The following is a 56,627-nucleotide window of genomic DNA, read 5'->3' as shown; positions in this document are numbered from 1 at the left end:
CTTCAACGTCGCGCTGCTCGACGGCGTCACCGGGTCGGGCAAGACGGAGGTTTATTTCGAGGCGGTGGCGGCAGCCCTCGACCAGGGCAAGCAGGTGCTGATCCTGCTGCCGGAAATCGCGCTGACCCACGCTTTCCTCGAACGCTTCCAGCAGCGCTTCGGCGCCAAGCCCGGCGAATGGCATTCGGACCTGCCGCCAAGGATGCGCGAAAAGGTCTGGCGGCAAGTGGCTGAGGGCACTGTGCGCGTCGTCGCCGGCGCGCGCTCGGCGCTGTTCCTGCCGTTCAAGGAGCTCGGCCTGATCGTCGTCGACGAGGAACACGACCCCGCCTACAAGCAGGAAGACCGCGTTTTCTATAACGCCCGCGACATGGCGGTCGTGCGCGGCCACATCGGGGGTTTCCCAGTCGTGCTGGCGTCGGCGACGCCATCGGTCGAGAGCCGGGTCAATGCGAGCCAAGGGAAATACACCAGAGCCATTCTCTCGGCTCGTTTCGCCGAGGCGGCGCTGCCGCAGCTGAAGTCGATCGACATGCGGCGCGCGCCGCCCGCGCGTGGCGGCTTCCTGTCGCCGGTGCTGCTCGACCATATGCGCCAGACGCTGGAGAGGAAGGAGCAATCGCTCTTGTTCCTCAACCGGCGCGGCTATGCGCCGCTGACGCTGTGCCGCGTCTGCGGCCATCGCTTCGGCTGCCCGGTCTGCTCGGCCTGGCTGGTCGAGCATCGCTTTCGCGGCCAGTTGGTCTGCCATCATTGCGGTCACAATGAGCGCCGCCCGGAAGCCTGCCCGGAATGCGGCACGCTCGACCATCTGGTCGCCTGCGGGCCGGGAGTGGAGCGCATCGCCGAGGAGGTCGTCGCGCATTTCCCCGATGCGCGCACCATCGTTTTGTCCTCGGACCTCATGGGCGGCGTGCGGCGGCTGCGGCTGGAACTGGAGGCGATCGCCGATGGCGAGGCCGACATCGTCATCGGTACGCAGTTGGTCGCCAAGGGCCACAATTTCCCCAACATGACGCTGGTCGGCGTTGTCGATGCCGACCTTGGCCTTGCCAATGGCGATCCGCGCGCAGCGGAGCGGACGTTCCAATTGCTCAGCCAGGTGACCGGCCGCGCCGGCCGCACCGGCAAGAAGAGCCTTGGCCTGCTGCAGACCTTCCAGCCCGACCATCCGGTGATGCGGGCGATCGTTTCGGGTGACGCCGAGGCATTTTATGAGCGCGAGATCGCCGAGCGGGAGCGCGCGGCGCTGCCGCCCTTTGGCCGGTTGGCCGGCGTCATCGTCAGCGCGGTGACGCGAGCCGAAGCCGAAGGCCATGCGCGTGGTCTGCGCCGCGCCGCGCCCGAGTCCTCCGATCTGTTCGTGCTCGGGCCGGCCGAGGCGCCGCTGTCCCTGCTCGGCGGACGCCACCGCTTCCGTCTGCTGATCCAGGGCGAGCGGCGTGCCGACATGCAAGGTTTTATCAGGGCTATGCTGGCCAACGGGCCGAAGCAGCGCGGCTCGGTGCGGGTGCAGGTCGATATCGACCCGCAGAGTTTTTTGTAAGGTCGCGGTTTCAGCGGTAGGCTGTCCCCAGCGAAAAATGGAAGATCACATGAAAACCCTTGGCCTGCTCGGCGGCATGAGCTGGGAATCGACCGCCATCTACTATCGGCTCCTGAACGAGATCGTGCGCGAGCGTCTTGGCGGGCTGCATTCGGCCAAACTGCTGCTCTGGTCGTTCGACTTCGCCGAGATCGCCGAGCGGCAGCATCATGGCGACTGGGAGGGCGCCGGCGTGCTTCTCGTCGAGGCGGCGCGCAAGCTGGAGGCAGGCGGCGCGGAAGGGCTGCTCCTGTGCACCAACACCATGCACAAACTGGCCGACCAGGTGCAGGCCTCGGTGTCGATCCCGTTGATCCACATCGCCGACGCCACCGCGGTGGCGATCAAGCGCGCCGGCATGCAGCGCCCGGCGCTGCTGGCGACGCGCTTCACCATGGAGCAGGATTTCTACAAGGGCCGGCTCGCCGACAAATACGGACTGCAACCGATAGTGCCCGACGCCGCCGGGCGCGACATGATCCATCGCGTCATCTATGACGAGCTCTGCCAGGGTATCGTCAGCGAAACCTCGAAGGTGGCCTATATCGCCGAGACCGAGCGCCTGCGCCGCGAAAAGGCCGCCGATAGCCTGATCATGGGCTGCACCGAGATCACCATGCTGATCGGGCAGCAGGATTTCGACATTCCGGTGTTCGACACGACACGCATCCACGCCGAGGCGGCGGTCGAGTTCGCGCTCGGTTGATGGCCTTCTTCTAAAGTTCGGGGAGCCATCTGGCGTGGGGTTTTTCCTCCGCTAGAATGCGCGGGAATTTCAAAACCGGCATTTCGAGGGGACAAGATGGATTTTGCGCTTCCATGGCCGACGAGCCAGGGCGAATGGCTGGCCTGGTCGAGCGCCGTCGTCACCGTGCTGCTCGGCCTTCTGTTTTTCTTGGCGCCGGGCGTGGCCTTCCGTGTCCTGCGCCTGCAGGTCAAACCGGAGAAGGCAGCGGCGATCGCCGAGGGGCGGGGCAGGATGTCTGGCTTCTATCTCGGCGTTGGCCTGTGCTGCATCCTCCTGGCGCAGCCGCTGGTTTACATGGCGCTCGGCTTCTCCTGGCTGTTCACCGCCTTCGGCCGCCTGCTGTCGATGATGTCGGATGGCGCCAACACGCCTTTCAATTGGGTTTCCATTGTGGTGGAATTGGCCTTGGCGGCATTGCCGCTCGCCTTTGCCTTCGGCTTTGTGCCCTGAATCCTTAGCTATTCCGGGGCGCGAGGCGGGACTCTTTCGCCAGATGCGACAATAGTGCCTGAAAACCATGCGGAACGACGCATTGCGGTCTTAAAATGCCTGTGCTAGACGGCAATCGACTTTCGGCCGGGGATAGCGGAAGCCGCGCCTCCGTGCTTGAAAAAATGCAGTAAGGTCAAAGATTTAGCCAGAGTTTTTGCTCGCGCCAACAATCTGCGGCCTGTCAGACAAGAGAAAAGACGGTCCGTGGCTCAATCGTCATCGCCAATCTCAGGTGTCGCAGAACGCTACGCGGGTTCGCTGTTCGAACTCGCGCTGCAGGCAAATTCCGTGGCCAAGGTCGAAGCCGACCTCAACAGTTTCGAGGCGATGCTCGCGGGCAGCGCCGACCTGACCCGGCTGATCAACAGCCCGGTGTTCTCCAGCGAGGACCAGGCCAAGGCTATCGCGGCAATCGCCGACAAGGCCGGGATTACCGGCCTCACCGGCAATTTCCTGCGCGTCGTGGCCCGCAACCGGCGCCTGTTCGCCGTGCCCGGCATGATCAGGGCATTCCGCCAGATCGCAGCCGAACATCGTGGCGAGACCGCCGCCGAAGTGACGTCGGCTCATGAGCTGACCGCGGCCCAGCAGACTGAACTCAAGGCGGCGCTGAAGAGCGTTGCCGGCAAGGACGTGGCCATTTCCGTCACCGTCGATCCGTCGCTGCTCGGCGGGCTGGTGGTCAAGATGGGCTCGCGCCAGATCGATACGTCGCTCAAAACCAAACTCAATTCGCTCAAGCTTGCACTGAAAGAGGTCGGCTGATGGACATCCGCGCCGCGGAAATTTCCGCAATTCTGAAAGACCAGATCAAGAATTTCGGCAAGGAGGCCGAGGTCTCCGAAGTTGGACAGGTGCTGTCCGTCGGTGACGGTATCGCCCGCGTCTATGGCCTCGACAATGTCCAGGCTGGCGAAATGGTCGAATTCCCCGGCGGCATCCGCGGCATGGCGCTCAACCTCGAAGCCGACAATGTCGGCGTCGTCATCTTCGGCGCCGACCGCGACATCAAGGAAGGCGACACCGTCAAGCGCACCGGCGCCATCGTCGACGTTCCAGTAGGTCCGGGCCTGCTCGGCCGCGTCGTCGACGCGCTCGGCAACCCGATCGACGGCAAGGGTCCGATCAAGGCGGTCGAACGCAAGCGCGTCGACGTCAAGGCGCCTGGCATCATTCCGCGCAAGTCGGTGCATGAGCCGATGTCGACCGGCCTCAAGGCCATCGATGCGCTGATCCCGGTCGGCCGCGGCCAGCGCGAGCTGGTCATCGGCGACCGTCAGACCGGCAAGACCGCCATCATCCTCGACACGATGCTCAACCAGAAGTCGGTGCACGACAACGGCCCCGAGAAGGAAAAGCTCTACTGCGTCTATGTCGCCGTCGGCCAGAAGCGCTCGACCGTCGCGCAGTTCGTCAAGGTGCTCGAAGAGCGCGGCGCGCTCGAATACTCGATCATCGTCGCCGCCACCGCGTCCGATCCGGCGCCGATGCAGTTCCTGGCGCCGTTCGCCGGCTGCACCATGGGCGAATATTTCCGCGACAACGGCATGCATGCGCTGATCAGCTACGACGATCTGTCGAAGCAGGCCGTCGCCTACCGCCAGATGTCGCTGCTGCTGCGCCGCCCGCCGGGCCGCGAAGCCTATCCGGGCGACGTCTTCTACCTGCACTCGCGCCTGCTCGAGCGCGCCGCGAAGCTCAATGACGATCTGGGCAATGGCTCGCTGACCGCCCTGCCGGTCATCGAAACGCAGGCCAACGACGTGTCGGCCTACATCCCGACCAACGTGATCTCGATCACCGACGGCCAGATCTTCCTTGAAACCAACCTGTTCTTCCAGGGTATCCGTCCGGCCGTCAACGTCGGCCTGTCGGTGTCGCGCGTCGGTTCGTCTGCGCAGATCAAGGCGATGAAGCAGGTTGCCGGCTCGATCAAGGGCGAGCTCGCGCAGTACCGCGAAATGGCGGCCTTCGCGCAGTTCGGCTCGGATCTCGACGCCGCCACGCAGCGCCTGCTCAACCGCGGATCGCGCCTGACCGAACTGCTGAAGCAGCCGCAGTTCTCGCCGCTGAAGACGGAAGAGCAAGTCGCGGTGATCTTCGCCGGCGTCAACGGCTATCTCGACAAGCTGCCGGTCAACCAGGTCGGCAAGTTCGAGCATGGCCTGCTCAGCCACATGCGTGCGGCGGGCAAGGACGTTCTCGACGCCATCCGCAAGGAAAAGGCACTGTCGGACGATCTGCGCGCCAAGCTGAAGGCCGAGATCGACGCCTTCGCCAAGACCTTCGCCTGAGCGAAGCGACAAGACGGGATCAGGTTTGAAGCATGCCTTCATTAAAAGACCTTCGTAACCGTATCGCCTCGGTCAAGGCGACGCAGAAGATCACCAAGGCGATGCAGATGGTCGCCGCGGCGAAGCTGCGCCGTGCGCAAGAGGCCGCGGAAGCGGCGCGCCCCTATTCGGAGCGCATGGGTTCCGTGCTGGCCAACATCACCCAGGCGATCGGCGGCGGCGGCGATGCTCCGGCGCTGATGACCGGTACCGGCAAGGACGACGTGCACCTGCTCGTCGTCTGCACCGCCGAGCGCGGCCTGTGCGGCGGCTTCAACTCGCAGATCGCCCGTCATGCCCGCGACCACATCCGCAGGCTTTTGGCCGACGGCAAGCAGGTCAAGATCATCTGCGTCGGCAAGAAGGGTTTCGATATCCTGCGCCGCGACTATGCCTCCATGATCCTCGAGCGCATCGATCTGCGCGAGGTCAAGACGCTCGGCTTCGTCAATGCGGACGCGATCGCCAAGAAGGTCATCCACCTCTTCGACGAGGGCGGCTTCGATATCTGCACGCTGTTCTATTCGCAGTTCAAGTCGGTGATCAGCCAGATCCCGACCGCGCAGCAGATCATCCCGGCAGGCGTCGCTTCGGCTCCGGCCGCGGCAAATGATGGTGGCAGTGCCGTCTATGAATATGAGCCGGAGCCGGGTGAAATCCTCTCCGACCTCATCCCGCGCAACATTTCCGTGCAGGTTTTCCGGGCGCTGCTCGAAAACGCGGCCGGCGAGATGGGTGCCAAGATGAGCGCCATGGACAATGCGACGCGCAACGCCGGCGACATGATCAACAAGCTGTCGATCACCTACAACCGTCAGCGGCAGGCGCAGATCACCAAGGAACTGATCGAAATCATTTCGGGCGCCGAGGCGCTCTAGGCGCGGTCCGGGGCCATTTGGCCCGCGACCGGACCGCGTGAGAAACAAAGGACGAAAAAGGGTAAAGACGATGGCGAAAGCAGCGACCCCCCAGAAGGCAACACCCAAGACGGCAGCCGCGAAGGCCGCAGTCCCCGCGAAGGCTGCAAAGGCTCCGGCGGCGGCCGCGAAGGCGGCTCCGGCCAAGGCCGCTTCGGCCAAGACACCGGCAGTGGCGAGCAAGGCAACCGGCGTTGTCGGCCAGGTCCGCCAGGTCATCGGCGCTGTCGTCGACGTCCAGTTCGGCGAACATTTGCCGGCGATCCTGAACGCGCTCGAGACGACCAATGTCGGCAACCGCCTGGTGCTCGAAGTTGCCCAGCATCTCGGTGAAAACACTGTGCGCTGCATCGCCATGGACTCCACCGAAGGCCTGGTGCGTGGCCAGGAAGTGCGCGACACCGGCGCGCCGATCACCGTGCCGGTCGGCCCGGGCATGCTCGGCCGCATCATCAACGTCATCGGCGAGCCGGTCGACGAAGCGGGCCCGGTCGACGCGATCGAGATGCGCTCCATCCACCAACCGGCTCCGACCTATGTCGAGCAGTCGACGGAAGCCCAGATCCTGATCACCGGCATCAAGGTGCTCGACCTGCTCGCGCCCTACGCCAAGGGCGGCAAGATCGGCCTGTTCGGCGGCGCCGGCGTCGGCAAGACCGTGCTGATCCAGGAACTGATCAACAACATCGCCAAGGCGCATGGCGGCTATTCGGTGTTCGCCGGCGTCGGCGAGCGCACCCGCGAGGGCAACGATCTCTATCACGAGTTCATCGAATCCGGCGTCAACAAGAAGGGCGGCGGCGAAGGCTCCAAGGCGGCCCTCGTCTATGGCCAGATGAACGAGCCGCCGGGCGCCCGCGCCCGCGTCGGCCTGACCGGCCTGACGGTCGCCGAATATTTCCGCGACCAGGGCCAGGACGTGCTGTTCTTCGTCGACAACATCTTCCGCTTCACGCAGGCGGGTTCGGAAGTGTCGGCTCTGCTCGGCCGCATTCCGTCGGCGGTTGGCTATCAGCCGACGCTCGCCACCGACATGGGCGCGCTGCAGGAACGCATCACCACCACCACCAAGGGCTCGATCACCTCGGTGCAGGCGATTTACGTGCCCGCCGACGACTTGACCGATCCGGCGCCGGCGACCTCGTTCGCTCACCTTGACGCGACGACGACGCTGAACCGCGCCATCGCCGAGAAGGGCATCTACCCCGCGGTCGATCCGCTGGATTCGACCTCGCGCATGCTCGACCCGATGGTTGTCGGCGAAGAGCATTACGGTGTCGCCCGCCAGGTGCAGTCGATCCTCCAGCGCTACAAGTCGCTGCAGGACATCATCGCCATCCTGGGCATGGACGAGCTGTCGGAAGAGGACAAGCAGACCGTGGCCCGCGCCCGCAAGATCGAGCGCTTCCTGTCGCAGCCGTTCTTCGTCGCCGAAGTGTTCACCGGCGCGCCGGGCAAGCTGGTCGACCTCGCCGACACCATCAAAGGCTTCAAGGGCCTTTGCAACGGCGACTACGATCACCTTCCGGAAGCCGCCTTCTACATGGTCGGCGGCATCGAGGAAGCGGTCGAGAAGGCACAGCGCCTCGCGGCTGAAGCGGCCTGATGACAGATAACGGACCCGAATACGCTCAAGGCGATCGGGTCCGGCTACTTCGGCTCAGCGATGAGTTCCTTTCGGATATGCCCGAGGATGACGTCGCAGAGCTAAACGCTCTCATCGGTCGAGAGTGGACTGTGGAGGAATGGCACGAAAAACTCGGTCAGTTGGAGATCACCAGCTCTCTGAGTGAAACGACAACCATACATTTTGTGTGGGTGCCGCCAGAATGGGTTGAACGGATACGATAATGGCTGAAGCTTTCAAATTCGAACTGGTTTCGCCGGAACGCCTGCTCGTTTCCGAGCAAGTCGAATCCGTCGTCATTCCGGGCGCCGAAGGCGAGATGACTGTCATGGCGCATCACGCGCCGGTCATGACCACAATCCAGCCGGGTGTCGTCACGGTGAAGACCGCTTCGGGCAGCGAAGAGCGCTATGTCGTGTTCGGCGGCTTTGCCGACATCGTTCCGGCCGGCTGCACGCTGCTGGCAGAATCGGCTGTCGCGGTCAAGGATGTCGACCGGGCCGATCTCGCGCGCCGCATCCAGGAAGCCAAGGAAGATGCCGCAGACGCCAAGGACGACCAGGCGCGCAGCAAGGCCGAACAGTTCCTCAGCCAGCTCACGACGCTGGAAGGCGCCATTCTGCCGGCCTGAAATCCACACCAATTGACTGACTGAAAAGCGGGGCCTGCCCCGCTTTTTCTATATTCCCAAGGCAGCGAAGGCCAGGGTCGGACCGTCCCGCCGCAGGTGGACGAGATGCACGGCCACCAGTTCAATCAGCGTCTGGCGTTCGGCGTGATCCCCAGCGAAGCCAGCCAGGTCGAACACCGCCGTTACGGTTTCGTTCGCCGGCAGTTGCTGGCTCAAAAGGGCTGTCAGCGACGCATCGATCGGATCGGTGAAATGGCCTTCCGGCAAGGTCTTACCCCGCGCCGCGCAGGCGGCGATCCAGGCGGCAATCACCAGCGTGAGATGCACAAATTCAGTGCCGGCTTCCATGCACTCCACGGCCGAAGCAACAATACGCTGCGGCAGTTTCTGGCTGCCGTCATTGGCGATTTGCGCCGTGCGGTGGGCGAGCGCGGTGTTGGAAAAACGCTCGGTGAGCTCAGCCGTGTAGGCCGATGTGTCGAGCCCGGCATCCTCGGGCAGGGTCGGGATGGCTTCGGCCCATAGCGCGTCGACGAACTGCCTTATCGCCGGATCGGCAAAGGCGCGGTCGACGGTGGCATGGCCGCTGAGCAGGCCGAGATAGGCGATGCCCGAGTGCGCGCCGTTGAGCAGCCTGAGCTTCATGTCCTCGAAGGGGGCGACATCGCCGACCATGGTGACGCCGAACTTTTCCCAGGACGGCCGGCCCGCCGGAAAATTGTCTTCGATGACCCATTGGCGGAAGGGCTCAGTCATGACCGGCCAGGCATCCTCGGCGCCGAGTTCGACGGCAATCCGCGCCCGGTCGGCGTCGGTGGTCGCCGGCACGATGCGGTCGACCATGCTGGAGGGGAACGCGACCTCGTCGGCGATATGGCCGGCGAGCCTGGTGCTGCTGTTTGCGTCCGGGCTGCCATCGCGCAATTGTGCGAACTCGATCAGCAGGTGATGCAGCGTTGCGCCATTGGCCGGCAGGTTGTCGCAGCAGAGCACGGTGAAAGGCGGTGTGCCGGCGGCACGCCGCCGGGCGAGCGCCTCGGTCAGAAAACCATGCGCGGTCCTTGGTCTTTGCGGATTTGCGAGATCGTGGACGATGTCGGGATGGGCGGCGTCCAGTCCGCCGCCCGCTGCCCTCAGATACGCCTTTTCCGTGATGGTCAGCGTGACGATGCGGGTGCGCGGATCGGACAGCGCGGCCAGCACCGCACCCGGATCTTCCGGCGCCACCAGCATCGAGCCGATCGAGCCGATGACGCGGAGTTCCTCCTCGCCGCTGCTGCGGACCGCCAGCGTGTAGAGCCCGTCCTGCGGCGCCAGCGCATCGCGCGTGTCGGGGCTGCGCAAGGAAACGCCGATGATACCCCAGTCCGTCTCGCCCGCCGTCAGGCAGTCGTCGACATAGGCTGCCTGATGGGCGCGATGGAAAGCGCCGACACCGAGATGCACGATGCCCGGGGTGACGCGGCTGCGATCATAAGAGGGGGGCGCGACCGAGGCCGGCAGCGCTTGTACCGTTGTGGCGGAGAGGCGTTTGGTAGTCGTGGCGCGGCTGGTCTGGTCGGATGGCATGGATGGCCTCGGCATGGGGTCGGCGAGCGGCGTAGCACCCGACCTCTTGCCACACAATGGCTCCAAAAGTCATCATACAACAATCCAGTTTTTGTATGTTGACATTATTTCCTGTCGATCCTACCGATAGCGCCTTCGGGAGGATCATCGTGGCACTGACCAATGCGGATTTGCTGTTTCCCGCCGAGGCGCATCCGCGCTCGATCGCCCGCGATCTCTATGCCGGGATCAAGGACCTGCCGCTGGTCAGCCCGCACGGCCACACCGATCCGCGCTGGTATGCGCTGAACGAGCCGTTCCCGGATCCGGCGCAACTGCTCATCGTGCCCGACCACTACATCTTCCGCATGCTGTGCAGCCAGGGCGTGCGGCTGGAGGATCTCGGCGTGCCGACCCTCGACGGCGGGCCGGTGGAAACCGACGGCAGGACGATCTGGCGGCGCTTTGCCGAGCACTATCATCTGTTTCGCGGCACGCCGACCCGGCTGTGGTTCGACCATGTGCTGGCGCATCTGTTCGGCATCGAAGAGCCATTGAGCGCGGAGACGGCTGACCGCCACTACGACACCATCGCGACCGTGCTGCAGTGGGAGAATTTCCGCCCGCGCGCTTTGTTCGAGCGCTTCAACATCGAGGTCATCGCGACGACCGAAGGCGCGCTCGACGATCTCAAATGGCACCAGATGATCCGCGACAGCGGCTGGGAGGGCCGTGTCGTCACCGCCTACCGGCCGGATGCGGTCGTCGATCCCGATTTCGAGGGGTTCTCGGCCAATCTCGACCGGCTCGGCGAGATCACCGGTTGCGACACCGGAACATGGGCCGGCTATCTCGACGCGCATCGCCAGCGGCGCGCCTTCTTCAAAAGCTTTGGCGCGACCTCGTCCGATCATGGCCATCCGACGGCCGACACCGCCAATCTCTCCGACGCGGCGGCGCAGGAGCTGTTCAGCCGCGTCCGCCGTGGCTCCGACGACGAGCGCGAGCGGAAGTTGTTCCGCGCCCAGATGCTGACCGAGATGGCCAAGATGAGCCGGGACGACGGGCTGGTGATGCAGATCCATCCCGGCTCCTGGCGCAATCATTCGCCCGACATTTTCCGGAAATTCGGCCGCGACAAGGGCTTCGATATCCCGACCCGGACCGACTACGTGACGGCGCTGAAGCCGCTGCTCGACTGCGTCGGGCTGGAGCGCGACCTGACAATCATCCTCTTCACGCTCGACGAGACCAGCTACGCGCGCGAACTGGCGCCGCTTGCCGGCGTCTATCCGGCGCTGAAGCTCGGGCCGGCCTGGTGGTTCCACGACAGCCCGGAAGGCATGCGCCGCTTCCGCGAGATGACGACGGAGACAGCCGGCTTCTACAACACCGTCGGCTTCAACGACGACACCCGTGCCTTTCCATCTATACCCGCCCGCCACGATTTGGCGCGTCGGGTCGACTGCGCGTTCCTGGCGCGCCTCGTCGCCGAGCACCGGCTGCGCGAGGACGAGGCGCATGGGCTGGCCAAGGAGCTTACCTACACGCTTGCCAAGAAGGCGTACCGGCTCTGAGCCGGTGGTTCTGATTTTTCAAGGGAGGAAGTCATGTTGCATTTTTCGAAATTGACGGCGGCCACATTCGCCTTCGGCTCGTTGCTGATAGGCATTGCCAACGCCGAGACCGTGCTGCGCTCGGCCGACACGCACCCCGACGGCTATCCGACCGTCGAGGCGGTGAAATACATGGGCGAGCTGATCAAGCAGCGCACCGACGGCCGCTATTCGGTCGAGGTCTATCATTCGGCGCAGCTCGGCGAGGAGAAGGACACGATCGAGCAGACGCAGACCGGCGTCATCGACCTCAACCGCGTCTCGATGGGACCGTTCAACGGCATCGTGCCGGAGACGGCGGTGCCGTCGCTGCCTTACATATTCCGTTCGGTCGACCACATGCGCCATGTCATGGACGGGCCGATCGGCGACGAGATCCTCAAGGCGTTCGAGGCGCATGACCTCGTCGGCCTGGCCTTCTACGATTCCGGCGCGCGGTCCTTCTACAACACCAAGAAGGATATCGCCTCGATGGCCGACATGAAGGGCATGAAGTTCCGTGTCATCCAGTCGGACGTATTCGTCGACATGGTCAATGCGCTGGGCGCCAACGCCACGCCGATGGCTTATGGCGAGGTCTATTCGGCCTTGCAGACAGGCGTCATCGACGGCGCCGAGAACAACTGGCCGAGCTTCGAATCGGCCAAGCACTACGAGGTCGCCAAGCACTATACGATGGACCAGCACCAGATCGTCCCGGAAGTGCTCGTCATGGCCAAGGCAAGTTGGGACAAGCTATCGCCGGAGGACCAGGCGATCGTGCGCCAGGCGGCCAAGGACAGCGTCGTCAAGATGCGCGAACTGTGGGACGCGCAGGAAAAGAAGTCGCGTGACATCGTCGAAGCCGCCGGCGTCAAGGTCAGCGAGATCGACAAGCAGCCGCTGATCGACGCGATGAAGCCGGTCTATGACAAGTATCTGTCAACGCCGGCGCTGAAGGACCTCGCCGCCCGCATCCAGGCGACGAAATAATGGAAGCCGGCGAACCGGGCGCGGCGCGGACTTCCGCGCCGCCGTCGAGCGAGGGTGGCTTGAAGGCGTTCTGGCTGGGCACCGAACGGCTGTTGGCACAGCTGTCGAGGCTCGCACTGTGGGTCAGCGGCGCCGGACTGACCCTGATGACGGTGATCATCTTCTGGCAGGTCTTCTCGCGCTATATCCTGAACAGTTCGCCAAGCTGGACCGAATCTTCAGCGGTGCTGTTGATGGGCTGGTTCATCTTCCTCGGTGCCGCTGTCGGCGTTCGCGAGCGCACGCATCTGGGCTTCGACGTGCTGCTCTATTTCCTGCCGCCTTCGGCCAAGGCGGTGCTGCGCAGCATTTCGGACGTCGTAGTGCTCGCCTTCGGCTTCGGCATGATCGTCTATGGTGTCCAGCTCGCCAGGCTGACCTGGAACACGGTGATGCCGTCGCTCGATCTCCCGGGTGGCGTCAGCTTCCTGCCGGTCGTCCTGGGCGGCGCACTTGTCTGCTTGTTCTCCCTGGAGCGGCTGGCCGGGCGCTTTGCCGGTCTGCCCGTCGATGCCGACCAATACGCCACGGGCGAGGAGGATCTCTAGATGGCCCTGACGGTCCTGTTCGGCACCTTCGTCTTCCTGCTCGTCATCGGCACGCCAATCGCGTTCTGCCTCGGTGTCGCCAGCTTCGCCACCGTGCTGGTGCTGGGCCTGCCGCCGCTTGTGGTGTTCCAGCGCCTCAACTCCGGCGTTTCCGTGTTTTCGCTGATGGCGATCCCGTTCTTCATCTTCGCCGGCGACCTGATGGTTCGTGGCGGCATCGCCGCCAGGCTGGTGGCGTTGGCCGGCTCGCTGGTCGGTCATTTGCGTGGCGGCCTGGGCCAGGTCAACATCGCCGCCTCGACCATGTTCGGCGGCATTTCCGGCTCGGCGGTGGCCGATGCATCGGCGGTCGGCGGGCTGATGATCCCGCAGATGAAGGCGCGCGGCTACGGCATCGACTATGCCGTCAACATCACCTCGGTCGGCGCCATCATCGCGCTGCTGATTCCGCCCTCGCACAACATGATCATCTATTCGATTTCGGCCGGGGGCCGGATCTCGATCGCCGACCTGTTCACCGCGGGCGTCATACCTGGCCTGCTGCTGGCACTGTCGCTGATGGTCACCGCCTACTGGGTCGCGAGCCGCCGCGGCTACCCGACCGAGCCGTTCGCCGGCTTCGGCCGGGCCCTGCAATTGCTCGTGACCGCCATCCCCGGCCTGGTCCTGATCGGCATCATCTTCGGCGGCGTGCGCTCCGGTATCTTCACCGCCACGGAAAGTTCCTGCATCGCCATCGTCTACGCCTTCCTGGTGACACTCATCATCTACCGTTCGATGAGCTGGAACGACTTCGTCGCCGCCACCAGCGCCGCGGTGCGCACCACGGCGATGGTGCTGATGATCATCGGCTGCGCCGCGGCCTTCGGCTGGCTGCTCGCCTATCTCAGGGTGCCGGCGGCGCTGGTCGCCTTCCTGCAGTCGGTGTCCGACAACAAGCTGGTCATCCTGCTGCTGATCAATGTGGTGCTCCTGATCCTCGGCACGTTCATGGACATGTCGCCGCTCATCATCATCACCACGCCGATCTTCCTGCCGGTTGTCATGGCCTATGGCGTCGACCCCGTGCATTTCGGCGTCATCCTGATCCTCAATCTCGGCATTGGCCTGTGCACGCCACCGGTCGGCGCGGTGCTGTTCGTCAGTTGCGCCATCGGCCGCATTCCGATCTGGACGGCGATGCGCTCGATCTGGCCCTTCTACGGGGCGGCCTTCGCCGTGTTGATGCTGGTCACCTACATTCCGGAAATCTCATTGTGGCTGCCAAGTCTTTTCCACTAGGGGGGCCTTTTCCACTAAGGGCCTTTTCCACTAACGGGTCCGTTCCATTAGGAGGTCACGTGTCCGATACCGTCGCCGACCTCAGGGTCGAAAGAAAACCAAAACTGTCGGAGACCGTCATCGCGGCGATCCGCAGGCAGTTGCAGGCGGGGGAAATCCTGCCCGGCCACAAATTGCCGACCGAAGGGCAGCTGACCGAGACCTTCGGCGTCAGCCGCACGGTCATCCGCGAGGCCCTGGCCAAGCTTGCCGCCGACGGCCTCGTCGAGCCGCGCCAGGGCGCCGGCGTCTTCGCCACCGAGCACATCTCGACGATGTTCGGGGCGCTCGCCGCCGACATGGGAGCCAAGGATTCGATCGCCCTCAACGTGCTCGAAGTGCGCCTGGCGATCGAGATCGAATCGGCTGGGCTCGCCGCCATCCGCCGCAACGCCGCACAGGAAGCGGCGATCCAGGAGGCCTTCTTCGAGTTCGAGCGGCTGCTGCTCGCCAGCGAGCCGACCGGGCCGGCCGATCTTGCCTTCCACCGCGCCATCGCCAGCGCCACCAACAATCCGTTCTATGTCGAAATGCTCGACGTGCTCGGCCGGCGCGCCATTCCGTGCGACGTGACCTCGCCCTGGTCGACCGAACTGGCGCAATCCGACTCTTACCAGCGCGGGCTGCAGCGCGAGCATCTGGTTATCCTGAACGCGATCACGTCGGGCGACGCCGAAGCCGCGCGCGAGGCGATGCGCAAGCACCTCACCGCCAGCCAGCAGCGCTACCGCGAGCGCCTGCACGCCAGGCAGGCTTTTTATGCCGATACGGTCAAGGCCGCCGGCGAATAACCCATTGCAAGTCAGGACATCCATGAGCCAGAGCCATACCGACTTCACCTCGCGTTTCGCCATCGATCCGGCCGCCGCCGCGACGATGGGAACCGATGAGCTGCGCCACAATTTCCATATCGAAAACCTGTTCCGGCCTGGCCGGGTCAGCCTGACCTACACCCATTACGACCGCATGATCGTCGGCGGCGCCGTGCCGGCCGGAGCGCCGCTGCCGTTGGACGCGATCAAGCCGACTGGGACGAAAAACTTTCTCGACCGCCGCGAGCTGATCGTCGTCAACATCGGCGGCGCCGGCAGCGTGAAAGCAGGCGGCCAATCCTTCGAATTGCAGACGCGCGACATGCTTTATCTCGGCATGGGCAGTAGCGACGTGTCGTTCGCCTCCGCCGAAAAGGACACGCCGGCGAAATTCTATCTGCTCAGCGCGCCGGCGCATCAGGCCCATCCCAGCCGGCTGATCCGCCTCGGCGACGCCAAGCGCCTCGATCTCGGCAGCAAGGAGGCCTGCAACGAGCGCTCGATCTTCCAGTTCATCCATGCCGAGGGAACAAAGACCTGCCAGCTCGTCGTCGGCATGACGCAGCTGGCGCCGGGCTCGATCTGGAACACCATGCCGTGCCATGTGCATGACCGGCGCATGGAGGCGTATCTCTATTTTGATCTGCCGGAGACGGCGCGGGTCTTCCACTTCATGGGCGAACCGGACGAGACACGCCACATCGTCATGCGCAACGAGGAGGCGGTGCTGTCGCCGGGCTGGTCGATCCACTCGGGCGCCGGCACCTCGAACTACTCCTTCATCTGGGCGATGGCCGGCGACAATGTCGACTATACCGACGTCGACCCGGTGGCGATGGACGATTTGCGGTGAGCGATTCCGCCTTCAGCCTGTCCGGCAAGCGCATCGCGGTCACCGGCGCCAACACCGGCATCGGCCAGGGCATCGCCATCTCGATTGCCCGTGCCGGCGGCGCGGTGGTCGGTGTCGGCCGCTCGTCGATGGATGATACGGCAGGCAGGATCGCCGCCCACGGCGGACAATTCGAGGCGGTGAAGGCAGATCTCGCCGACACGGCCGCGGCAGGGCCATTGCTGGACCGGGTCTGGGAAGAAAACGGGCCGCTCGACGGGCTGGTCAACAATGCCGGCATCATCCGGCGCGCCGACGCCGTCGATCTGAGCGAAAGCGATTGGGACGACGTCATGGACGTCAATTTGAAGACCGCCTTCCTGCTTTGCCAGTCCTTCGCCAGGCGCGTCCTTGCCGGCGGGCGCCGGGGCAGGATCGTCAACATCGCCTCGGTGCTGAGTTTCCAGGGCGGCATCCGTGTTGCGTCCTACACGGCCTCTAAACATGGCGTGCTCGGCATCACCCGGCTGCTTGCCTGCGAATGGGCATCGAAGGGCATCAACGTCAACGCCATCGCGCCGGGGTATATCGAGACCAACAACACGCAAGCGCTGCGCGCCGACGCCGACCGTAGCGCCGCCATACTGGGACGCATCCCGGCCGGCCGCTGGGGCGAACCGGGAGACATCGGCGACGCCGCCGTCTTCCTGCTGGCACCGGCATCGAACTACATGCATGGCGCGGTGGTGCCGGTGGATGGCGGCTGGCTGGCGCGATAGCCAAGGAGACAAACGATGACCAAGCCGAAGATTTTCGCCCATGCCGGCGAAGCTGCGTGGACGCCGACGCCGGACGGCAACAGGCGGCGCGTTCTGCTCCATACCGACGAGCTGATGTTGGTTGAGTTCGGCTTCGACAAAGGCGGCATCGGCGCCCTGCATTCGCACCCGCATGTCCAGGCAAGCTATGTCGCCGAGGGTCGTTTCGAGGTGACGATCGATGGCCGTACCGAGATCGTCGCGATGGGCGGCAGTTTCATCGTGCCATCCGGCCTGGTGCACGGCGTCAAGGCACTGGAAGCAGGGCGGCTGGTCGACAGCTTCACGCCCCACAGGGCCGATTTCCTCGCCTGATCGAGCGGAATCAATACCTGCCAAAGGCGCCCGCGCCGCTTTGCTCCAGCCCATCTCGCAAAGGAAAAGCCCGCACCCCTCCGGAGAGGCGCGGGGCCCCCATCGATGGAGGTGGCCAGTGAATCGTCACTTCTTACTCGGATCTTCCGCCGGGTTGACGTAGGTGATCGCGAAGGGCCCCTCGCCATGAACCTGGACAATCGTATCGCTCGTCGTCCAAGCGAAGTGGTTCATTCCAGCCGGGGCAACGCCGAAACCGCCATCCGTCAGTTCGATGCCCTTCGCCTCATCGAGCTTGTCACCCATTCCGATATGAAAGTTGCCGGAAATCACCGTCACGTATTCCGAGGTAGGGTGGTTGTGCGCGGGAATTTTGTAGCCTGCGGGCATCTTCAGCCGCAGCACATAGATGCCGTCCTTTGACGGATCGCCGGCAACAACCGCGAACTGTGCGCCAGCTGGAAGGGCGGCAGGAGCAGGACCCCATTTGATGCCGTCGGCATTCATAGGCATATCATCAGCAAGCAGGGGCGCTGTTCCAGCCAGCAGAAGTGCAAGTGTGCAGGCTAATTTCAACATCCTGGTGTCTCCATTGGTTTGCAGAAAGTCTTTTTGCCAAGCTGGAGGTTGATAAGATCGCGCATCGGGTGATGCGGGATTAATCTGTCGAGCTGCAGCGTTCTGGAGGTGTAGCCGCCAGACTTCAGGTTCAGCAATGACTGCAACATCGGATTTACATACAGGGACGCCGGACCATGGGCCGGATCTGCTGTCGGAAATGCTGAAAGCCGTAAGGCTGACCGGCTCCGTCTTTCTGAACGCCTGCTTCAGCGCGCCGTTCGGCGTCGTGGCCCCGAAATACTATGACCCGGTCAGCCCCATGGCCTGCCTGCGCCACATAAGCATTTTCCATTTCATCGTAGCGGGCAACTGCACTTTCGAAGCCGCAAATGGCGAGCGGCGAGAAGTCGCTGCTGGCGATCTGCTGTTCCTGCCATTCGCTGGCCATCACAGGTTTTGGAAGGGTGAGCCGCTGGTGATGGCTGCGGCCGGAGAAATTGTGCAGCCCGGTCGGATCGAGGGAATGTGGACCGTCAACTACGGCGGCGGCGGTGACGAGTTGCGCATGATCTGCGGCTTCCTCGAGTCTTCGGAATTCCTGTTCGCGCCGGTGTTCCGCACGCTTCCGGCGCTCATCGTAGAGAAGATGTCGGAGAACAAAGTAGGCGCCCTGATCGCTTCGACGGTGCGGGAAATCGATTTGCATGTCGAGGCGGCGGCGCCGGGTTCACAGGCGATGCTTGGAAGGCTCATGGAGCTTCTGTTCGTCGAACTGCTGAGGCGCCATGTTGCCCGGCTTCCACCCGGCTCAAAGGGTTGGTTCGCCGCGCTGAACGATCCGATTGTCGGGAGGACGTTGCAGCTTCTCCACGCCGATCCAGCGCGCCATTGGACCGTCGGTCAGATTGCCGACAAGGTTGGCTCATCGCGCACGATCGTTGCGGAGCGGTTCAACGCGCTGCTCGGCCGCCCGCCGATCGAATACCTGACGGGTTGGAGGATTCAACTGGCTGGCGAGCGCCTGCGTTTCGGCCATGAAAGTCTCGCAAGTATCGCTGCCGGCGTGGGGTATCAATCCGAGGCCGCATTCAGTCGCGCCTTCAAACGCGTCACCGGGATCACACCAGGAAAATGGCGAGAACGGACCGGCCGCCGTGCAGGTTTTGCCTTAGAATCCGCTTCGTCTTAGGCCGCTTCGAGGCGATCATCGATGGCAGGACAGAAAATCCTCGAGACCGCCAGCGGCGGAAGCGGGCCGGCTTGGCGACGGTTTTTCAAAAATGAAAACCCGCGCCCCAAGGAGCGCGGGTTTGTTGCCTGGGCGCTTGTGGCGCCGCGGTACTCAAGACATCACCGCAGGATTGGAAACCTGCCGAATGATGGTGAATATAAACTTAATGCGCGGAGATCACGGCGTTTGATCAGGTGATCCGCTGAAGCAGGCCGAAAAGCCGTTCGAACGTCTTGCCGTAGGGCGGGCGCAGCAGGGAGCCCGCGCTCAGGCGCGACTGCAGGAAGACCGGTTTCTCCTTGCTGAAGGTGCGGAAGCCCCATTGCCCGTGATAAGCACCCATGCCGCTGGCGCCGACACCACCGAAGGGCTGGTTCTCCTGCACCAGATGCAGCATGCAGTCGTTGATGGTGACACCGCCGGCGACGGTTTCGTGCAGGATGCGCTGGCGGTTGCCTCTGTCACGCCCGAACCAGTAGAGCGCCAACGGGCGGTCGGCCCGGTTCACGTGGTCGATCGCCTCGTCGATGGTGGCGTATTCGACGATCGGCAGCACCGGCCCGAAGATCTCCTCGCGCATCAGCCGCATGTCCGGGCTGGCATTGCTGACCAGTGTCGGCAGGAGCTTGCGGCTGGTGCCGAGATCTTCGCCGGCCGGGTTGATTTCGGTGACATCGGCGCCGGCATCGCGGGCCTCGGCGATCATGTCGCGCAGGCGCTGGTAATGCCGGTCGCTGATGATGGCGGTATAGTCGGGATTGTCGCGCAAGGAGGGGTAGAGCCGCGCGATCGCCGTTGCGAGCTTGGCGGCGACCGTGCTTGCCTGTCCCTTGGGCACCAGCAGATAGTCCGGCGCGATGCAGGTCTGTCCGGCATTCAACAGCTTGCCGTAGGCGATGCTGGACGCCGCCGCGTCGAAGTCGCAGGACGGATCGAAGATCGCCGGCGACTTGCCGCCGAGTTCGAGCGTGACCGGTGTCAGGTTGGCGGCGGCCGCGATCGCCACTTGGCGGCCGACCGCGGTCGAGCCGGTGAACAGCAGATGATCGAAAGGCATCGACACGAATGCCCTCCCCATTTCGGCATCGCCGGTGATGACGCTGAGCTCATCCGGGGCGAAATGCTCGCCGGCCAGCCTGGCCAGCAGCTCCGAGAAAGCAGGCGTCAGTTCGGACGGCTTGACGAGCACGCGGTTGCCGGCGGCAAGGGCTGCCGTCACTGGCGCGACGGCAAGTTGAAAAGGATAATTCCAGGGCGAGACGATGCCGACGACACCGAGCGGCTGCGCGACGAGGCGGTTCTTGCCCGGCAGGAACGGCAAGGTGGTGGCGACACGGCGCTCCCGCATCCAGCCTTTCAGGTGGGACAGGGCGTGGCGGATACCGGCACGCACGACAAACAGTTCGGCAAGGCGCGTCTCGTGCGTCGAGCGGCCGCCAAAGTCGATGTCGATCGCCGCGCAGATGTCGGCTTCATGCCGCTCGGTCAGCGCCAGCAGGCGTTGCAGGCGGTCCTTGCGGATGTCGATATCGGGAAAGGGCTGCTTCTCGAAGGCGGCACGCTGCAGCTGGAACCGCTCGCCGAGGATGTCCTGTCTCACCTGCAGCATCGTGCCCTCCCTGGCTCGCCTGACCAAGCTTACATCCTAGCGCGTGAAGGAATCCAGCTGGGTGCAGGTGTCGCAGGGGAAGGTGTTCGTGACCGATCGTTGCCGGGGACAACCCTGAAGCTCTTGCGTGTGGGGACAATCTAATGCATCCTATGCGAGAACAAGCGAGGTTACCATGAGCTGCAGATGAGTCGTTTGGACGACGCCTCAGTCGATATGCTGCATGGGCGCGCAACGGACAAAGATTGCGGACAGACCAGGGGGGCGGATATGAACGCAAAACATCACATGCTGGCGGTGGCGGCCATTTTCTTTGTGACGGGTGCGATCGGGACTATATCCTCGATTGCTCTGCTGATGTTTGGGCAGTCACCGAATATCGTCAGCGCCATCTCGAGTGTGGCCTATGTCATCGGCGCGTACTACTTCCTGAAGGGATCGCGACCCGCGAAAATTTTCCTTGCAGCGATGGCTGCTCTTGCGACCCTGCTCGAGGGAGTGCTTGGAATAGCTGTCGTCGCACATGGCCAAATGGCGTTCGGGCTGCTTATTCTGCTGCTGGCGGCACTCACCGCTTATTGCTTTTGCATGCTGCAGTTCTCGAAAGCCCTCAATGCCGAGTTCGATCGCCGATCCGAGGCTTATCGGCTGAAGAAGGAAAAGGCGGCTCGGCGCTTCTATGAAGAACTGGAGCAAGGCGGCAGCCGGGAATGATGCCAGCGGCTGCGGGCGGCCTGCAAACTATCGTCGCAAGGCAATCGCCGTTGCGGGCCTATGTGAGCGCGCGTTGCATGATGATGGTGCGCTCTTCGCCGTGGTAGCTGTCGCGCACGGCCCTGAAGCCTAGCCTGACGTAAGGCTTCGGCTGTAAGGGATGACGGGACAGTCAGCAGCTTCATCCCGCCTTTTCGCGCGGCCAGTTCGCTCTCGGCCATCAGTCGCCTGCCAACGCCTTGTCCCTGGACATCGGGAGCGACGAACACAGTTCTGATCACCTCTCCGTCGAGGCTGGCGGTTCCGACGATGCGGCCGGCGATCGTGGCGACAAAGACGTCACGCTTGCCCATCAATTCCAGCACGGCGGACGGACTGAAGCTCGGCTCCACTCGCGCGATGATCTCAGGCTAATAGTCCCTGACATTGCTCTCGCGCAAGGCGCGCAGGATCACCGCGCTGATGTCCTCGGCATCGCTTTTTCGGGCAACGCGAACCTTGCACGTCATGACGGCTTGTGGCGGCTCTCCACGGACTGTCTCCGTCCCTTGTAAACAAGGCGAGGCCGGCTTCTCAGCCATGCGGTCTCGCGGGTTCCTGCGAAGGGGCGTTGTGGTTGCCTGACGGCTGCGCTACTCCAGGGCATCGAAAGGAGAGCATTTTGACCGGTTTCCACATCCTCTCCAATCTCCGAAAAATCGCTTCCGATCCGGTGTCCGCCTGATGCCGGCACAGGCTGCGAGCATGCGGGCCGAGGATCCCAAGCGGCGTGTCCTGAAGGACGTGTTCGGCTTCGACGATTTCCGGCCCGGCCAGGCCGATGTCATGGACGCGCTGCTCGGCGGGCGCCATGTGCTGGCCGTGATGCCGACGGGGGCGGGCAAGTCGCTTTGCTACCAGGTGCCGGCGCTGGTCCTGGGCGGGCTCACCATCGTCGTTTCGCCGTTGGTGGCGCTGATGCAGGATCAGGTCGCCGCCTTGCGGTTGGCAGGCGTTGCCGCCGACACGATCAATTCCTCGCTCGACCGCGACGCCAATGTCGCGGCCTGGCGCCGCGTGGCTTCGGGCCAGACGCGGCTGCTTTACCTGGCGCCGGAGCGGCTGATGACCGAGCGCATGCTCGAGGCGCTCGCCAGGCTCGACGTCAGCCTGATCGCGATCGACGAGGCGCATTGCATTTCACAATGGGGCCCGGCGTTCCGGCGCGAATATGAGGATTTGTCGCGGCTGCGCGGCATTTTTGCGAAAGTGCCGATCATCGCCGTGACGGCGACCGCGGATGAGAGTACGCGCACCGACATCGCCGTCCGGCTGTTCGCCGAGCGTGTCGAAACGCTGGTGCTGGGTTTCGACCGGCCAAACATCAAGCTCGCCATCGCGGCCAAGCAGGACAGCAAGTGCCAGCTGCTCAACTTCATCGAGCGGCATCCCGGCCGCAGCGGCATCGTCTATTGCCTGTCGCGCAAGAAGACGGAGGAGATGGCGGCTTTCCTGGAGAAGAACGGCGTCACCGCGCTCGCCTATCATGCCGGCATGAGCAAGGACGCGCGTGAAGCGAACCAAAACGCGTTCATGACGCTCTCGGGCGTCGTCATGGTGGCGACCATCGCCTTCGGCATGGGCATCGACAAGCCGGATGTCGCCTATGTCTTCCACACCGATATGCCGGGCAGCCTCGAAGCCTATTATCAGGAGATCGGCCGCGCCGGCCGCGACGGGCGTGAGGCCGAGGCGCATATGCTGTTCGGCCTTGGCGACATCCGCATGCGCAGGCTGTTCATCGACGACGAGGATGCGTCGCCCGAGCACAAGAGGCGCTCGCATCGCCGGCTCGACACGCTGATCGGTTATTGCGAGACGGCGCAATGCCGCCGCCAGGTGCTGCTCGGCTATTTCGGCGAGGAGGCGCAGCCTTGCGGCAATTGCGACAATTGCCTCGACCAGGTGCCGCGCGCCGATGGCGCCGCCGAGGCGCGCATCATCCTGGCCGCGGTCGCGCAAAGCGGCGAACGCTTCGGCGCCGCCCATGTCATCGACATCCTGACCGGCCATGAAACCGAGAAGGTGCTGGCCAGGGGCCATGAAAAGCTCGCCGGCTTCGGCAGCGGCGTGGCGCACAAGAAGGATTTCTGGATGTCGCTGATCCGCCAGCTTGTCGCGGGCGGTTTCCTGGAACCGGACCCGAGCGGCCATGGCGGCCTCGCCATCGCCGAGAAGGGCCATGCGCTTGGCCGGGGCGAGGTGGCGTTCCACTACCGCGTCGAGGTGCGCGGCCGAGCCTTGCGCAAGATGCGGGCGGTCGAGGCTTCGGGTGCCGAAGGCGTCGATGCTTCGTTGCTTGCCACGCTCAAATCCGTGCGGCTGCGATTGGCGAAGGAGCGCCAGGTGCCGGCCTATGTGGTGTTTTCCGACCGCACGCTGATCGACATGGCCGAGCGCTGCCCGCGCGACCTCGACGCCTTCGCCGAAGTGAATGGCGTGGGGGCGGCGAAGCTCAAGGAGTTCGGCCAGGCTTTTCTCGCGGCAATCGTGGCGCATCAGTCCGATGGGTCGGCCTGAACGCCCTCACCAAATCCTTTGCCGGCAATCGTCACATCTGTATCGACATGCCGCCATCGACGGTCAGGACATGCCCGTTGACGAAAGACGCGGCGTCGCTGGCGAGGAAGAGTGCGGCGCCGGCAATTTCCCGCGGCCGCCCGCAGCGCTGCAGCGGAACCCGCTGGCGGGCGAAGGCAACCAAATCGGGGTCTGCCGCCATCGCGGCATTGGTCTCGGTGGTGAACATGCCTGGCGCGATGGCGTTGCTGGTCACGCCGTGCACGAATCCGATGTCCGACGACGCTGTTTTTTCTGATTGCGCCGCTTTTTTCGGCGCGTCGGTCCAAGAAACACGAAATGTGGGAGGAAACAGGGTCGGTTCGGCGGATGCCAAAGGGCGGCCGGTCTTCGACGCCAGGCAAACGGCGACTATGTGAAATCGGTTACGGAAGACCGGTGCCGGGCACTTTACACAGCCGCATGCAGAACATGCCGCTCGTGACGGTCGCCTTCGTATCAGTGCTCGGCATGGCGGTTCCAGGGCCGGATGTCGTGCTGGCCATCACCAACGGCTCACGCTACGGCGTCAGGAACGCCTTCATCGCCATGGCCGGCGTGGTGCTTTCCGACTTCGTCCTCATCTGCGTGGTTGGGCTCGGCTTCGGCGCGCTTCTGCTGGCCTCGGAACTCTATCTCTCCGCGCTCAGGATGGTTGGCGCCGGCTATCTGCTGTTCGTCGCGGTCCGCACGCTCCGCATCTCCACCGCGTCCCGACCTGCAATCGATCCCGCCATTCTCCAAAAGACCCAGTCGACCAAGGCCCTCATTCTGCGTTGCTTCGTGGTGGCGGTCACGAACCCCGAGGCTTGGCTGTTTTTCCCCGCCATCCTGCCACCCTTTGTCGACACCAATGAGCCGATTGCGATGCAATATGCCGTTCTGGCCATCATCATCGCAGTGGCGGATGTCTTGGTGCTGATGCTCTACGCGACCCTTGGCTCACGGGCGGTCAAGCTCCTGGCCGGCCCCAACGCCGTGTGGATAGATCGATTCTATGGTCTTGCCCTGCTCGTTCTTTCGAGCGTTCTCATCCTGCAGGCCCTGGGCCATCTTTGAGGTGGCGCCGAGGCGACCCGATGGAATGGCGGGCCGAGAACGACGAAACGGAGAACTATAGCTACTCTATTCCTCTCCATTGCCCTCCCTAGCCGTCGAGACCCCAAAGATCCGGGTTCCGTTTGAAATACTCAGTCAGCATTTCGGTGAGCACCCGCACTTTCCGCGTGGGATGCTGACCCGGCGGGCGGACGACATACGCGGCCCCCGGCGGTACCGGATAGCGCTTCATGATCGGGACCAGCGCGCCCGAGGCGACATAGTCATATGTGATGCAATCGGGGAGCCAGGCGATGCCGAGACCTGCCGCCGCCGCCGCGGCAAGCGCCGTGGCGCTGTCGGCCTTGAACCTGCCCTGCGGCTGAACCGTAACAATCCTGCCGCCATCCATGAACTGCCAGCCTTCCGTTCCCTGCATCAGGGCCTGATGGGCGATGAGTTCATCCGGGGTCTCAGGTGATCCGTGTAGCTCGATATAATCCGGGCTTGCGACAAGCTTTCCATGGATCGGCCCGACGCGTTTCGCGATCAGGTTGGAGTCCTGAAGATAGGCGCCGCGGATCGCACAATCGAAACCCTCCGCGATGAGATCGACGAACCGATCGCTGTAGGAGGTATGGATGTGAAGTCTTGGATGCAGACGCGCCATTTCCGCCAGCACGGGGGCGAAGTGGGTCGCCCCGAAAGTAAGCGGCATTGCGACCCTCAAACGACCGCGCAACTCGCCGGTGGGGAGGATCGTTTCCCTGGCGGTATCGATCTCGGCGCTGGCCCGGGCCGCATGGTCCCTGAACGTGATTCCCGCTTCCGTGAGTGCCGCGCCGCGGGTTGTTCGTGCAAGGAGCTGGACGCCAAGCTCGGCTTCGATCCTAAAGAGCCGCCGGCTGACGATTGACTTGGAGACGCCGAGCCGGCGTGCGGCGGCCGATACGCCCCCTGCATCGGCCACTGCGACGAATGTCTGCAGGTCTTCGATGTCCATCCAGCGTTCCTCATTTCGCGACACAGCTTGCCTGAATGTGACACTACCGCATCACCAAGAGGAACAGCAAATTGCGTCCAGGCAACGTCGCCCGCCAGCGCATGTCTCCCGTGAACCTATTGCCGTCCATGGCGGCAGAGAAAGGAAGTCTTGATGACCCCTCGCAACGGCCTCGATTCGCTTCTTCGTCCTGAAGATTCGGTCCTCGTTCTGATCGATCACCAACCTTATCAGCTCGCAAACCTGAACAGCCACGATCCGCACATGGTGGTGAACAACACGACCGCGCTGGCGAAGCTGGCAAAAGCCTTCAATGTTCCGACCATTCTCACCAGCGTGATCGCGGCGCGCGGTGGACTGCTCTTCAAGCAGGTCACCGACGTATTTCCGGACCAGGAAGTCATCGATCGCACCTGGGTGAACACCTGGCAGGACGAGAATGTGGTGAACGTCGTCAAGGCGACCGGCCGCAAGCAACTGATCATCGCCGGCCTGTGGACCGAGGTTTGCGTCGCAATGCCTGTGATCCAGGCAGCCGGCGAAGGCTGGGACGTGACCGTGATCACCGACGCATCGGGCGGGATTTCGAAGGAGTCTCACGAAGTTGCCATCCAGCGAATGATCGCGGCCGGCGCGAACGTGATGACCGTGATGGCGCTCGCTGGCGAATGGCAACGCGATTGGGCGCGCACCGAGCATGTCGAGGAGCTGACCGAGATTCTCATCCAGCACTTCGGCGGCAGCGGCATCGCGTATCTTTGGGAGCAGCAGCTTCTCAACACGCCAGTAGCCGGCTGATCCCGGCCGGCATGGCGGTGAGGGCCGGAATCGATCCGTTGCCGACCCTCGCCTCCCAGGGAAGCCTTCTGCCGAAACAAATCCGCTCATGTGCGGCGATTGCGTGTGATCCCACCCGCCGCCTTTGAATAACTCGCGGAGTTCCTCGATGCCTCCCACCTTCACCCTTGGCCTGCATCATGCTCTGGTGTCGGCTCCACGCTGATGTAGCTCTCGCGGAGACCCCGCGAATCGTTGAAACTGATGTCCTCCGGCATCCGGTCTGAGCGGCAATGAGCGAATATCAATACTACGAGTTCCAGGCGATCGATCAACCGCTCAGCGTCGCGGATCGCGCGGCCCTGCGGGATCTGTCGACACGGGCGCGGATCACGGCCACCAGCTTCATCAATTTCTATGAATGGGGTGACTTCAAGGGCGATCCGGACGAGCTCATGGAGCGCTGTTTCGATCTTCATCTTTACCTGGCGAACTGGGGCTCACGCCGCTTGATGATGAAGCTGCCGGCCCGGCTGGTCGACCGGAAGCGTCTCTGCGCCTTTTTCGAGGGGACCGACGGCGTCTCACTCAGGATGGTCGGCGAGAACGTCATTTTGAGTGTCTCCCGCGACGAATTGGAGCTCGAGGATTGGGGCGACGACGAGCGTTGGCTAACAGCCATGGGACCGCTTCGGGCGGACCTGCTCTCAGGCGACCTCCGGCTTTTCTATCTGCTTTGGCTGATGGCTGCCGAAATGGAGGCGATCGAGCCCAATGAGCCGGAACCGATGTCGGGCATCGGACCGTTGACAGATGCGCTCGAAGCGTTTGCCCGGTTCTTCGGCATCGACTACGATCTTGTCCAGGCAGCGACGGAGCGAAGTGCTGCCGCTGATCGGGACGGCGCTTCGCCAGATATGGTTCAACGGACAATCACCGCGATGACCGATGCCGAGAAAACCGGACTGCTGGTGAGAGTTTTCGATGGCGAGCCGCATGCGTCGGCGGAACTGCGCGCCATGGTCCGGGCGCGCTTGCAGCCCCCGGCCGCGGTCGCCGTTCCACGCACAATGGCTGAATTGCAAGCCAGGGCACGTGAAATCCGTCTTGCCCGTGAGCACCGTGAGGCAGAGTTGGCGGAGATGCAGCGGCGACTTCAGGCGGAAGCGGCCGAGAAGGCCCGCCAAGTTCGGCTTGAAGGCATTCTCCGCCGAGGGGAAGAAAACGTATGGAGGGATGTCGAGGATGAAATCGCGCGTCGCAACCCCGCCGGCTATGACAAGGCGGTGGCTCTTCTTTCGGATCTTCTGGCGCTTGCAGAAAAACAGGGTGCGACAGAGGAATTTCATCTCCGGCTTCAATCGATCCGGGAACGCCACGCTGGCAAGGGCCGCTTCATCGAACGTCTGGGGATCGCCGCCCTCCTACGCTGAAGCTTCGGAGGGCATCCCGCTTCGCGCGACCGGCGCACCAAATCCTGCGAAGCTCGAAGAGCGAAGCAGGATGGCGGAGAGGGAGGGATTCGAACCCCCGATGGGCTTGCACCCATGCCGCATTTCGAGTGCGGTGCATTCGACCACTCTGCCACCTCTCCGCGGTCATGGTCGGCCGTTGCCGGCGCGGCGCACTAGATAACGGCTGAACGGACAGGTTACAAGGCCAAATCCGCGGGGAAATTCAGCTTGCCGTCCGGGTCCGGCCGGGATCGAGATCATCCGTCCCCGGCAGCCGATGCCAGCCGGTACGCCAGGGCCAAGGAATCGGGCCGTTTGCCTTGACTCGCGCTCAACCTTCGGTTAGGGACAGCGCGCAATCGGCGTGGAGGGTTTTTCCGCGCCGCTTGTTTTTTGAACCCGCAGACTGACAAAAAGACGGCCGAACCGCCAGAGGCGGTTCATCAAGGCCGACCGAACAGCGAAAGGCAAAAAATGTTCGCAGTCATCAAAACGGGCGGCAAGCAGTATCGCGTCGCCGCCAACGATCTCCTGAAGATCGAAAAAGTCGAAGCCAATGTCGGCGATATCGTCGAGATCGGCCACGTGCTCGCGCATGGCGAGGGCGAAAACGTCACGTTCGGCGCGCCGTTCGTCGATGGCGCTCTGGTCACGGCGGAAGTCGTCGAGCAGGGCAAGAACCGCACGGTCATCGCTTTCAAGAAGCGCCGCCGTCAGAATTCGCGCCGCAAGATCGGCCATCGCCAGCTTTTGACCACCGTGCGGATCTCCGAGATCCTGCTGGGTGGCGCAAAGCCGACGAAGACGGCAGCGGTGAAGGCGCCGAAGAAGGAAGCCAAGGCCGAACTGGCCTCCGAGGCAAAGGCCGAGGCCGCGCCGAAGGAAGCCAAGGCCAAGAAGGAAGCTGCTCCGAAGGACGACGCAAACGCCGAGACCGCCGCCGCGCCGCTGTTCAAGGCGCCGAAGGGCGAGCCGGACGATTTGACCGTGATCAAGGGCATCGGCCCGGTCGCCGCCAAGGATCTCGCCGAGCAGGGCATCATCACCTTCGCGCAGCTCGCCAAGCTGACCGAAAAGGATGTCGCCAAGATCGACGAGCACATGCCGTTCAGCGCCGACCAGATCAAGGACTGGCGCGAACAGGCCAAGGAACTGGCGAAGAAGTAATTTTTCTGGCGACTGGGTCGCCGGATCGGACTTGAAACGGAACGCGAACGCGTTCATAAGGCCTTTTAGGCGCCTTGCGGCGCAACGGAGTTAGTTAGATGGCACACAAGAAAGCTGGCGGCTCGTCGCGCAACGGTCGCGACTCGCATTCCAAGCGTCTGGGCGTGAAGAAGTTCGGCGGCGAAGCCGTCATCCCGGGCAACATCATCATTCGTCAACGCGGCACGACCTGGCATCCCGGCGTCAATGTCGGCATGGGCACGGATCATACGCTTTTCGCGCTCGAATCCGGCGCCGTGATGTTCAACAAGAAAGCCAACGGCCGAACCTACGTATCGGTCAATCCGATTACCAAAGCCGCGGAGTAGCCGGTTCCGCACTAGAACACCGGCGCCCATCTCGGGAACCGGTGTCTGGCAAAACCAGGAAAAGGATCAGGGGAGATGGGTTTCCATCTCCCCTTTTTCTTGTGCCTGGAGGACTTTCAATGGTTGCCGAAGCGGAAGACACCGACGACGAAAGTTACGCGATAGACTGCCCGGTGCTGGTCACCGAGCGGCTGGTGATGCGGGCGCCCTGTGAAAGCGATGTCGCGCAACTGGTGGAGCTTGCCGACAACCGCCATGTCGCCGAAATGCTGGCGCGCATGCCGCACCCCTATGGCGAGGCCGAGGCACGCGCCTTCCTCGCCATGACCAAGTCGCGTCGCGCAGGCATCGTCTATGCCCTGACGCTGGCCGGCACCGACACTTTCGTCGGCTGCGCGGGCTTGAACACCACCGATCGCGGGCTGGAACTCGGCTACTGGATCGGCGAACCCTGTTGGAAGAAGGGCTATGCGACGGAAGCCGCTCACGCGCTGGTCGACCTCGCCTTCCAGAAGACCTCGATCCAGGTGTTGCATGCCTCGACACGGGTCATCAATCCGGCCTCGCGCCGGGTCATCCACAAATGCGGTTTCCAGTATGCCGGCCAGGGAATGTTGAACTCGATCGTCGCCGGCCAGGTGCCGGTCGAGCGCTACCGGCTGGATCGCAAGACCTGGATCAGCCTGCGGAACTGGGTGCATTTCTAGATGGGGCGATATTCAGGTGAGGCCGGCCTGCAAACGATGGTTTTCTGCGCTTCCGGTGCTCACGGACTTCATGTCCGCTCCGCTCCGGTTCTCGGAAACCATCGTTTTCGACTCGGCCTGACCTGAATCTCGCCCCATCTCGGCGCGTGCCGCAAACCAAAGGTTTTGAACGAAGCCTAAGTCAGCCCAGTTCGGCCCAGACGGGCAAATGGTCCGAGCCAACCGCTTGGCGGTCGACCCACAGGCGCCTCAGGGATCGGGCAAGCGAGGCGCTGGTGAAGACGTAATCGATGCGCTTGTGGCGGCTGGCATCCTCGGGCCGTTTGGGATCGACCCAAGTGGCGAGATCGGCCACATCGAGGCGCACTGCGGCATCGACGGCAAAGTCGGCGGTCAGCGGCATGCCGAATTCATGGTCCGGGCGGCCGGCGAGTTCGACATATTCGGGCGAGCCGGCCAGCATGTTGAAATCGCCCATGCCGACAAAGGCTTCCGGATGCGGCAGTTCCGGCAGGCCGATCTCGGCGACGCCGGACAATGCGCCGCCTTCGAGCGCATAGTTCAACAGGCGCTGGCGCAGGAACTGGATCTGGCTGGCGCGTTCGACCGGGCTGCGGTGATCGAGATGGATGGAATAGAAGCGGATGAAACCGAGCGGCGTCTCGATCAGCGCTTCCAGCGCGCCGCGCTGGAAGTTCATCATCTCGAAGCTGCGGCTGCGCGGCAGAAGCAGGTTGCGCGACAGATGAATGGGCGTCTTCGACAGCATCATGTTGCCAAGCTGGAAGGTCGTGGTGATGGCGCGCCCATCCTCGATGCGCGAACCGATATTGGCCTCGAAATTGCTGCCGTAGACGGCAAAGTAGTCGGGCAGCGCCTCGCCGATCTCGGCGACCATGTCGCGGCCGCCGTTCCTCGGATTGTTGCGGGTGACCTCCTGCAGCGCGATGACGTCGGCGTCGCGCACGGTGTCGGCGATGCGCCCGACATCGTAGCGCCCATCAAGACCGATGCCATACTGGATGTTGTAAGTTACCAGCTTCATGCCAACATCTTTCCGGCCAACCCCGCGCGGCCATTGTCACAAAACGGCCTCGCCCTTCGCCGCGCCTTGGTTTAGAGCAAGGCCTAAGGTTTAGAGCAATGCCGCAAGGCCAATAAAGAAACTGCGATCCATGAAATTTCTCGATCAAGCCAAGGTCTATGTCCGCTCCGGTGACGGGGGCGCCGGTTCGGTGTCGTTCCGGCGCGAAAAGTTCATCGAATTCGGCGGGCCGGACGGCGGCGATGGCGGTCGCGGCGGCGATGTCTGGCTGGAAGCGGTCGACGGGCTGAACACGCTGATCGACTATCGCTACCAGCAGCACTTCAAGGCCAAGACTGGTGTCCATGGCATGGGCCGCAACATGACCGGCGCCAAGGGCGCCGACGTCACGCTCAAGGTGCCGGCCGGAACGCAGGTGTTCGAGGAGGATAACGAGACGCTGATCTGTGACCTTACCGTGGTCGGCCAGCGCTTCCTGCTCGCCAAGGGCGGCAATGGCGGCTTCGGCAACCAGCATTTCAAGACCTCGACCAACCAGGCGCCGCGCCGCGCCAATCCCGGCCTGCCGGGCGAAGAGCTCAACATCTGGCTGCGGCTGAAGCTGATCGCCGATGCCGGCCTGGTCGGGCTGCCCAATGCCGGCAAGTCGACATTTCTGGCCGCCGTCACCGCGGCCAAGCCGAAGATCGCCGACTATCCATTCACGACGCTGCATCCAGGCCTCGGCGTCGCCCGCATCGACGCTCGCGAATTCGTCATCGCCGATATTCCCGGTCTCATCGAAGGCGCGCATGAAGGCGTCGGCATCGGCGACCGCTTCCTCGGCCATGTCGAGCGCACGCGCGTGCTGCTGCACCTGGTCTCGGCGCAGGAAGAAAATCCGGGCAAGGCCTACAAGACCGTGCGCGCCGAACTCGATGCCTATGGCCATGGCCTGATCGAGAAAGCCGAGATCCTGGCCCTTTCGCAGGTCGATACGCTTGATGCCGATGAGCGCAAGAAGAAGGTCGCTTCACTGAAGCGCGCCGCCGGCCGTGCGCCGATGCTGTTGTCTGCCGTCACCGGCGAAGGTGTCGAGGCGGTGCAGCGTGCCCTGATGACGGTGATCGCCGAGGCTCGCGCGCAAGCTCTTCCCGTGGCCGAGACGCGCTGGGAAAAGTAAGGCATGCAGTCGCTCAGGAAATACCGGCGCATCACCGTCAAGATCGGCTCGGCGTTGCTCGTCGACCGCGCGGCGGGTCTGAAGCGCGACTGGCTGGCCTCGCTCGCCGACGATATCGCGGTGCTGGCCAATGGCGGTGCGGAAATCCTCGTCGTGTCCTCGGGCGCCATCGCGCTTGGCCGCACCATTCTTGGCCTCGGCAAGCGTGCGCTGAAGCTGGAGGAAAGCCAGGCCGCGGCCGCCGTCGGACAGATCGCGCTCGCCGGCGCCTGGTCGGATGCGCTCGGCAAGGGCGCCCTGAAATCAGGCCAGATTCTCTTGACCCTTGGCGACACAGAAGAACGCCGGCGGTATCTCAACGCCAGGGCGACGATCTCGACATTGCTCAAGATGAAGGCGGTGCCGGTCATCAACGAGAACGACACGGTCGCCACCTCCGAAATCCGCTATGGCGACAATGACCGGCTGGCCGCGCGCGTCGCCACGATGATGGGCGCCGACCTCCTGGTGCTGCTCTCCGACATTGACGGGCTCTACACCGCGCCGCCGGCGCGCGACCCGCAAGCCAAGTTCATCCCCGTGGTCGACCGCATCACATCCGATATCGAAGCCATGGCGGGAGCCGCCGCCTCCGAACTGTCGCGCGGCGGCATGCGCACGAAGCTCGATGCCGGCAAGATCGCCACGGCCGCCGGCACGGCGATGATCATCACATCGGGGACGCGGCTGTCGCCGCTGATGGCGATCGAGCGTGGCGAACGCGCCACTTTCTTCCGGCCGAGCGCCAATCCGGTCAAGGGCTACAAGACGTGGATCGCTGGCCAGCTCGAGCCGGCCGGCCGGCTGACGGTCGATGCCGGCGCCATCGGCGCGCTGCTGTCCGGCAAATCGCTGCTGCCGGCCGGCGTCAAGCTGGTCAGCGGCAATTTCTCGCGGGGCGACACGGTGGCGATCCTGTCGCCCGAGGGCCGCGAGATCGCGCGCGGACTGGTTGCCTACGATGCCGCCGATGCCGTAAGGATCGCTGGCCTGAAGACAGCCGAGATCGAAACCATTCTCGGCTACGAAGCGCGTTCGGCGATGATCCACCGTGACGATCTGGTGGTCAATCACGCCGGAGGCGACACAAGCGGAGGATGAGCCATGCTGAAACTGCATGAAAAATCCGGGGACGACACCGTGGCGCTGATGGCCGATATCGGCCGCCGTGCCCGCGCTGCCGCCCGACCGCTGGCCATCGCCACCACCGCCGCCAAGAATGCCGCGCTTGTCGCCATGGCCGACGCCATCCTGCGCAACGAGCAGGAGATTCTCGACGCCAACGCCATCGATGTCTCGAATGGCCATGAGTCCGGGCTTTCCGCTTCCTTCATGGATCGGCTGAAGCTCGATCCGGTGCGTATCCGTGCCATGGCCGAAGGGATTCGCGAGATTGCGGAACTCAAGGATCCCGTCCGCGACGTCATCGCCGCCTGGGAGCGGCCGAACGGCCTGCAGATCGAGCGCGTGCGTACGCCGCTCGGCGTCGTCGGCGTCATCTACGAGAGCCGCCCGAACGTGACGGCGGATGCCGGCGCGCTCTGCCTCAAGGCCGGCAATCCGGTGATCCTGCGCGGCGGCTCGGATTCACTCAATTCGTCTTCCGCCATCCACGCCTGCCTTGTCGAAGGCCTTAAGGCGGCCGGCCTGCCGGAAGATGCCATCCAGCTGGTGCCGACCACCGACCGCGCCGCTGTCGGCGAGATGCTGAAGGGGCTTGGCGGCACGCTCGACGTCATCATCCCGCGCGGCGGCAAAAGCCTTGTCGGGCGGGTGCAGAACGAGGCGCGCGTGCCGGTCTTTGCCCATCTCGAAGGCATCTGCCACCTCTATATCGACCGCTCGGCCGATCTCGACATGGCGGTCAGGATCGCCGTCAACGCCAAGATGCGGCGCACCGGCGTCTGCGGCGCCGCCGAGACGCTGCTGGTCGACCGTGCGGTGGCGTCGACGCATCTGGTGCCGATCCTCGACGCGCTGCGCGCCGCCGGCTGCGAGATTCATGCCGATGCCGAAGTGCTGAAGCTGTTTTTCGACGCCAAGCCGGCTGATGATGCCGACTGGGTGACGGAATATCTCGACGCCATCATCGCGGTGAAGCTGGTCGACGGCGTCAGCGGTGCGATCGAGCATATCGAGACCTTCTCCTCGCATCACACGGAGGCGATCGTCGCCGAGGATGTCAAAGCGGTGGAGCGGTTCTTCAACGAGATCGATTCGGCGATCCTGCTGCACAACGCCTCGACGCAGTTCGCCGATGGCGGTGAGTTCGGCATGGGCGCCGAGATCGGCATCGCCACCGGCAAGATGCATGCGCGCGGACCGGTCGGCGTCGAACAGCTGACATCGTTCAAATACCGCGTGCGCGGGTCGGGACAGGTGAGGCCGTGACGTTTTTTGCTGCTAGAGCGTGAAGCGTTGCGCCCAGGCACCCCCCTCTGTCCTGCCGGACATCTCCCCCGCAAGGGGGGAGATTGGCTGGCATTTTGGATTTCGCCAACCTTCAACGCTGCAAGATTTACCTCTTCGCCGAAATTGCTGATCTCCCCCCTTGCGGGGGAGATGCCCGGCAGGGCAGAGGGGGGTGCTTAGCGCGATGCTATCTCCTTCCCCGCCCCCAGCACCCTCCGCCTACCTCAAAATGCCGCATGCCGAAAAAGGCCTGGCCGTCGGTCTGTTCGGCGGCTCGTTCAATCCGCCGCATGCCGGCCATGCGCTGGTCGCCGAGATCGCGCTGAGGCGCCTGGCGCTCGATCAGTTGTGGTGGATGGTGACGCCGGGCAATCCGCTGAAGAACACACGCGAACTGGCGCCGCTGACGGAGCGGCTGCAATTGTCGGAGCGGATCGCCAAGAACCCGAAGATCAAGGTCACCGCCTTCGAGGCGGCGCATCACGTGCGCTACACCGCCGACACGCTGGCGCTGGTCAAGGCGCGCAATCCCGGCGTCGATTTCGTCTGGATCATGGGCGCCGACAGTTTGCGCGACTTCCATCACTGGCAGCGCTGGCGCGAGATCGTGCTGACCTTCCCGATCGCAGTCATCGACCGACCGGGGGCGACGCTGTCGTTCCTGTCGTCGGTCGTCGCCAAGACCTTCGACTATGCCCGCGTCGACGAAGGCGATGCGCCGCGGCTGGCGCGCATGAAAGCGCCGGCCTGGACCTTCATCCACGGCCCGCGCTCGTCGCTGTCGTCGAGCGCGATCCGCCGGATGGCAAAGGGATAAGGGTGCCACGGGGTTTCTCCCTTCTCCCCTTGCGGGAGAAGGTGTCGCCGAAGGCGACGGATGAGGGGTGCTCCAGGGAACGCTAACGCCTCACTCCGCTGGAACACCCCTCATCCGTCTCGGCGCTGCGCGCCGATCCACCTTCTCCCGCAAGCAAGGGGAGAAGGGAAGACCGCCGATGTCGCTTTTGCAGGGGCTTTTCGCCGTGGAGTGGGCGATCTTGTCTGAACATGACCACTCTCGTGAAGCACCAACCCGAAGTCGATCCGGAGCAGGGCAGCGCGCCGACGCCGCTGATCGCGATCGCCAGCGTCATCGTTTCGATGGCGCTGATCGCCATCGGCAACGGGCTGATGTTCGCTTACATACCTGTCCGGCTCGGTGCCGAAGGTTTCGACCCGACCTGGGCCGGGCTGATCGTCACCGGCCTGTCGGCCGGCGGTCTCGCCGGCTGCATCCTGACCGGGCCGCTGGTGCGCAGGGTCGGCCATGCCCGTGCCTTCATGGTGCTGTCGGCGCTGATCGCGCTGTCCAACGCCGCAATCGGCGCCGGACCGCATCCGCTGCCGTGGATCGGGGCACGCGCCCTCTACGGCTTTGCCATTTGCGGCCTGTTCATCGTTGCGCAGAGCTGGCTCAACGATGCCATCGCCAACGCCATACGCGGCCGGGTGATGGCCTTCTTCTACGTCGCCTATGTCGCCGGGCTCGGTGTCGGCTATGCGGCGCTGGCTTTCATCGACATCAGAGCCGCGGATGCGCCCTTGATTGGCATCGCCTTCACCGCCCTGTCGATCCTGCCCGTTGGCATGACGCGGCTGGCGCAGCCGCCGGCGCCCCAGGCAGCCTCGGTGGCGCTGCGCCGGGCCTGGCGGATTTCACCGGTCGGCGTTGCCGGCATGCTGGCGGTCGGCGGCCTGTCGATGTCGATTTCCGGCTTCGCGCCGATCCATGCCACAGCCAAGGGCTACAGCCAGGCCGATGTGGCGCTTTTGCTTTCGGTGATGCCGCTTGGTACGTTGATCCTGCAGCTTCCGCTTGGCTGGATCTCCGACCGCACCGATCGCCGCTATGTGCTGATCGGGGCGTCGGCGCTGGCCGCGGCGGCGGGCATGCTTGCGCTCGGTTTCGACGGCGGTGCGCTGGCGGCGCTGCTGGTGATCTATGTCTTGTGGGACGGCGCCTCGGAATCGATCTATTCACTGGCCAGCGCGCACGCCGCCGACCGTGCCGGCAAGGACGACATGGTGGCATTGTCCAGCTCGCTCCTGTTTGCCTGGTCGCTGTCGGGCTTCATCGTGCCGGGCATCGTAACGGCGCTGTCGGCCGTCTTCGGCACACAGGCCTTCATCTATGTGGCAATCGTCATTGCCTGCGCCTTCTGCCTGTTCGTGCTGCTGCGCGTGTTCACGACACGGCCTGTTCCGGCCACCGAGACCGGCAGCTTCGCGCCGATGACCGCGCAGGCGCCGCTGCCGGTCGAACTTGCCTATGCGCCGGACGAACAGGACCGGCCTCGAAGCAATTGATTATTGCCGGCGGCTTCCGGCGCCGGTGCTTCCGGTGGCGGCAGCGGGATCGATATGCCTTCCGAATCGAACTCCTGCTTGGCGCGCTTGGTGAGATCGGCCTGGGTGGCGAAGAAATCCGCTGACGATGTCCAGTAGCGCAAGGTGATCGAGACGGTGCTGTCGCCCAATGCCGCAACGAAGGCGATCGGTGCCGGCTGGCGCTTCACGCGACGCTCAGCGGCAGCGATCGCCAGCAATGCCTTCTGGGCGCGATCGATATCGTTCCACGAGCCGATGCTGAGCGTGATGTCGGCACGCCGGACGCCGTTGCGGGTGAAATTGCGCACCGGCTGGTTCCACAGCGTCGAATTGGGCGCCAGGATGTAGACGCCATCGGCGGTTCTGAGCTTCGTGGCGAACAGCCCGATTTCCTCGATCGAACCGGCGATGGAGCCAACCTCGACGGATTCGCCGATGCGGAACGGCCGCAGCGCCAGAAGCATGATGCCGGCGGCGATGTTCTGCAGCGTGCCTTGCAGCGCCAGGCCTATGGCCAGGCCAATGGCGCCGAGCGCGGCGATGATCGAAGCGGTCTGAACGCCGAACTGGCCAAGCACCATGATGACGACGAGGACCAGTATGGCGTAGCGGACGATCTTGGAAAGGAAATGCCGCAGCGTCTGGTCAAAGCCGTGAATATGGCCGAGGCCGGCAAAGATCGAGCGCTCGCCGAGGCCGGCGATGATGTAGCCGACAACCAGAAGGATGACCGCGCCGATGGCGGAGAAGGAATAGGAGACGATCAGCGTACTGAGTTGCGCGAGGCCGGCCTGGACGGTGAGCAGAGTGTCGTGGGGGTCGATCGGCATGGCAGGATTCCGGTTGGTCGATGAGCCGATAACCGATGCGGGAAGGCTGGGTTCCGACCTTTTTGCCTCTCGCATGGAACAACCGCGCAGCCGGCGAGTTCGCGTGAATCGGAGCTCCGTCTTGAAACTGCAACGGAACTCTGCCTATCTAAGTGGTGTCATCCGCTTTTGGGGTGATTTGGTTGTTCTTGCTGCGAAAGGAAATACACTGAGAACAGCACTGCGGAAGAGGGCCGATATCGTGCCTTCGCCGGCCAGGATCAGCGTAGACGACGCCGTGTCCCGTGCCATCAAGACAGTCCTTGCCAGTCTGGAAGACTCCAAGGCCGAAAATATTGTCTCAATCGACATTCAGGGGAAATCGAGCCTCGGCGACTACATGGTCGTCGCGTCTGGCCGATCGCACCGTCATGTCTCGGCTGTCGCCGATCATCTCCTCAAGGCGCTCAAGGATGCCGGCCTCGGCACCGCGCGCGTCGAGGGGTTGTCCGGCGCCGACTGGGTCCTGATCGATTCGGGCGATATCATCGTCCATGTCTTCCGTCCCGAAGTCCGCGAATTCTACAATCTCGAAAAGATGTGGCAGGCGCCGGATCTCGAGGAAGAGACCCTTCACTAAGCTGCCCTGTGTCGTCGCCCAGAACCGGATTTCCTTTGGGTGACATGCATTGGCGGCTTATAGAGGCGGGATGAAGATTTCAGTTCATGCCGTGGGCCGAATGAAAGCCGGCCCCGAGCGGGAGTTGGCCGAGCGCTATTTCGAGCGCTTCGCCAAGAGCGGCCCTGTGGTGGGGCTCGAATTCGCCGGCGTCACCGAGATCGCCGAGGGCCGTGCGCAGGGCGCCACCGAGCGCCAGCGCGACGAAGCTTCCCGGCTGCAGGCGCAACTGCAGCCAGGCACGGCGCTGGTCCTGCTCGACGAGCGCGGCAAGAGCCTTTCCTCGCAGGATTTCGCCAATCGCATCGGCCAGTTGCGCGATGGCGGGCGCAAGGCGCTGGTGCTCGCCATAGGCGGCGCCGACGGCCACGACGCGTCGCTGCGTGAGCAGGCCGAACTGGTGGTCTCGTTCGGCGCGCTCACCTGGCCGCATCAACTGGTGCGGGTGATGCTGGGGGAACAGCTCTACCGGGTGGCGACGATCCTGTCGGGCCATCCCTATCACAGATCTTGAAAGCCGCCGCTCCGCACCGAATTCCGCCCCAATGCCGCGCAAGATCGCGGTCGGAACCGCTTCCCTTCCGCATGTCGTTGTTCCAAAAGCACCGCGCAACTTTGGGCGACACGCGTTAACATGGTTGATGGTTCGTTAACGAAGCCGCAGATAGAGTCGATCGCGAATGTCTGAAGGCTGGAAATCGACACTGAGTCTATCAACAGGGGGCTCCTCAACACGCAGCCCTTGGCGCGTGCGCTGCGGCATCGCGGCGGCGGCGATTCTTCTGTCGCTCCAGGGGGCGCGGGCCGAGAACACGCTCGACATGGCTCCCGATCCGGACCAGAGCCGCGCCGAATACGAACAGGTTTCCAAGGAAATAACGCTGTCGTCGGAACGGCTGGCCAAGCTTGCCGCCGACATCGCTGCGGTCAAGAAGGACCACGCCTCGATCACCGCCGCGTTGATCCAGTCGGCGATGACCGAGCAGAAGCTCGGCCAGGACATCGAGGATATCGGCGCCAAACTGGAGGGGCTGAAGGGCCAGCAGCAGAAGATCCGCGCCTCGCTCATGGCACGACGCGATGTGCTGGCCGAAGTGCTGGGTGCCTTGCAGCGCATGGGCCTGAACCCGCCGCCGGCGATCCTGGTCAAGCCGGAGGACGCGCTGTCGTCGGTGCGCAGCGCCATCCTGCTCGGCGCCGTGGTTCCGGAATTGCGTCAGCAAACCGACAGCCTGCTGGCCGACCTCAAGGAGCAGACCCGGGTGACGGCCTCGATCGAGGCCGAACGGGCGCGGCTGACGGAGGCGGTCGGCGAGCAGGCGGCGGAAAAGAAGCGGCTCGGCATGCTGCTCGAGGCCAAGCAGAAGCTCGAGGCCGACACAAAGGCGCAGATGGCGGCCGAGCAGCAGAAATCCGAGGCGCTGGCCGCCAGGGCCAGCAGCCTGAAGGACCTGATCGCGTCGCTCGAAGCGCAGGCCGAGAAGACCCGCAAGGCCGCGGATGCCGCAAAGGCGGCCACGCCGGGCGCCGATCAGACGGGCGGCGACAAGACGGCGTCGCTGCCGGTCCCCGAAGCCAATCAACTCACCGCGACTGCCCCCTTTTCGGCACTGCAAGGGCAGATCGCGCTGCCGGTCACAGGCCGAATCAAGCGCCGGTTCGGCGCCGATGACGGTAGCGGCGCCTTGATGCTTGGCGACATGCTTGCGACACAATCGGGAGCCATCGTCACCGCTCCGGCGGATGGGAATGTGCTTTATGCGGGGCCGTTTCGCTCCTACGGTCAACTCTTGATCCTCAATGCCGGCGACGGTTATCATGTCGTTCTGGCGGGGATGAGCAGAATCAGCGTCGTGACTGGCCAGTCGGTGCTCGCAGGAGAGCCGGTCGGCGCGATGGGAGAAGCCCGGGTAGCGAGTACCTCGGTTTCGAAGAATGGAAATGCCACGCCGGAACTCTATGTCGAGTTCCGTAAGGATGGAAAACCCGTCGATCCGGCCCCATGGTGGGCGGACCGTTTTTCTGGAAGGACGTGAAATGATGCGGAAACTGTCGCTTCTGTTTGCCGGTGCGCTGATGGGCGCGTCCGCCATGAGCCTTGTCTATGGCGCTCCTGGCTCGTCGGCGAACGCTGCGGGGTCGGAGACCTACAAGCAACTCGCGATCTTCGGCGACATCTTCGAGCGGGTGCGGGCACAATATGTCACGCCGCCCGACGACAAGTCGCTGGTCGAGAACGCCATCAACGGCATGCTTTCCTCGCTCGACCCGCACTCCTCCTACATGAACGCCGAACAGGCGCAGGACATGCGCGTGCAGACCAAGGGCGAGTTCGGCGGCCTCGGCATCGAGGTCACCATGGAGAACGACCTGGTCAAGGTGATCACGCCGATCGACGACACGCCGGCCGCCAAGGCTGGCGTGCTGGCCGGCGACTATATCGCCAAGATCGATGGCGAAGAGGTTCGTGGCCTGACCCTCAACGACGCGGTCGACAAGATGCGCGGCCTGGTCAACACGCCGATCAAGCTCACCATCCTGCGCCAGGGCGCCGACAAGCCGATCGAGCTTACGGTGGTGCGCGACATCATCAAGGTCAAGGCGGTCAAGTTCCGGGTCGAGAACGACATCGGCTACATGAAGATCACCTCCTTCACCGAAAAGACCTATGACGACCTCGAGAACGCGATCGACACCATCAAGAAGCAGGTGCCGGACGATAAGCTCAAGGGCTATGTGCTCGACCTACGCCTCAATCCGGGCGGCCTGCTCGACCAGGCGGTGAGCGTGTCCGACGCCTTCCTCAAGCGTGGCGAGATCGTCTCGACGCGCGGACGCGATCCGAAGGACGTCACCCGCTTCGACGCCAAGCCGAAGCAGACCGACGACATCAACGGCAAGCCGATGATCGTACTCGTCAATGGCGGCTCGGCCAGCGCTTCCGAAATCGTCGCCGGCGCGCTGCAGGACCTGCGCCGCGTCACGGTGGTGGGCACGCAGTCCTTCGGCAAGGGTTCGGTGCAGACCATCATTCCGCTCGGCGAGAATGGCGCGCTCAGGCTGACGACGGCGCTTTATTACACGCCGTCGGGCAAGTCGATCCAGGGCAAGGGCATCACGCCCGATATCAAGGTCGACCAGCCGTTGCCGCCGGAACTGCAGGGCAGGGACCTGACGCGTGGCGAGTCCGATCTCAAGGGCCACATCAAGGGCGCCGACGAGAGCAAGACCGGCTCGGGCTCGGCCGCCTATGTGCCGCCGGATCCGAAGGACGACCTGCAGCTCATCTATGCCGAGCAGCTGCTGCGCGGCCAGAAGACCGATCCGGCCTTCCCGCCCAATCCGGAAAAGGCCGTGCTCAACCAGTAGTGGTTTGGCCGGCCAGGTCTGGCCGCCTGACCCAAGCAATGCGATGCTGCCGGGACCCTTGGGTTCCGGCAGTTTGATTCGGGGGCAAGATGGGGCCTCCAGATGCGGCGCCAAGGGGTGCGCCAGGATTGATGAATTCGCGCAGGTCTTCTCGAAGGACTACCCTTCGGAACCATGCGCCCCGGGGACAGGGCTTGGCTGATATCGGCAAGGACATCGAACGCCCGCTTGGACAGACTGTCCGGGTGCCGCGCGCCGCCGGCAAGATCAGCGCGGGCGTGGTCGCCTCAGCCATTGTCGTGCTGGGCGTGGTCGGCGTTTCCGGTGCGATCGCGCTCAGGGAAAAGCCGTTTCGCAAGCCGCAGGAGGTTGCCGTCTCGACGCCGAAGGTGACGGCGGCTGCCGAACCCGCCGCCGCACCTCCAGCCTTGGCGCCGGCCGCCGTCCCGAAGGCGCAGACGCCAGCCAAGACAGGCGGCCCGCAGATCATCCATGTGCAGACGGAAGAGGGCGACGGCCCGCCCAAGGCGGGGATCGTCATTCGCGATCCGTCGAGCATCGGGCAGAATCTGAAGATCGCGCATCTTCCCGACAAGGCGCTGATCGAAACCAGCGATAGCGGGCCCTTGCCGATGCGCGCCGCCGATGGAAGGCGGCCATTCGACGTCTATGCGCGGCCCTGGTCCGGCGCGCGCGGGGCACGGGTGGCGATCGTCATCGGCGGGCTCGCGGTTTCACAGACCGGCACTCAGGCGGCGATCGCCAAGCTGCCGCCGGAGGTGACGCTGGGCTTTGCCCCGCAGGGCAACAGCATCGGCCGCTGGATGCAGGCCGCCAGGCAGGGCGGCCACGAGATCGTCATGCAGGTGCCGCTCGAACCGTTCGACTATCCCAGCGTCAATCCGGGCCGCAACACGCTGACGGTGGCGGCAAGTGCCGACGAGAACCTGAAAAGCCTGCACTGGGCGCTGTCACGGACGACGAACTACACCGGCGTCATGAACTATATGGGCGCCCGCTTCTCGGCCGATGCCACGGCGATGGGGCCGTTCATGGCCGAGCTCGGCAAGCGCGGCCTCGCCTATGTCGACGACGGCTCATCGGCACGCAGCCTCGCACCGGACCTGGCGCTGAAGGACGGCGTGCCCTTCGTCGCCGGCGACATGGCGATCGATGCGGTGCAGGATCGCGGCGAAATCCTGAAGAAGCTCGACAGCCTGGAAGCGACAGCGCGGGCCAAGGGCTTTGCCGTCGGCATCGGCTCGGCCTTCGACCTGACGGTCGACACGGTGTCGTCCTGGGTGGCCGAAGCCAAGAAGCGCGGCATCGAGATCGTGCCGATTTCAGCGGTGGCCATTGATCCGCAAAAAGGCTGACGATCCACTGATCGCAACAAACCCACTGGAACGACCGGAGAGAGCGTCAGATGGCCAAAAAGATCGACCGCGAAACGCTGCCTTATCGCCCCTGTGTCGGGCTGATGATCCTCAACGCCGAGGGCCTGGTCTGGGTCGGGCACCGCATTGCGGAACCCGACAGCGAATTTGCCGGCACCACGCAGCTCTGGCAGATGCCGCAAGGCGGCATCGACAAGGGCGAGGAGCCGCTGGAAGCGGCGGAGCGGGAGCTCTATGAAGAGACGGGCATGCGCAGCGTCTCGCTCATTGCCGAGGCGCCGGACTGGATCAACTATGATCTGCCGGACCACCTCGTCGGCATCGCCTTCAAGGGCCGCTATCGCGGCCAGACGCAGAAATGGTTCGCCTTCCGCTTCCATGGCGATACCAGCGAAATCCAGATCAATCCGCCGCCGGGAGGCCACACCGCCGAATTCGACGAATGGGCATGGCGGCCGATGCAGGATCTGCCCGACCTGATCGTGCCGTTCAAGCGCCATGTCTATGAGGATGTGGTGGCGACGTTCCGGCACCTGGTGGCATAGAAGGACGAGATGCAGCTGCGGTTGCCGCGCGGGTCCTGCGGTCCTATTGATGTCTGTCCGCCACAAGAAGGGTCGCCATGAACGACGCCTCCAAGAGGTCGCTGTCCGGGGATGCCGCTGGCGTAAGCGAAGCGGCGGCGGGAGCCATTCTCACCATCGATCTCGGCGCGATCCGTGAAAACTACCGGCGGCTGAAAGCGCAACTGGGCGGCGTGCGTTGCGCCGGCGTGGTCAAGGCGGACGGCTACGGTCTCGGTGCGACGCAGGTGGCATCGGCGCTGATGAAGGATGGCTGCGACACCTTCTTCGTCGCGCTGCTGGCCGAAGGCACCAGCCTGCGCAAGGCGATCGGCGCCGGGCCAGACATCTACGTGCTGAACGGGCTGCCGCCGGGCTCGGAGCCGGAAGCCGTGGCCGCCGGCCTGTGCGCGGTCATCAACAGCGGCGCGCAGTTGAAGGCCTGGCGCGCGGCGGCGCATGGCGCCGGCCGCCAGTTTCCGGCCGCTATCCAGGTCGACAGCGGCATGTCGCGGCTTGGCATGGCGCCTGCCGAGGTCGAGGCGGTGGTAAAGGATACCGGCGCGTTCGCGGGCATCGACGTCAGATACGTGATGAGCCATCTGGCCTGCGCCGACGAGCCGCGCCATCCGGCCAACGAGCAGCAGCGGCTGGCGTTTGAACGGCTACGTGCCCTGCTGCCGGAGGCGCCTGCCTCGCTCGCCAATTCCTCCGGCATTTTCCTTGGGCCGCGCTACCACTACGATCTGGCCCGGCCGGGGGCGGCGCTCTACGGCATCAACCCGACGCCTGGCGCGCCCAATCCGATGCTGCCCGTGGTGCGGCTGCAGGCCAAGGTTGCCCAGACGCGCGGCATCGAAAAGGGCACCGGCGTCGGCTACGGCCACAGCTACCACGCCGAAGGTCCGCGCAGCCTGGCGACGATCTCGTTCGGCTATGCCGATGGCTGGTTGCGCCGCTCGGCCTCGGCGGCCTGGTTCGAAGGGGTGCGTCTGCCTTTCCTCGGGCGTGTGTCGATGGATTCGATCATACTCGACATTTCGGCCCTGCCGCCCGGCAAACTGCGCGAGGGCGACCTGGTCGAGTTGCTGGGTCCTTCGCAAAGCGTCGACGATGCCGCCGGCCATGCCGGCACCATCGGATATGAAATCCTGGCCAGCCTAGGCACGCGCTTTCACCGCCGATACGTCGATAGCTAGCCCCTCGAGACTAGCCTCTTGGCGGGCGCGGCAAAATCCGGCAGACAGGGAATGGCATGCCCGGTGTTAGTGGCGGCGTGGAGCGTGATGCAATGAAAATCATGGTGCTGGGCGGTGGCGTCATCGGCGTGACCACGGCGTATTACCTTGCCGAGGCTGGCCACGAGGTGACGGTGGTCGATCGCCAGAAAGGCCCGGCGCTGGAAACCAGCTTCGCCAATGCCGGCGAGATTTCGCCCGGCTATGCCTCGCCCTGGGCCGGGCCCGGCATTCCGCTCAAGGCGATCAAATGGCTGCTGATGAAGCATGGCCCGCTGGTCGTGCGGCCGGCCTTCGACCCGCATATGTGGACCTGGCTGGTCAAGATGCTGCGGAACTGCACGGCCGAGCGCTACGCGATCAACAAGTCGCGCATGGTGCCGCTGGCCGAGTACAGCCGCGACACGCTGAAGGCGCTGCGCGAAGCGACCGGCATCACCTATGACGAGCGGACCCAGGGCACGCTGCAGCTGTTCCGCACGCAAAAGCAGCTCGACGGCACATCAGGCGATGTCGAGGTGCTGAAGAAATACGGCGTGCCCTACGAAATCCTCGACCAAGACGGCTGCATCGCGGCCGAGCCGGGCTTGGCCAGCGTGCGCGAGAAGTTCGTCGGCGGCCTCAGGCTGCCGCATGACGAGACCGGTGACTGCAAGATGTTCACCGACAAATTGGCCGAGCTCTGCGTGGCGCGGGGCGTGAAGTTCGAATACGACATGACGATCTGGCGCGTCCTCCGCAGCCGCAACCGCGTTGCCAATCTCAGCACCAGCAAGGGTTTCAAGGCGGCCGACGCCTATGTCATGGCGATGGGCAGCTATTCGGCGGGGTTCATGCGCCGGATGAAGCGACCGATCCCGGTCTATCCCGTCAAAGGCTATTCGATCACCGTGCCGATCAAGGATGCCGCACTGGCGCCGGTATCGACCGTCATGGACGAGACCTACAAGGTGGCGATCACGCGGCTCGGCGACCGCATCCGCGTCGGCGGCACGGCCGAGATTTCCGGCTTCGACCTGAGGCTGCACGAATCGCGGCGGCGCACGCTCGAACACTCGGTCGGCGATCTCTTTCCCGGCGCCGGCGCCATGCGCGAGGCGACGTTCTGGTGCGGGCTTCGGCCAATGACGCCGGACGGGCCGCCGCTGATCGGCCGCACCGAGCTGTCCAACCTTTATCTCAACACTGGCCACGGCACGCTCGGCTGGACCATGGCCTGCGGTTCGGCCAAGGTGCTGGCCGACATCATCTCGAGCCGAGTGCCCGATATCGATGTCCGCGCCCTGGCGCAGGAGCGCTATCTCAAATAGCGGCGTCCTGGGTGCACGGGTCAGAACGCCTGCCTGACCCAGACGTCGTCGAACAGCAGCCGGTAGGCCCACGGGATCGTCACATTGGCGGCGACCGGGTTGGAATGGGCGAGGTAATCGTCATAAACCGGCTTCATCCTGACGTAGAAGGCGGGGTCGAGCACCACCATGCCGTTCTCCGAGTCATGGAAGAAGCTGCGGTTGTTGAGGTTGACCGAGGAGATGGCCACCAGCCTCTCGTCGATCATCATGATCTTGGAGTGCAGCACCACATCGGGCGCCTTGAATTCGCGGATGTTGATGCGGTCGCCATATTCTTCGACGAACAGCTTGTTGAGCGCGGTGAGGAACTTGCCGCCGATATCGCCCTTGAGATCGATGCGGCCGACGATATCGATCTTGACCCCGCGCGCCAGCGCCCGGTCGAAGGCTCGCGCGAGGCTCGGCGTCAGGTTCAGGTAGGGATTGACGATCTGGATATGATGGCTGGCGGCATCGACCAGCTCGACGAAATAATCCTCCAGCGCATGGCTGTCCTCATAGGGCACCGAAATGAAATGCCGGGCATTGCCCGACGGGCGGCCACCATTGGAACGGACCGGGATGGAGAAGGGGCGCGCCAGGTTGGTGTCGGCGTCGCGCAACCATATCGTCGACAGATGCGCGGCGAGTGTGTCGACAATTGTCGGGTCGGCGAACTCGATGTCGAAGTCGCTCCAATTCGAGTAGTAGTTCAGCGAAAACCCGTCGGTCTTGCCGTATTGCTCGAGGTCCGGATGGCGCGACAGATCGATCGGCTGGTGGAACAGGAAACCGTCATGGATGTTGCGGCCGCCGATGATGACGCGCGAGCGCGCGGGATCGAGCGCCAGCGCCGCCAGCATCTTGACATGATGGACCTTGTGCAATTGTGAAATCTGCTCGTCGATCGGTGCGCCATGGTCCGCCCGCCAGCGGTATTCCTGCAGTTCGACATTGGGGAATTCGGCCGCCAGCCGGTGCAGCATGGCGTCGTCCTTCTCGCGTTCCAGCACATCGGTGACCATGATGCGCACCTTGGTGCCAAGCGCTGCATGGTGGCGGATCAGCCTTTCGATGATGCGGCCGGAAAAATCCGCCTTGAACTCGAGCGATGAGAGATAGATCAGCTTCAGCCTTGGCGCCCTGGAGAAATCGAGCGGCAGTTCCGGGTCACCCTTGTCGATGGCCGCGTCGGACAGCGGCGTGCCCATCAGCGCCTCGACCTTGGCGTTGAAGCCGTCGCGCGATTTGCGCAGCAGGCGCGGCGTGCCGATCGGCACGGCGCAGGTCTGCGACAGCCAGCGGCTGGCGTAGAAGACGCGCTCAAGCGCGTCGAGACCGGCGTCGTTGGGAACCGGGCAGCGCTGGTAGCGGCTGTCGAAGGCGGCAAGCGCCGGATCGGCGGCCTCTTCGCGCCGCATGGCGAGCGGTGCGCCTGCCCGAGCAAGGCTGGAGCGAATCGTCGCGTTGCAGCCGTTCAGGCTGTCACTTGGAAACAGGCTGGCCGTGTCGTCCGCGCCGGACAGACGAAAGCGGAATGCGGCGCCCGCGGCTATGGTGCGTGAGCCGCCGCCGGCACGAATGACCAGCGCGCCGTCGCAAGACCCTTCGATGTCGGCGGGCTGCTTGCCGGCCTGGCGCACGACGATCTCGACGCTGCGTGCCTGCAGGCCGGAGAAATCGAAAATCTTGGGCGCCGAGGGTCGTGCCGCAGCGTCGATGTAGAGCGTCTGCCGCGACACCCGCCAGCGTCCGTCGAAACGGCCCTCGCCGACGTCGCCGCCGGACGGCGGCAGACGCGGCTTGGCCACGGGTCCGGCCAGTTGCTGCAGCGTCGTGTAGGTCGCCTGGAAGTCGCGGTTCTGGACGTCGCGGCGGTTTCGCCCGAACGGTCCGGTGCCGTTGGCGCGGTCCATGGCGCCGAGCTGGTTGTGGGCAAGCAGCTCCAGGAACCTTCTTTCATAGTCGCTGGTGCCGGCGTCTCCGAAGAATTGCGCCGCGGCGACCTGAGGCCCGGGCGTGCCGACCGACAGCGCGGAGCGGGTGCAGGCTGCCTGTCCCGGCAGGAACTCGCAGGCGTTCCGGCCTGGGTCCGCGCAGCCGGCAAGGGCAGTGAGCGCCAGCCCGAACACGGCTAGGATGATCGATGCACGGCCGTTCAATCCGTTGCTCCGGCCTTCAGGGCACGCAACTGCGTCGGGTCTCGCGGTGGCATGAAGCCTTGCGGAAAAACCGTGCAGATCGGAATCGCAAAGGTGGCGATCAGCAATTCCGCTTCGCTGCGCATCTTGCGGGGCGCCGTCTTGTCATCGCGGATCGCCCTGGCCGAAGCGACAAGAGCGCCATCGCAGTCGCAATGGTTATGACGGGCGATGTAGCAGGCGTCATGGGTCCGGCAAACCGCGTCGAGGCGGTCGACCGGCCGGGCCGAGAGATCCCCGGTGCGGGTGCCTGGGCCGCAGTAATTGCCGATGACGAAGGGCGAGGGGCGCGCCATGGCGTAACGGATGGGCTTGGGCAATTCGGCTTCCGGCACTTTTGTCCATGGGTTGGCGCAGGCCGAGACGAAAAGCAGCGGCAGGATGGCAAGAACGGCTCGCATTTTTATCCGCGCCAGCTTTCTGACGATTTCCCCACCCGGCGGCCCCGCTCATAGCCGGTGGCCGCATGCCTGATGCCACACTGGCTGGTTTTGTGGCAAGCGCAAGGCGGCGCCGACAACCTCGGTCATGTATTGCAATGCTGGATTGATCTGCCCGATAATACTCACTCGGGCACCCGGAGTGTAAGCACCAGTGATGCAGCGTTGCCTTATCGTTACGTTTGTTGGATTTCTGTCTGGCGTCACGGGGGCGAATGCCGCCGACAATACCGTCCATGACCGAAATAACTGGATCTCGCTGACCTTTCCCGAAGAATGGACCAGTGAGCCGCCTTCCGGCGAAGCGATGTTGCTGGCTGTTGATTCCACAGAAAATGAGGGCCTTTCCTGCATGGTGTCGGGCTCGCTCTACAATCCAACCGGTTCGCCGCCCGATCCGCGCAAGTTCATCGAGGACTGGCCGATGGGCACTTGGCAGAGGATGATGGGCGAACCGTTCAACACAGCCGATTTCAGCAATGACAAGCTGGCAAGGTTTCCGGACGGCTATCCTGTGCGCCTTGCCGATCTGGACTTCACGGTTAGGAACGAGAATAACATTCTGCACGGCCATTCCAGGTTTGCGTTTTCAGTTCGGGGTGCGCGCTATGGTTATGTCAACTGCTCGTTGATGGCCGAGAGCGCCGAGGAGGTGGCGCAGCGATGGGCACCGTTGGCGGACGAGGTTGAGCGCGTGGTGAATTCCTTCGTTCTCTACCCGCCTTGAATGGCGCATTGCCTTCGCCGGTTGGTGAAATCAGGTGAAAAGGCCCCGCTCCCGCTCCACCGCCTTGGTGATGAAGCTGGCGACGATCTGAATGCGGCGCAGCGGCCTGACCGATTCGTGATAGACCAGCCAGTAGGCGCGGCGGATGGGTGCCACCACATCGACGGCCATCAGTTCCGGTATCGAGCGGGCGACAAACGTGTGCAGGATGCCGATGCCGGCGCCCGACCGCACCGCTTCGGCCTGGCCGAGGGCAGAGGAAATGGCGAAGCTGGTGCGCCAGTCCGCGCTGAACTCGGCGGCATAATCAAGCGAGGGGCTGACGATGAGATCGGGTACATAGCCGATCAAGGTGTGCTGGCCGAGTTCGGCGGCTGTCTTGGGCAGACCATTGGCATCGGCATAGGCACGCGACGCAAACAGGCCGAGCGAATAATCGACCAGCTTTCCTGCCACCAACCGACCTTCGGTCGGCCGCTCGACGGTGATGGCGATGTCGGCTTCGCGCCGGGAGAGCGAGAAGGAGCGCGGCACCGGCACGAGCTGGATCGTCAATTCGCGGTGCAGCGCGGTCAGTTCGCCGAGGCGCTTGGCCAGGAAGGCGACGCCAAACCCGTCGGGCGCACCGATGCGGACCGTGCCGGAGACGTCGTCGCCTTCGCCCGATATGGTCGAGCGCGCGGCGATCATGTCGCCCTCCATGCGCTCGGCAATGTCGAGAAAACGCTCGCCCGCGGGCGTCAGCTCGCTGCCGGTGGTCAGGCGGCGGAAGAGTTTCGTGCGCAGCGCATCCTCGAGGGCGGCGATGCGGCGCGAGACGGTGGCGTGGTTGAGTTCCAGCCGTTTGGCGGCGCCGAGGATCTGCCCAGCGCGGGCCACGGCGAGGAAGATACGGACGTCATCCCAGTTCATGAGAGTGGTCCGAATGACAATGGTCAGCGTAGCGTTCTGTGGCGCCCCCCTCTGTCCTGCCGGACATCTCCCCCTCTAGGGGGGAGATTGGCAGCGTCGCCGACAGTCCCTCCTTGACAGCCCCCATGATTGGCGAAGGCGAATATGACAGCGCAATCTCCCCCCTAGAGGGGGAGATGTCCGGCAGGACAGAGGGGGGCGCTAAGGAACTCAACGTTGATCATTCCTGGTGTAAGAGGCCCCATCATTTGCGAGAATTGATGCTCTTCCGTCAACCGCTATCTATTTTTCGCACAACGGTTGCGTTCTCGCTCGCGTTGCCATTCGCCGGCCGAAGCCGGACAATGCGGGCATCACGAACAAAGGGAGAGACATCATGATCGAATACGGTCATTTCATCGGCGGCAAGCATGTCGCCGGCACCAGCGGCCGCAAGCAGGACGTCATGCAGCCGATGGACGGCACGGTGCGCGGTACGGTGGCGCTGGCTTCGCAGGCGGAATTGCGCGCGGCGGTCGAGAACGCCAAGGCCGCACAGCCGAAATGGGCCGCCACCAATCCGCAGCGCCGCGTGCGCGTGCTTATGAAATTCCTCGAACTGGTCGCCCGCGACTATGACGAGCTGGCCGACATCCTGGCGCGCGAGCATGGCAAGACCATCGCCGACGCCAAGGGCGACATCCAGCGCGGCCTCGAAGTGGTCGAGGTCTGCATCGGTGCTCCGCACATGATGAAGGGCGAGTTCACCGACGGCGCCGGCCCCGGCATCGACGTCTATTCGATGCGCCAGCCGCTCGGCGTCGTCGCCGGCATCACGCCGTTCAACTTCCCGGCGATGATCCCGCTATGGAAGATCGCCCCGGCGATCGCCTGCGGCAACGCTTTCATCCTGAAGCCTTCCGAGCGTGACCCGGGCGTGCCGATCCGCATCGCCGAGCTGTTCCTCGAGGCCGGCCTGCCGGCGGGCATCCTCAACGTCGTCAATGGCGACAAGGAAGTCGTCGACGCCATCCTCGACGATCCCGACGTCAAGGCCATCGGCTTTGTCGGCTCGACGCCGATCGCGCATTACATCTATTCGCGTGGCACTGCCGCCGGCAAGCGCGTGCAGTGCTTCGGCGGCGCCAAGAACCACATGATCATCATGCCCGACGCCGACATGGACCAGACCGTCGATGCGCTGATCGGCGCCGGCTACGGCTCGGCGGGCGAGCGCTGCATGGCGATCTCGGTTGCTGTCCCGGTCGGCAACGACACCGCCAACCGATTAATGGAAAAGCTCGTTCCGCGCGTCGAGAGCCTGAAGGTCGGCCCGTCGACGGATTCGGCCGCCGATTTCGGCCCGCTGGTGACGCGCCAGGCGCTGGAGCGGGTGAAAGGCTATGTCGACACCGGCGTCAAGGAAGGCGCCAAGCTGGTCGTCGACGGCCGCGGCTTCTCGATGCAGGGCTATGAGAACGGTTATTACATGGGCGGCTGCCTGTTCGACAATGTGACGGCCGACATGAGTATCTACAAGGAAGAGATTTTCGGGCCGGTGCTCTCGGTGGTGCGCGCGCCGACCTATGAGAGCGCGATCAAGCTCGCCAACGACCATGAGATGGGCAATGGCGTCGCCATCTTCACCCGTGACGGCGACGCCGCGCGCGACTTCGCTAGCCGTGTCCAGGTCGGCATGGTCGGCATCAACGTGCCGATCCCGGTGCCGATCGCCTACTACACGTTCGGCGGCTGGAAGGCGTCGTCCTTCGGCGATCTCAACCAGCACGGTCCGGACGCTTTCCGCTTCTACACCAAGACCAAGACGGTGACCTCGCGCTGGCCGTCCGGCATCAAGGACGGCGCCGAATTCGTCATCCCGACGATGAACTAGCCGGACGGTTTCCTGCTTGCGCGTCCTCGCCTTCGGCTGCGGGCGCGCGGGCGGCATCAAGGACGGCGCCGAGTTCGTCATCCCGACGATGAACTAGCCGGCGGTTTCCTGCTTGCGCGTCTTCGGCTGCGGGCGCGCGGGGCGGGCATGAAGGCAGACAGCAAAGGCTCGGGCTCAGAACCCCGAGCCTTTTTGCTGTCCGGTCGCGGTCGGTATCCACGTGAACGCTAATGTGATGGAACCTGGGGCGCGTTGCCGTCTTAGGTTGCAGTCCTGCCGCCTGGAGGCCTGGAGGCGCGGCAGATCAACCAACGGCGCTGGCGACAGCTTCGGGGGCAATCGTTTGGCGCAGGGAGGTGTCAGATGGCACGTCTTATGGCAACGATATCTCTGGCGGCGGCTTCCGCGTTTTTCGCCGCCCAGGCATCGGCAGCACCGCAATGCGCGGCGCGTACGGACATGGTCAAGGCGCTCGGTGAGAAGTTCCACGAAAGCCAGGCGGCGCACGGCCTGGTCAACCCGAGCGTGATACTCGAGATCTTCGTGTCCGACCAGGGCACCTGGACCATCCTGGCCACCGACATCCATGGCCAGAGCTGCGTCATCACGGCGGGCGAAGGTTGGGACGGTGCCGTGATGGCGGGGATGCCCGGCGCCTGAATTGACAAGCAGGCTCAGCGCGTCGCTGCCGCCTCGGCATGGCCGCGCAGCAGCGCCATCAGCCGCTTGGCGTCCTTGGCCGCGGCCTCTTCGTCTCCGTCAAGGATAGAGCGGATCAGGGCAACGTGGTGCTCGGCCGATTCGGCGAGCCCGGTATCGGCCTTGTAGCGGAACCAGAAGCGGCGGCTGTGGGTCTGCAAGGGGGCGGCCAGCCGCGCGGCAAAGGGGTTGTCGGCGGCCATCGCCAGCGCTTCGTCGAGCGCCTTGTCGGCCTGGATGAAGGCCAGCACGTTGCCTGAGATGACCGCCTTCTGCATGGCAAGGGCCGCCTCGTGAAACAGGTCGGCGGCCTCGCGGGTGACGAAGCGTGCGGCCGAGCGGGCCAGCACCACCTCGACGCCGCGCCGAGCGTCGAGCACGCGCAGCCAGTCGCCGGGATGCAGCGGCGCGATCGCGATGCCGGCACGCGGACGCACGTCGAGCAGCCCTTCCCAGGCCAGCCGCTGGATCGCCTCGCGCACCGGCGTGCGGCCGAGCGCCAGCCTATCGATTAGCGCGCCCTCCGTGACGAAGCTCGCCGGCGCCAGTTCGAGCGTGACGATCATGTGCTCGAGCACGCGATAGGCCCGGATCGCGGCCGGCTCCGACAAAGCGCTTGCTCCCTTGGATATCAAAGGCTGTCTCCTGATATATCCAGAATATATCATAACGGATTCCGTGTTGACAGCGGGTTTCTTAACAGATATACGACTGATATATCAGATGGAGCAATGATCATGTGGACCGGAGTTTTCCCCGCCGTCACGACCAAATTCACCGCCGACGATCGTCTCGACCATGCCGAGATGGAGCGTTGCTTTGCCCTGCAGATGGAGGCCGGCTGCGACGGCATCATCGTTTGCGGCTCGCTCGGCGAAGGACCGATGCTGTCGCATGACGAGAAGATCGAGGTGCTGAAGACCGCCCAGAAAGTCGCAGGCGACAAGCCCGTGCTGCTGACGGTCAACGAAGCCGGCACCCGCGAGGCTGCCAGCATCGCAAAGCGCGCCGCCAAGGAAGGCGCCAACGGCCTGATGGTGGTGCCGAGCCCGATCTACCACACCAATGCGGAAGAGACGGTGGCGGCCCTTCGCGCGGTCGCACAGGCCGGCGACCTGCCGGTGATGATCTACTCCAACCGCCTGGCCTATCGCGTCGACGTCACCGTCGACCAGATGGAGGAACTGGCGTCGGACAAGCGCTTCGTCGCCGTCAAGGAATCCTCCGACGACATCCGCCGCTCGACCGAGATCATCAATCGTCTGGGCACCCGATACGACCTGTTCACCGGCGTCGACAATCTGGCCTTCGAGGCGCTGTCGGTCGGTGCCATCGGCTGGGTGGCCGGCCTGGTCACCGCTTTCCCGCGCGAGACCGTCGCCATCTACCAGCTGATGAAGCAGGGCCGCCGCGAGGAGGCGCTTTCGATCTACCGCTGGTTCCGGCCGCTGCTCGATCTCGACGTCTCGACCTATCTGGTGCAGAACATCAAGTTTGCCGAAGTGTTCGCCATTCAAACCAATGACCGCGTGCGCATGCCGCGCCAGCCGCTGTCGGGCGAGCGCCGCAAGGCGGTCGAAAAGATCATCAAGGACGCGCTGGCGGTGCGGCCGACGCTGCCGCAGTTCTAGGCGGGATATGTCGCCGCAGTCCCCCTCATCCGGCCGCTACGCGGCCACCTTCTCTCCCCCAGGGGAGAAGAGGTCGTCGGCGCTGGCGCCTGTCTCTTCTCCCCGCCGGGGAGAAGGTGGCCCGAAGGGTCGGATGAGGGGGCTGGCTGTAAGGGGCGGGATTGGCACATGCACCACGGCACGCAGCCATGAATAGCGATGCTGCAATCGACATCGCCATCATCGGCGGCGGCATTATCGGCATCTGTGCGGCCGCCTCGCTTGCCGAGGCCGGGCGCGACGTCACGGTCTTCGACCGTACCGGCATCTGCGAGGAGACGAGTTCCGGCAATGCCGCCGCCTTCGCCTTCTCCGACGTGCTGCCGCTGGCCCACAAGGGCATGATCCGGCAATTGCCGAAATGGCTGGCCGACCCGCTCGGGCCACTCAGCATCCCGCCGGCCTACCTGCCGAAGCTCCTGCCCTGGCTGATCCGTTTCTGGCGGGCCGGCGCGCCGGAGAAATACGAGGCGAGCCTCGCCACCCAGGCCGGCATGATGAAGCTCGCCGAAGCGGAGTGGATGGGCTTGCTCGACCGCTCCGGTACGCGATCGATGCTGCGCGAAGACGGCTCGCTGGAACTTTACGAAAGCGAAGCCGAGTTTCAGGCCGGGTTGTCCGGCTGGGCCGCGCGCGAACGTTTTGGCATCGGCTTTCGCCATGTCGAGGGCGAGGGCCTTGCGACGCTGCAGCCGGGCCTGTCGGCACGCTTCGTCAAGGGCACGTTCGTGCCGGGCTGGAAGACGGTCGCCGACCCAAAGCTGCTCGGCAAGGCGGTGTGGGCCTATGCGCAGTCCAAGGGCGCGCGTTTTCAAATGGCTCGGATCGACCGTGTCGCGGCGGACCAGGATGGTGCGACGCTGACGCTGGCCGATGGATCCACAAGGCGCGCCAGGCAGCTCGTCATCACCGCCGGCGCCTGGTCGCACCTTCTGGCCAGGCAGCTCGGCGACCGCATTCCGCTCGAAACCGAGCGCGGCTACAACACGACCTTGCCGACGAGCGCCTTCGACGTGAAGCGGATGCTGATCTTCTCCGGCCATGGCTTCGTCATCACGCCGCTGGAAACAGGCTTGCGCGTCGGCGGCGCGGTCGAACTCGGCGGTATCGAACGGGCGCCCAATTATGCCAGGTCGAAGGCGCTGCTGCGGAAGGCGCAGAAATTCCTGCCGGGGCTCGATCCCTCGGGCGGGCGCGAATGGATGGGATTCCGGCCCTCGCTGCCGGATTCGGTGCCGGTCATCGGCAAGGCGCAGGGAAGCCGGCCGGTGGTCTATGCCTTCGGCCACGGCCATCTCGGCTTGACCGAGGCGG

The 56,627-nt window shown here is 64.2% G+C and carries 55 protein-coding genes and 1 tRNA gene (2 of these 56 only partly in view); 43 read left to right on the top strand and 13 right to left on the bottom strand.

Features of this window, described 5'->3' with window-relative positions:
- The 8 genes from LB577_RS12950 to LB577_RS12915 form a co-directional block, all read left to right on the top strand.
- Positions 1-1,546, top strand: partial view of a primosomal protein N' gene (locus tag LB577_RS12950; protein ID WP_224686979.1) — the 3' portion only. 638 nt of this gene lie to the left of the window's left edge; only the last 1,546 of its 2,184 coding nucleotides appear in the window; its start codon lies beyond the left edge, outside the window; the stop codon is at positions 1,544-1,546.
- Between the two features lie 49 nt (positions 1,547-1,595).
- On the top strand, positions 1,596-2,291 hold the full coding sequence (locus tag LB577_RS12945; protein WP_224686978.1) for an aspartate/glutamate racemase family protein: 696 nt from the start codon (positions 1,596-1,598) through the stop codon (positions 2,289-2,291).
- Between the two features lie 96 nt (positions 2,292-2,387).
- Positions 2,388-2,783 (top strand): DUF4345 family protein, encoded by a 396-nt coding sequence (locus LB577_RS12940; RefSeq protein WP_013892428.1) that lies wholly within the window; start codon positions 2,388-2,390, stop codon positions 2,781-2,783.
- A gap of 246 nt (positions 2,784-3,029) precedes the next feature.
- Entirely contained in the window at positions 3,030-3,590 is a 561-nt protein-coding gene (locus tag LB577_RS12935; protein ID WP_224686977.1) for a F0F1 ATP synthase subunit delta, read from the top strand.
- Positions 3,590-5,119 (top strand): F0F1 ATP synthase subunit alpha, encoded by a 1,530-nt coding sequence (gene atpA / locus LB577_RS12930; RefSeq protein ID WP_013892430.1) that lies wholly within the window; start codon positions 3,590-3,592, stop codon positions 5,117-5,119. Before LB577_RS12935 ends, atpA begins: the two co-directional genes overlap by 1 nt.
- Positions 5,120-5,151: 32 nt before the next feature.
- Complete coding sequence (locus LB577_RS12925) at positions 5,152-6,036, top strand: F0F1 ATP synthase subunit gamma (RefSeq protein WP_224686976.1); 885 nt, start codon at positions 5,152-5,154, stop codon at positions 6,034-6,036.
- Positions 6,037-6,106: 70 nt separating this feature from the next.
- Positions 6,107-7,681 carry a F0F1 ATP synthase subunit beta gene (gene atpD / locus LB577_RS12920; RefSeq protein WP_023766045.1) on the top strand — a complete coding sequence of 525 codons (1,575 nt, stop codon included), beginning with the start codon at positions 6,107-6,109 and terminating at the stop codon, positions 7,679-7,681.
- A gap of 244 nt (positions 7,682-7,925) precedes the next feature.
- Positions 7,926-8,333 carry a F0F1 ATP synthase subunit epsilon gene (locus LB577_RS12915; protein ID WP_023777577.1) on the top strand — a complete coding sequence of 136 codons (408 nt, stop codon included), beginning with the start codon at positions 7,926-7,928 and terminating at the stop codon, positions 8,331-8,333.
- A gap of 48 nt (positions 8,334-8,381) precedes the next feature.
- Here the strand turns inward: LB577_RS12915 and LB577_RS12910 are convergent, their stop codons facing one another.
- On the bottom strand, positions 8,382-9,902 hold the full coding sequence (locus LB577_RS12910; RefSeq protein WP_224686975.1) for a mannitol dehydrogenase family protein: 1,521 nt from the start codon (positions 9,900-9,902) through the stop codon (positions 8,382-8,384).
- A gap of 95 nt (positions 9,903-9,997) precedes the next feature.
- On the opposite strand from LB577_RS12910, the gene uxaC reads away from it, so the two are divergent.
- From uxaC to LB577_RS12870, 8 genes are read left to right on the top strand one after another with little or no spacing between them, the layout of a single operon-like run.
- Complete coding sequence (gene uxaC, locus LB577_RS12905) at positions 9,998-11,458, top strand: glucuronate isomerase (RefSeq protein ID WP_263496027.1); 1,461 nt, start codon at positions 9,998-10,000, stop codon at positions 11,456-11,458.
- 33 nt (positions 11,459-11,491) lie between these two features.
- Positions 11,492-12,469 carry a TRAP transporter substrate-binding protein gene (locus LB577_RS12900; protein WP_224686974.1) on the top strand — a complete coding sequence of 326 codons (978 nt, stop codon included), beginning with the start codon at positions 11,492-11,494 and terminating at the stop codon, positions 12,467-12,469.
- Complete coding sequence (locus tag LB577_RS12895; protein ID WP_224686973.1) at positions 12,469-13,056, top strand: TRAP transporter small permease; 588 nt, start codon at positions 12,469-12,471, stop codon at positions 13,054-13,056. Before LB577_RS12900 ends, LB577_RS12895 begins: the two co-directional genes overlap by 1 nt.
- A complete protein-coding gene (locus tag LB577_RS12890; RefSeq protein WP_013892438.1) occupies positions 13,057-14,337 on the top strand; it encodes a TRAP transporter large permease in 1,281 nt (426 codons plus the stop codon).
- Between the two features lie 59 nt (positions 14,338-14,396).
- Positions 14,397-15,167, top strand: a complete 771-nt coding sequence (locus LB577_RS12885) for a FadR/GntR family transcriptional regulator (RefSeq protein WP_224686972.1) — start codon at positions 14,397-14,399, stop codon at positions 15,165-15,167.
- A 22-nt stretch (positions 15,168-15,189) separates the two neighbouring features.
- Positions 15,190-16,041, top strand: a complete 852-nt coding sequence (gene kduI, locus LB577_RS12880) for a 5-dehydro-4-deoxy-D-glucuronate isomerase (protein ID WP_224686971.1) — start codon at positions 15,190-15,192, stop codon at positions 16,039-16,041.
- Entirely contained in the window at positions 16,038-16,799 is a 762-nt protein-coding gene (kduD, locus tag LB577_RS12875) for a 2-dehydro-3-deoxy-D-gluconate 5-dehydrogenase KduD (protein ID WP_224686970.1), read from the top strand. The genes kduI and kduD overlap by 4 nt, the downstream gene beginning before the upstream one ends.
- A 15-nt stretch (positions 16,800-16,814) precedes the next feature.
- On the top strand, positions 16,815-17,153 hold the full coding sequence (locus LB577_RS12870; protein ID WP_224686969.1) for a cupin domain-containing protein: 339 nt from the start codon (positions 16,815-16,817) through the stop codon (positions 17,151-17,153).
- Between the two features lie 126 nt (positions 17,154-17,279).
- On the opposite strand, the gene LB577_RS12865 is transcribed toward LB577_RS12870, so the two are convergent.
- Positions 17,280-17,732: a cupin domain-containing protein gene (locus LB577_RS12865; RefSeq protein ID WP_224686968.1), complete on the bottom strand. Its 453-nt coding sequence runs from the start codon at positions 17,730-17,732 to the stop codon at positions 17,280-17,282.
- Between the two features lie 136 nt (positions 17,733-17,868).
- Here LB577_RS12865 and LB577_RS12860 point away from each other — a divergent pair, with 136 nt between their 5' ends.
- Entirely contained in the window at positions 17,869-18,903 is a 1,035-nt protein-coding gene (locus tag LB577_RS12860) for an AraC family transcriptional regulator (RefSeq protein ID WP_224686967.1), read from the top strand.
- 232 nt (positions 18,904-19,135) lie between these two features.
- Here the strand turns inward: LB577_RS12860 and LB577_RS12855 are convergent, their stop codons facing one another.
- Positions 19,136-20,554 carry a coniferyl aldehyde dehydrogenase gene (locus tag LB577_RS12855; protein WP_224686966.1) on the bottom strand — a complete coding sequence of 473 codons (1,419 nt, stop codon included), beginning with the start codon at positions 20,552-20,554 and terminating at the stop codon, positions 19,136-19,138.
- 186 nt (positions 20,555-20,740) lie between these two features.
- Here LB577_RS12855 and LB577_RS12850 point away from each other — a divergent pair, with 186 nt between their 5' ends.
- The gene (locus LB577_RS12850; protein ID WP_224686965.1) at positions 20,741-21,268 is read left to right on the top strand and encodes a hypothetical protein; all 528 of its coding nucleotides are present in this window, start codon (positions 20,741-20,743) and stop codon (positions 21,266-21,268) included.
- Here the strand turns inward: LB577_RS12850 and LB577_RS12845 are convergent.
- Complete coding sequence (locus LB577_RS12845; RefSeq protein ID WP_224686964.1) at positions 21,232-21,621, bottom strand: GNAT family N-acetyltransferase; 390 nt, start codon at positions 21,619-21,621, stop codon at positions 21,232-21,234. The genes LB577_RS12850 and LB577_RS12845 overlap by 37 nt on opposite strands.
- Before the next feature lie 370 nt (positions 21,622-21,991).
- Here LB577_RS12845 and recQ point away from each other — a divergent pair, with 370 nt between their 5' ends.
- Positions 21,992-23,827: a DNA helicase RecQ gene (gene recQ / locus LB577_RS12840; RefSeq protein WP_224686963.1), complete on the top strand. Its 1,836-nt coding sequence runs from the start codon at positions 21,992-21,994 to the stop codon at positions 23,825-23,827.
- Between the two features lie 31 nt (positions 23,828-23,858).
- On the opposite strand, the gene LB577_RS12835 is transcribed toward recQ, so the two are convergent.
- Positions 23,859-24,203 carry an SDR family oxidoreductase gene (locus LB577_RS12835; protein ID WP_411969252.1) on the bottom strand — a complete coding sequence of 115 codons (345 nt, stop codon included), beginning with the start codon at positions 24,201-24,203 and terminating at the stop codon, positions 23,859-23,861.
- Positions 24,204-24,265: 62 nt separating this feature from the next.
- On the opposite strand from LB577_RS12835, the gene LB577_RS12830 reads away from it, so the two are divergent.
- On the top strand, positions 24,266-24,925 hold the full coding sequence (locus LB577_RS12830) for a LysE family translocator (RefSeq protein ID WP_224686962.1): 660 nt from the start codon (positions 24,266-24,268) through the stop codon (positions 24,923-24,925).
- Between the two features lie 88 nt (positions 24,926-25,013).
- Here LB577_RS12830 and LB577_RS12825 read toward each other — a convergent pair whose 3' ends face one another.
- Positions 25,014-25,907, bottom strand: a complete 894-nt coding sequence (locus LB577_RS12825; protein ID WP_224686961.1) for a LysR family transcriptional regulator — start codon at positions 25,905-25,907, stop codon at positions 25,014-25,016.
- Positions 25,908-26,060: 153 nt separating this feature from the next.
- Between LB577_RS12825 and LB577_RS12820 the strand changes: the two genes are divergently transcribed.
- Both LB577_RS12820 and LB577_RS12815 read left to right on the top strand, forming a co-directional pair.
- Positions 26,061-26,705, top strand: a complete 645-nt coding sequence (locus LB577_RS12820; protein WP_140573028.1) for a hydrolase — start codon at positions 26,061-26,063, stop codon at positions 26,703-26,705.
- Positions 26,706-26,977: 272 nt separating this feature from the next.
- Positions 26,978-28,117: a hypothetical protein gene (locus LB577_RS12815; RefSeq protein ID WP_224686960.1), complete on the top strand. Its 1,140-nt coding sequence runs from the start codon at positions 26,978-26,980 to the stop codon at positions 28,115-28,117.
- Between the two features lie 71 nt (positions 28,118-28,188).
- Here the strand turns inward: LB577_RS12815 and LB577_RS12810 are convergent.
- Positions 28,189-28,278, bottom strand: a tRNA-Ser gene (locus LB577_RS12810).
- 334 nt (positions 28,279-28,612) lie between these two features.
- On the opposite strand from LB577_RS12810, the gene LB577_RS12805 reads away from it, so the two are divergent.
- From LB577_RS12805 to LB577_RS12795, 3 genes are all read left to right on the top strand, one after another.
- Positions 28,613-29,305 carry a 50S ribosomal protein L21 gene (locus tag LB577_RS12805; RefSeq protein WP_224686959.1) on the top strand — a complete coding sequence of 231 codons (693 nt, stop codon included), beginning with the start codon at positions 28,613-28,615 and terminating at the stop codon, positions 29,303-29,305.
- 98 nt (positions 29,306-29,403) lie between these two features.
- Positions 29,404-29,673 (top strand): 50S ribosomal protein L27, encoded by a 270-nt coding sequence (rpmA, locus tag LB577_RS12800; protein WP_013892455.1) that lies wholly within the window; start codon positions 29,404-29,406, stop codon positions 29,671-29,673.
- Positions 29,674-29,792: 119 nt separating this feature from the next.
- Positions 29,793-30,380 (top strand): GNAT family N-acetyltransferase, encoded by a 588-nt coding sequence (locus LB577_RS12795; protein WP_224686958.1) that lies wholly within the window; start codon positions 29,793-29,795, stop codon positions 30,378-30,380.
- A 181-nt stretch (positions 30,381-30,561) separates the two neighbouring features.
- On the opposite strand, the gene LB577_RS12790 is transcribed toward LB577_RS12795, so the two are convergent.
- Entirely contained in the window at positions 30,562-31,425 is an 864-nt protein-coding gene (locus LB577_RS12790; RefSeq protein ID WP_224686957.1) for an endonuclease/exonuclease/phosphatase family protein, read from the bottom strand.
- Positions 31,426-31,555: 130 nt separating this feature from the next.
- Between LB577_RS12790 and obgE the strand changes: the two genes are divergently transcribed.
- The 5 genes from obgE to LB577_RS12765 all read left to right on the top strand — a co-directional run bounded on the left by obgE (position 31,556) and on the right by LB577_RS12765 (position 37,384).
- Positions 31,556-32,587, top strand: a complete 1,032-nt coding sequence (gene obgE, locus LB577_RS12785; RefSeq protein ID WP_023777602.1) for a GTPase ObgE — start codon at positions 31,556-31,558, stop codon at positions 32,585-32,587.
- A gap of 3 nt (positions 32,588-32,590) precedes the next feature.
- Entirely contained in the window at positions 32,591-33,727 is a 1,137-nt protein-coding gene (proB, locus tag LB577_RS12780) for a glutamate 5-kinase (protein WP_224686956.1), read from the top strand.
- Between the two features lie 3 nt (positions 33,728-33,730).
- A complete protein-coding gene (locus tag LB577_RS12775) occupies positions 33,731-35,017 on the top strand; it encodes a glutamate-5-semialdehyde dehydrogenase (RefSeq protein ID WP_224686955.1) in 1,287 nt (428 codons plus the stop codon).
- Between the two features lie 250 nt (positions 35,018-35,267).
- Complete coding sequence (locus LB577_RS12770; protein WP_041164015.1) at positions 35,268-35,855, top strand: nicotinate-nucleotide adenylyltransferase; 588 nt, start codon at positions 35,268-35,270, stop codon at positions 35,853-35,855.
- 230 nt (positions 35,856-36,085) lie between these two features.
- A complete protein-coding gene (locus LB577_RS12765) occupies positions 36,086-37,384 on the top strand; it encodes an MFS transporter (protein WP_224686954.1) in 1,299 nt (432 codons plus the stop codon).
- Here LB577_RS12765 and LB577_RS12760 read toward each other — a convergent pair.
- On the bottom strand, positions 37,345-38,235 hold the full coding sequence (locus LB577_RS12760) for a mechanosensitive ion channel family protein (protein ID WP_224686953.1): 891 nt from the start codon (positions 38,233-38,235) through the stop codon (positions 37,345-37,347). The genes LB577_RS12765 and LB577_RS12760 overlap by 40 nt on opposite strands.
- A gap of 241 nt (positions 38,236-38,476) precedes the next feature.
- On the opposite strand from LB577_RS12760, the gene rsfS reads away from it, so the two are divergent.
- The 8 genes from rsfS (at position 38,477) to LB577_RS12720 (ending at position 46,770) form a co-directional block, all read left to right on the top strand.
- A complete protein-coding gene (gene rsfS, locus LB577_RS12755) occupies positions 38,477-38,854 on the top strand; it encodes a ribosome silencing factor (RefSeq protein ID WP_023777607.1) in 378 nt (125 codons plus the stop codon).
- Between the two features lie 70 nt (positions 38,855-38,924).
- Complete coding sequence (rlmH, locus tag LB577_RS12750) at positions 38,925-39,407, top strand: 23S rRNA (pseudouridine(1915)-N(3))-methyltransferase RlmH (RefSeq protein ID WP_224686952.1); 483 nt, start codon at positions 38,925-38,927, stop codon at positions 39,405-39,407.
- 166 nt (positions 39,408-39,573) lie between these two features.
- Positions 39,574-40,929 (top strand): murein hydrolase activator EnvC family protein, encoded by a 1,356-nt coding sequence (locus tag LB577_RS12745; protein WP_224686951.1) that lies wholly within the window; start codon positions 39,574-39,576, stop codon positions 40,927-40,929.
- 1 nt (position 40,930) lies between these two features.
- Positions 40,931-42,262, top strand: a complete 1,332-nt coding sequence (locus LB577_RS12740) for a S41 family peptidase (RefSeq protein ID WP_023777611.1) — start codon at positions 40,931-40,933, stop codon at positions 42,260-42,262.
- Positions 42,263-42,456: 194 nt separating this feature from the next.
- Positions 42,457-43,638, top strand: coding sequence for a divergent polysaccharide deacetylase family protein (locus tag LB577_RS12735; RefSeq protein ID WP_224686950.1), 1,182 nt, complete (start codon positions 42,457-42,459; stop codon positions 43,636-43,638).
- A 50-nt stretch (positions 43,639-43,688) separates the two neighbouring features.
- On the top strand, positions 43,689-44,204 hold the full coding sequence (locus LB577_RS12730; protein ID WP_224686949.1) for an RNA pyrophosphohydrolase: 516 nt from the start codon (positions 43,689-43,691) through the stop codon (positions 44,202-44,204).
- A 77-nt stretch (positions 44,205-44,281) separates the two neighbouring features.
- On the top strand, positions 44,282-45,421 hold the full coding sequence (gene alr / locus LB577_RS12725; protein ID WP_224686948.1) for an alanine racemase: 1,140 nt from the start codon (positions 44,282-44,284) through the stop codon (positions 45,419-45,421).
- Positions 45,422-45,513: 92 nt separating this feature from the next.
- A complete protein-coding gene (locus tag LB577_RS12720) occupies positions 45,514-46,770 on the top strand; it encodes a D-amino acid dehydrogenase (RefSeq protein WP_023766082.1) in 1,257 nt (418 codons plus the stop codon).
- A 20-nt stretch (positions 46,771-46,790) separates the two neighbouring features.
- Here LB577_RS12720 and LB577_RS12715 read toward each other — a convergent pair whose 3' ends face one another.
- Entirely contained in the window at positions 46,791-48,953 is a 2,163-nt protein-coding gene (locus LB577_RS12715; RefSeq protein WP_224686947.1) for a phospholipase D-like domain-containing protein, read from the bottom strand.
- The gene (locus LB577_RS12710; RefSeq protein ID WP_023777616.1) at positions 48,950-49,393 is read right to left on the bottom strand and encodes a hypothetical protein; all 444 of its coding nucleotides are present in this window, start codon (positions 49,391-49,393) and stop codon (positions 48,950-48,952) included. Before LB577_RS12710 ends, LB577_RS12715 begins: the two co-directional genes overlap by 4 nt.
- Positions 49,394-49,589: 196 nt before the next feature.
- Here LB577_RS12710 and LB577_RS12705 point away from each other — a divergent pair, with 196 nt between their 5' ends.
- Complete coding sequence (locus tag LB577_RS12705; protein ID WP_224687016.1) at positions 49,590-50,159, top strand: hypothetical protein; 570 nt, start codon at positions 49,590-49,592, stop codon at positions 50,157-50,159.
- Between the two features lie 30 nt (positions 50,160-50,189).
- Here LB577_RS12705 and LB577_RS12700 read toward each other — a convergent pair whose 3' ends face one another.
- On the bottom strand, positions 50,190-51,071 hold the full coding sequence (locus tag LB577_RS12700) for a LysR family transcriptional regulator (RefSeq protein ID WP_224686946.1): 882 nt from the start codon (positions 51,069-51,071) through the stop codon (positions 50,190-50,192).
- 376 nt (positions 51,072-51,447) lie between these two features.
- Between LB577_RS12700 and LB577_RS12695 the strand changes: the two genes are divergently transcribed.
- Positions 51,448-52,944 (top strand): CoA-acylating methylmalonate-semialdehyde dehydrogenase, encoded by a 1,497-nt coding sequence (locus LB577_RS12695; RefSeq protein ID WP_224686945.1) that lies wholly within the window; start codon positions 51,448-51,450, stop codon positions 52,942-52,944.
- A 363-nt stretch (positions 52,945-53,307) separates the two neighbouring features.
- Positions 53,308-53,604, top strand: a complete 297-nt coding sequence (locus LB577_RS12690) for a hypothetical protein (protein ID WP_023766087.1) — start codon at positions 53,308-53,310, stop codon at positions 53,602-53,604.
- 14 nt (positions 53,605-53,618) lie between these two features.
- On the opposite strand, the gene LB577_RS12685 is transcribed toward LB577_RS12690, so the two are convergent.
- Positions 53,619-54,311 (bottom strand): GntR family transcriptional regulator, encoded by a 693-nt coding sequence (locus LB577_RS12685; protein ID WP_411969251.1) that lies wholly within the window; start codon positions 54,309-54,311, stop codon positions 53,619-53,621.
- A 69-nt stretch (positions 54,312-54,380) separates the two neighbouring features.
- On the opposite strand from LB577_RS12685, the gene LB577_RS12680 reads away from it, so the two are divergent.
- On the top strand, positions 54,381-55,274 hold the full coding sequence (locus LB577_RS12680) for a dihydrodipicolinate synthase family protein (RefSeq protein WP_224686943.1): 894 nt from the start codon (positions 54,381-54,383) through the stop codon (positions 55,272-55,274).
- Positions 55,275-55,462: 188 nt separating this feature from the next.
- Positions 55,463-56,627, top strand: partial view of an NAD(P)/FAD-dependent oxidoreductase gene (locus LB577_RS12675; RefSeq protein ID WP_224686942.1) — the 5' portion only. 86 nt of this gene lie beyond the right edge of the window; only the first 1,165 of its 1,251 coding nucleotides appear in the window; the start codon lies at positions 55,463-55,465; the stop codon falls past the right edge of the window.

Origin of the sequence: Mesorhizobium sp. B283B1A, assembly GCF_020165735.1 — a bacterium.
GTDB lineage: Bacteria > Pseudomonadota > Alphaproteobacteria > Rhizobiales > Rhizobiaceae > Mesorhizobium > Mesorhizobium opportunistum.
This window is presented reverse-complemented; position numbering and strand designations above follow the sequence as displayed.

Coding starts and splice junctions, on each gene's coding strand:
- LB577_RS12695 (WP_224686945.1), top strand. CDS start 51,448: ATGATCGAATACGGTCATTTCATCGGCGGCAAGCATGTCGCCGGCACC.
- LB577_RS12870 (WP_224686969.1), top strand. CDS start 16,815: ATGACCAAGCCGAAGATTTTCGCCCATGCCGGCGAAGCTGCGTGGACG.
- LB577_RS12770 (WP_041164015.1), top strand. CDS start 35,268: ATGCCGCATGCCGAAAAAGGCCTGGCCGTCGGTCTGTTCGGCGGCTCG.
- recQ (WP_224686963.1), top strand. CDS start 21,992: ATGCCGGCACAGGCTGCGAGCATGCGGGCCGAGGATCCCAAGCGGCGT.
- LB577_RS12845 (WP_224686964.1), bottom strand. CDS start 21,621: ATGGGCAAGCGTGACGTCTTTGTCGCCACGATCGCCGGCCGCATCGTC.
- rpmA (WP_013892455.1), top strand. CDS start 29,404: ATGGCACACAAGAAAGCTGGCGGCTCGTCGCGCAACGGTCGCGACTCG.
- LB577_RS12945 (WP_224686978.1), top strand. CDS start 1,596: ATGAAAACCCTTGGCCTGCTCGGCGGCATGAGCTGGGAATCGACCGCC.
- LB577_RS12680 (WP_224686943.1), top strand. CDS start 54,381: ATGTGGACCGGAGTTTTCCCCGCCGTCACGACCAAATTCACCGCCGAC.
- LB577_RS12895 (WP_224686973.1), top strand. CDS start 12,469: ATGGAAGCCGGCGAACCGGGCGCGGCGCGGACTTCCGCGCCGCCGTCG.
- proB (WP_224686956.1), top strand. CDS start 32,591: ATGCAGTCGCTCAGGAAATACCGGCGCATCACCGTCAAGATCGGCTCG.
- LB577_RS12805 (WP_224686959.1), top strand. CDS start 28,613: ATGTTCGCAGTCATCAAAACGGGCGGCAAGCAGTATCGCGTCGCCGCC.
- atpA (WP_013892430.1), top strand. CDS start 3,590: ATGGACATCCGCGCCGCGGAAATTTCCGCAATTCTGAAAGACCAGATC.
- LB577_RS12710 (WP_023777616.1), bottom strand. CDS start 49,393: ATGCGAGCCGTTCTTGCCATCCTGCCGCTGCTTTTCGTCTCGGCCTGC.
- LB577_RS12860 (WP_224686967.1), top strand. CDS start 17,869: ATGACTGCAACATCGGATTTACATACAGGGACGCCGGACCATGGGCCG.
- kduI (WP_224686971.1), top strand. CDS start 15,190: ATGAGCCAGAGCCATACCGACTTCACCTCGCGTTTCGCCATCGATCCG.
- atpD (WP_023766045.1), top strand. CDS start 6,107: ATGGCGAAAGCAGCGACCCCCCAGAAGGCAACACCCAAGACGGCAGCC.
- LB577_RS12910 (WP_224686975.1), bottom strand. CDS start 9,902: ATGCCATCCGACCAGACCAGCCGCGCCACGACTACCAAACGCCTCTCC.
- LB577_RS12815 (WP_224686960.1), top strand. CDS start 26,978: ATGAGCGAATATCAATACTACGAGTTCCAGGCGATCGATCAACCGCTC.
- alr (WP_224686948.1), top strand. CDS start 44,282: ATGAACGACGCCTCCAAGAGGTCGCTGTCCGGGGATGCCGCTGGCGTA.
- LB577_RS12775 (WP_224686955.1), top strand. CDS start 33,731: ATGCTGAAACTGCATGAAAAATCCGGGGACGACACCGTGGCGCTGATG.
- LB577_RS12940 (WP_013892428.1), top strand. CDS start 2,388: ATGGATTTTGCGCTTCCATGGCCGACGAGCCAGGGCGAATGGCTGGCC.
- LB577_RS12855 (WP_224686966.1), bottom strand. CDS start 20,554: ATGCTGCAGGTGAGACAGGACATCCTCGGCGAGCGGTTCCAGCTGCAG.
- LB577_RS12730 (WP_224686949.1), top strand. CDS start 43,689: ATGGCCAAAAAGATCGACCGCGAAACGCTGCCTTATCGCCCCTGTGTC.
- LB577_RS12765 (WP_224686954.1), top strand. CDS start 36,086: ATGACCACTCTCGTGAAGCACCAACCCGAAGTCGATCCGGAGCAGGGC.
- LB577_RS12795 (WP_224686958.1), top strand. CDS start 29,793: ATGGTTGCCGAAGCGGAAGACACCGACGACGAAAGTTACGCGATAGAC.
- LB577_RS12865 (WP_224686968.1), bottom strand. CDS start 17,732: ATGTTGAAATTAGCCTGCACACTTGCACTTCTGCTGGCTGGAACAGCG.
- LB577_RS12825 (WP_224686961.1), bottom strand. CDS start 25,907: ATGGACATCGAAGACCTGCAGACATTCGTCGCAGTGGCCGATGCAGGG.
- rlmH (WP_224686952.1), top strand. CDS start 38,925: ATGAAGATTTCAGTTCATGCCGTGGGCCGAATGAAAGCCGGCCCCGAG.
- LB577_RS12850 (WP_224686965.1), top strand. CDS start 20,741: ATGAGTCGTTTGGACGACGCCTCAGTCGATATGCTGCATGGGCGCGCA.
- LB577_RS12900 (WP_224686974.1), top strand. CDS start 11,492: ATGTTGCATTTTTCGAAATTGACGGCGGCCACATTCGCCTTCGGCTCG.
- LB577_RS12740 (WP_023777611.1), top strand. CDS start 40,931: ATGATGCGGAAACTGTCGCTTCTGTTTGCCGGTGCGCTGATGGGCGCG.
- LB577_RS12925 (WP_224686976.1), top strand. CDS start 5,152: ATGCCTTCATTAAAAGACCTTCGTAACCGTATCGCCTCGGTCAAGGCG.
- LB577_RS12685 (WP_411969251.1), bottom strand. CDS start 54,311: ATGATATATTCTGGATATATCAGGAGACAGCCTTTGATATCCAAGGGA.
- LB577_RS12890 (WP_013892438.1), top strand. CDS start 13,057: ATGGCCCTGACGGTCCTGTTCGGCACCTTCGTCTTCCTGCTCGTCATC.
- LB577_RS12720 (WP_023766082.1), top strand. CDS start 45,514: ATGAAAATCATGGTGCTGGGCGGTGGCGTCATCGGCGTGACCACGGCG.
- LB577_RS12745 (WP_224686951.1), top strand. CDS start 39,574: ATGTCTGAAGGCTGGAAATCGACACTGAGTCTATCAACAGGGGGCTCC.
- LB577_RS12705 (WP_224687016.1), top strand. CDS start 49,590: ATGCAGCGTTGCCTTATCGTTACGTTTGTTGGATTTCTGTCTGGCGTC.
- LB577_RS12915 (WP_023777577.1), top strand. CDS start 7,926: ATGGCTGAAGCTTTCAAATTCGAACTGGTTTCGCCGGAACGCCTGCTC.
- LB577_RS12760 (WP_224686953.1), bottom strand. CDS start 38,235: ATGCCGATCGACCCCCACGACACTCTGCTCACCGTCCAGGCCGGCCTC.
- LB577_RS12690 (WP_023766087.1), top strand. CDS start 53,308: ATGGCACGTCTTATGGCAACGATATCTCTGGCGGCGGCTTCCGCGTTT.
- LB577_RS12790 (WP_224686957.1), bottom strand. CDS start 31,425: ATGAAGCTGGTAACTTACAACATCCAGTATGGCATCGGTCTTGATGGG.
- LB577_RS12700 (WP_224686946.1), bottom strand. CDS start 51,071: ATGAACTGGGATGACGTCCGTATCTTCCTCGCCGTGGCCCGCGCTGGG.
- LB577_RS12820 (WP_140573028.1), top strand. CDS start 26,061: ATGACCCCTCGCAACGGCCTCGATTCGCTTCTTCGTCCTGAAGATTCG.
- obgE (WP_023777602.1), top strand. CDS start 31,556: ATGAAATTTCTCGATCAAGCCAAGGTCTATGTCCGCTCCGGTGACGGG.
- uxaC (WP_263496027.1), top strand. CDS start 9,998: ATGTTGACATTATTTCCTGTCGATCCTACCGATAGCGCCTTCGGGAGG.